Source organism: Pseudoalteromonas distincta, from assembly GCF_005877035.1.
Lineage (GTDB): Bacteria > Pseudomonadota > Gammaproteobacteria > Enterobacterales > Alteromonadaceae > Pseudoalteromonas > Pseudoalteromonas distincta.
Window position 1 is genome coordinate 3,575,634 of the sequence record NZ_CP040558.1, and the last position, 57,671, is coordinate 3,633,304.

Genomic DNA, 57,671 nt, shown 5'->3' on the forward strand with positions numbered 1-57,671 from the left:
ATGGTTATGTATACAATGCTGCCATTAGGGTAGGGTTTGCGCGCGTACTTAATAAATATAAAGAGTAAAAAGCCGGCTTCTGCTATGTGCTGTATATCGGATGCAATCACTCTTTCGTGTAAAGATGGGTCAAAAAAGGTGTAATAGCCAAGCATTACAGTGCAAAAAGCGGTCACTGAGCAAAGTAATTTAAAACCAATACCGTGATAATTTAAAAACTGACTGAGCGATAAACAATGCACTATTGATGCGGCAAACATCATGCTACTAGCAGCGCTAATAATCACTAAATTATGTGTATCACCAACAAGAGTAAAACCAATAACAGAGCCTAATAGCAATATGGGATAGAAAATGTATAGCAGCGTGCCCGATATTTGTTTGTTTGTTCGCCATGTTAAAAAGTTAAGTAAGGTCATTACAACCATGATGGCGATGCTGGCAAAATAAAGAGTGAAAGAGTCGAGCATTAATATTCCAGCAAAGTAGTTTTAAACTAAGATTATCAAAAGTATACACTTATACCAATTATCAAAACAGATCACTTAGGCAAGCAAATTGGTATTAAATCAGTGTGTAACACATACAAAAACAGACACCTAAGTGTCTGTTTTTAATTTTAAACTAAATATATGATTAACGAATTTCATCAGGGATATTTTGTTGTGCCCAAGATAGGAGCTCAATACGGTTACGACATTTAGTTTTTCTAAATGCGCTATATAAATGTGTTTTAACTGTGTGTGGACTGATACTTAAATCTTCTGCGATTTCTTTATTCTTCGAACCTTTACTCATTAGTGAGATTATTGCTTTTTCTCGCTTAGTAAGTTTAACAGGCTCAATATCGCCTTCGGTTAGTTTATGCAGCGCATCTTTATTAAATTGCAGCATACGATTTAATGCATTACACATAATATCGCGACGGTACCAAAGCTGATCTTCAAGTAGTAAGCGAATACCTTTCATCAATACATCGGCGTTATCTGTTGTGTAAAATACGCCACGAATACCGCTCAACAATGCACGATTAGCAAGCTCAGGGTTTTCGTCTAGATTAAATAATATGATATCGCATTTAATACGTAGGTTTACTAGTTGTTCTTTTAGTTTTCCCCATGCATCCTTGCTAGATGTTTCGATAAACAAAAGTCGAGTCCCTTCAGGTATATCTAAAATATTAGTACCCGTGGTTACGTCAAGGCCTTGCGTTTTTAACAAAGGTTCTAAAACGTTAATACCAATAGTGTTAATTGGCTCTTGATCTAATAACAAAAAGGCTGAACTGCTCATGTTTTTATACTCTTTTATAAAGCTGACTGTTTAAGTTTATCACGACTTCCGCACCTTTTGTATTAGAAAGTCGCTGAAGCACTCAATAACAAATACGATTTTACGATTATTTAAACATAAAATGTTGCAAATAAGTAACTATTTATTCTTTATAACCATGAAAAATCATAACATTTGTAACTAATTGGTTGAGCAGAATAGTTAGATAAAAATTTTTAATTAATTTACTTTTTTTACATTTTGGTAAGGTGGCCATCCCATTTCTTTACCGCCAAGCATATGTAAATGTATGTGATAAACGGTTTGTCCACCATGTTCGTTACAGTTCATGACCACGCGGTATCCGTCCTCAGCAAAATTGTGTTGCTTAGCTAATTTTGCCGCAACAACGTATAAATTGCCTACTAAATGTGAGTTTTCAGGATTTATATCATTTATAGTGGCAATTGCTTTTTTGGGGATAATTAACACATGAAATGGCGCTTGTGGATTTATATCTTTAAATGCGAGGGTGTCTTCATCTTCGTAGACAATGTCAGCCGGAATTTCACGATTAATTATTTTGGTAAAAATAGTTTCTTGGCTCATAGTGTGTTCCTAATTAAGTGTTATGAATTTTAAGCTCACTAATGACAAACTTTCAAAGCAGTGTCAAACTGAAATCAAATAAAGGAGTTAATATGCTTAAACCAATTTTAATAAGTAGTGCAGTTGCATTACTACTTAGTTTTTCGGCTAATGCTGAAAACATTCACTTTCCAGAAGAAATTGTACCACTACAAGTGGGCGATAAAATGTTAGAAAGCTCTTTGTTTAGCCGTATTGATGATGTAGAGCTTGCGCCAGGAACTTACCAGCTTAGGCTAAAATATACCGATTTATATGAAGATGATTATGACACGCATGAAGTTGTGGAGTCGGAACCATTTTGGGTAAGTGTAACTGTTGAAGCAGGTAAAGATTATACCTTAGTGTTTAATCGTGCTGAAAATGCAGTATCTGCAAAAGTATTTGCAGAAGCACCACAAGTTAGTTTAAAAGCAAAAAGTAGCGCTGTTGCTAAGCCTTTAAGTGTTATTTCTAACACGCAGCTAGCAAGCAATAAACCAGTAATGCAAAATACAATGCCTGCAGGACCTTCACGTCCTAGTCAGCCAATAAAGCCGATAGCACCCATTACAGGTAAAGGCATGCCAAGTGCGCCGCAAATGCTTGATTTTTGGTGGCAACAAGCCACAACTGCAGAGCGTAAGGCTTTTTTAGAAAAAGTGACAAAGTAGAAAAATAGCAAAACAAAAGGGCCAAATTTGGCCCTTTTTAGTTTCTAGTTAACGCTATTTATTCAAATAATGCGTCAATAGTACCTTGTGCAAGTGGGTGATACCCAGGGCGTGCTTTTAAGTACACGCTTTGTGCCCACTCTTTTTTACCGTTAGTGATAAGGGATTTATATAACGGTACAATTAACTTACGACGGCCAATGCCTGATAAGTGCTTATCAAGTGCAGGGTAAATTGGTTGATAACCATTTCCTACTGCTAGCATAAACCAAGCAAATGCACGTTCAGCATTAGTTGACTGTGTTAGGTTAAATTCTGAGTCAAGCTCTACCATGTGCTCTTGGCTTAAATCACGTGGTAAGTTATTTAAAAAGTGTAGCCACTCATGCACAGACCAATCAGCTGTTGGCAGTTGAGCTGCAGTTGTGTCGCCTTTTAACCATGCTGCTGTTGCAGTATCTACTTTATCAAATGCATCAGAAGTAGGGTTTGGCGCATCACTTGGTAATCCAGGTTCAAAAATCCATTCGTTTACTTTATCCATGCTTACAACACCAGGATACTTTCCAATTAAGTTAGCTTTTAAGTAAGTAACAAATTGCGCGGTAGTAAGTGATTTAAACGAAAACTCTTTAAAGTACGCTTTTACAAACGGGTCAAACTTATCGCGACCATATTTGTTTTCTAGGTAAATTAAAAATAATTGACCTTTAGTGTAAGGCACTGAGCTAAATGCATCGTCTGGGTCGCGGCCGTTAAGTTTTAAATTAAGGCGTGTATCTGGTGCATCAATTGTTTTAAGTTGTGCGCGTAAAGACGCTGAATCAAGTGCTTGTTCCATAACCGCACGGTCACGGCCAAATACTTCTTCCATAATGCGGTTTTCAACGTACGAGGTAAAACCTTCGTTTAACCATAAATCTTCCCACGTTGCGTTAGTTACTAAGTTACCTGACCAAGAATGAGCAAGCTCATGAGCAATAAGGTTAACTAAGCTTTTATCACCGGCAACAACCGTTGGAGTAATAAATGATAAGCGTGGGTTTTCCATGCCACCAAACGGAAAACTTGGTGGTAGCATTAATAAGTCGTAGCGACCCCATGCATATTCGCCGTACATCGCGTTTGTTTTATCGATCATGGCTTGGGTGTCGTCAAATTCAGCAACTGAGGCATCTAAAATTGTCGGCTCAGCAAATATGCCTGTTTGATGCGACATTGCTTTAAATTCTAAGTTACCTGCGCCAATAGCAATTAGGTAAGGTGAAATTGCTTGTGGCATATCAAAAATGTAGTCGCCATCTTTATAAAGCGCATCTTTGTTATCTGCACTCATTACAGCACGTATATCTTTTGGTGTATGAATTCGTGCAGAGTAAGTTACACGCATTGCGGGTGTATCTTGCACTGGGATCCAACTACGTGCATGAATTGCTTGCGATTGGCTGTACATAAATGGATGCGTTTTACTTGCCGTTTGCTCTGGTGTTAACCATTGAAGGCCTGAAGCTTCTGGACGACTGTTGTAATAAATACGAACTACTTCAGCTTGGTTTTTAAACACAATAGTAAGCTTTGAACCTTTAACGTCATCTCGCTTAGCTAAATCAAAAGTCGCTTTTTTCCAGTTACCGCTTTGATCTTTGTACATTACTTTATCAATGTCTAAGTCGCGGGTATCAAGTACGAGAGTTCTACTTTTGCTGTTGTTCCACTGAAGAGTATGCTCTACAAAACCTTCTAACTGCTTGTCGGCAAAATCGACATCTAAATCAAGGTTTAAGTGAGTAGTAACAACATCATCAAGGTTAGCATACGAGTTTTGGTCAATCGCATTAGCCATTGCTTGCGAACACATACCCGCCATAGCGAGGCTTAAAAAAAGAGGTTTAATTTTCATCATTACTCTGAACACAAATAAAAAAGTGCTGGTTTTATATCACGATTGACACGGCGGGTTGAGTGATTTTTACAATCTAGTGCCACATTTGCGACGATGAGGTAAACTATTGCGATTAGTTACCGGTATTTTTAGAGAGCTTTGTGGCGCATTCATTACACTCCTTACATACATTCGCATTAAACAGCCAATGCCAAAATTTTGTTGAAATTACTCAGCTTGAGCAACTTAAAACGCAAAATTTTAGTGCACCGTTTTGTTTGCTGGGCGAGGGCAGTAATACCGTATTTTTAAATGACTACATGGGTACGGTTATAAAAATAGCTTTAAAAGGTATTAAAATTACCGAGCGCGAGAACGACACACTAATAAGTATTGCCGCAGGCGAAAACTGGCATCAACTAGTTAGCTATTTATTAGAGAAAAATATACCAGGGCTTGAAAATCTAGCACTTATACCGGGCACTGTTGGCGCATCGCCGGTACAAAATATTGGTGCTTATGGTGTTGAGATAGCTAAATTTGTTGAGTTGGTAGAGTACTTTGATATAACCACTAACACTATGCATTCATTAAATAACGAGCAATGTGAATTTGCTTACAGAGACTCAATATTTAAACATGCCCTTAAAAATAAAGCGGTGATCACGCAAGTACACTTAGCGCTCCCAAAAAAATGGCAACCAGTATTAAATTATGGCCCTTTGCAGCAGCTCTCAAGCATCACCCCGCAAGCTGTATTCGATCAGGTTATAAAAACGCGTAATAGCAAATTACCTAACCCATATACACTTGCCAATGCGGGCAGCTTTTTTAAAAACCCAATAATAACCAACCAGCAGTTAGCTGAGCTATTAAAGCAATTTGCCGATTTACCTCATTACGAATATGGGCAAAGTCATCACAAGGTCGCGGCAGGCTGGCTAATCGATCAAAGTGGTTTAAAAGGGCACCGCGAGGCAGGTATAGAAGTGCATCAACAACAAGCATTAGTACTTGTTAATCACGGAAATAGTGAAGGCAGCGACCTAATAAAAATGATTAAACACATTCAGCAAGTTGTTTATACGCGTTACAACATTATGTTAGAGCATGAAGTACGTTTAATGAATGCACGCAGCGAATGCCATATTAACGCGGAGCCTAAGTAATGAAAGCACCTGATGGAAACAAACTCGCTATTTTAAATGCACTTAACCAAGGAGGCTTTGTATCTGGCCAAGCCTTGGGTGAAACGCTAGGCATTAGCCGGGCTGCGGTAAGTAAACATATTAAAACGTTACAAGAAATGGGCTTGGATATTTTTAAAGTGACTGGCAAAGGCTATTGTTTGAATAGTCAGGTGGGCCTTTTAAATAAAGCGCAAATTGATCAGCACTACAAAGCGCTAGGTGCAAATACTGCCGATGTAGAAGTACACCCTATTATTGATTCGACCAACAGCGAGCTCATGCGCCGTATACAGGCCAAAACAACGCTTGAGTCTGGCACTGTTATTGTTGCTGAAATGCAGCAAGCAGGACGTGGTAGACGCGGCCGTGTTTGGCAATCCCCATTTGGCGCTAATTTGTATTACAGTTACTTTTGGCGTTTAGATGACGGCTTACAAGCTGCAATGGGCGTATCAATTGCGGTAGGCCTAGCTGTTTATGATGCTATTAAAGCGTTATACCAAGTTGACGTAGAACTTAAGTGGCCTAACGATATTTATATAAATAAGCAAAAACTTGCAGGTGTATTGGTTGAATTAGATGGACAACCGCAAGGACCTTGTCAGTTAGTGATTGGTATCGGTATTAATTTACAAATGCCTGAGAGCTTTAGTCAGCATATAGACCAAGCGTGGACCGACTTAAATCAACATACTCAAAAGCTTGATAAAAACCAACTTGTGGCTTCTCTTACTCACCATTTAGAGCAGCGTTTAGCGCAGTATCGTCAAACAGGCTTGCAAGCTATGTATGAGCAATGGAATTCGCTCAATGCGTTTGCTGGTGAATATGTTGAACTAAACACAGGACACCGAAGTTGGCGTGGAATATGTGAAGGTATTGACCCACAAGGTGGAATACGAATTCGCCAAGACGGGGAAGTAAAAAGTTATTACGGCGGGGAAGTCTCCCTTAGAAAGGCGCAATTATGAGATTATTGATCGACGTAGGAAATACATCATTAAAAGCTGTGTTGTGGCATTATGAGCAAGCACAACCGGCAGATATAAATAACCTGCCTTGGTTACAAATAACCGAAGTGATTTATGCATGTGTAGGGCGCAGTGATTTACTAAACGATATTCTCGCGCAAGCGGCTAGCAATAATATTATTTGTTTTGAAGCCAAGGTAACCAAAACGCTTGGAAATCTTGTATGCGCTTACGAGCATGTAGCTAACTTAGGCATAGACAGGTGGCTTGCGCTTATTGCTGGATTTACGTTATATCCAAACACAGCATGCATTGTTGTTGATGCGGGTACTGCGACAACAATTGATGTGCTTAGTAGTGAAGGGTTGCATTTAGGTGGCTGGATTTTACCTGGGCTTGATTTAATGACCTCATCACTTACACAAAATACTCAACGTGTTTTTGATGATGGTAAAACTCCATTTACCAATGAACTGGGTAAAAACACGCCTAATGGTTTAAAAAATGGTGCTTTAGTGGCAACCATTGGAGCAATTGAGCAAGCTAAGTTGCACTTAACGGATAAAAAAACAGAGCAAAAAGTACAAATAATTTTTGCTGGTGGCTATGGCTTGCTTTTACAACAGCAATTTGAAGGAAGTATTTTTGATTCATTACTCGTAATGAAGGGGTTAAATTACTGGCACCAGCTAAGCAAAACAACATAAAAAAGTGCAAAAAACATGTTTTCGCGTGAATATTGAGCATTTAAACTAAAAATTTACACTTTTTTTAATTTTATAGTTGCATCCCAATAAACCTTACTCTAATATCTCGCCCCGTACTAAAGCAGTGCCGACTTAGCTCAGCTGGTAGAGCAACTGACTTGTAATCAGTAGGTCAACCGTTCGACTCGGTTAGTCGGCACCACTTTCCTTTTACCGGAAGTGAATTAGTAGAGAATTATCGTGGAGGGGTTCCCGAGCGGCCAAAGGGATCAGACTGTAAATCTGACGGCTCAGCCTTCGCTGGTTCGAATCCAGCTCCCTCCACCACTTTATTCTTGACGGTTAGAGGTAGTTTAAGAACAGATTTTTATGCGGGCATCGTATAATGGCTATTACCTCAGCCTTCCAAGCTGATGATGCGGGTTCGATTCCCGCTGCCCGCTCCAGTTCTTGTGTTGCTGATATAGCTCAGTTGGTAGAGCGCACCCTTGGTAAGGGTGAGGTCGGCAGTTCGACTCTGCCTATCAGCACCAGTCCTAAGAATCTCCTTGATTACTTCCTTTATCTGTCAGAAAATACTATTTGAAAAAGATTAACTTAATCTACCTTTGGTGGATTATTTTCATATGTAATTTAGATACACAAAACTGATAGGTTCCGTCATGGCAAAAGAAAAGTTTGAACGCGTAAAACCGCACGTAAACGTTGGTACAATCGGCCACGTTGACCACGGTAAAACTACACTAACTGCAGCAATCACTAACGTACTTGCAAAAGTATACGGCGGTGTTGCTAAAGATTTCGCATCAATCGACAACGCTCCAGAAGAGCGCGAACGTGGTATCACTATTTCAACGTCTCACGTTGAATACGATACTCCTACACGTCACTACGCACACGTAGATTGTCCTGGTCACGCCGATTATGTTAAAAACATGATCACTGGTGCTGCTCAAATGGATGGCGCGATCTTAGTAGTTGCTGCGACAGATGGCCCTATGCCACAAACACGTGAGCACATCCTTCTTTCTCGTCAAGTTGGCGTTCCTTACATCGTTGTGTTCATGAACAAATGTGACATGGTTGATGACGAAGAGCTACTTGAACTAGTAGAAATGGAAGTTCGTGAACTTCTTTCTGAATACGATTTCCCAGGTGATGACTTACCTCTAATCGCTGGTTCTGCGCTTAAAGCGTTAGAAGGCGAGAAAGAGTGGGAAGATAAGATTGTTGAGCTTGCAAATGCACTTGATTCTTACATCCCAGAGCCAGAGCGTGACATCGATAAGCCATTCATCATGCCTATCGAAGACGTTTTCTCAATCCAAGGCCGTGGTACTGTTGTAACTGGTCGTGTTGAAGCTGGTATCATCAACGTAAATGACGAAGTTGAAATCGTTGGTATCAGAGAGACTACTAAGTCTACTTGTACTGGTGTTGAAATGTTCCGTAAGCTTCTTGACGAAGGTCGTGCTGGTGAGAACATTGGTGCACTTCTACGTGGTACTAAGCGTGAAGACGTTGAACGTGGTCAAGTACTAGCTAAGCCTGGTTCAATCAACCCACATACTACATTCACTTCAGAAGTATACGTACTTTCTAAAGATGAAGGTGGTCGTCATACTCCATTCTTCAAAGGTTACCGTCCACAGTTCTACTTCCGTACAACTGACGTAACTGGTGACGTACAGTTACCAGAAGGCGTAGAAATGGTAATGCCTGGTGATAACATCAAGATGACAGTAACTCTAATCGCACCAATCGCGATGGATGAAGGTCTTCGTTTTGCTATCCGTGAAGGTGGTCGTACTGTAGGTGCTGGTGTTGTAGCAACTATCGTAGAGTAATAATTAACTTTTAAGTTAATTGTTAGAAAAAGGTCACTCAGGTGGCCTTTTTTAATGCCTGAAGAAAAGTGATTTGCTCCTAGGTATAGAATTATTGCCGTAGCTTGGGTTGAGTTTTACGAAACCCGAGGGGGAAATAGCACCGAAGATAACTATGCTAGTAAATATAAAAAAGCACGGCTAGGCCGCGCTTATATTGAGTTAGCTCTTGGTCTTTTAGCCAATTACTAATATATGATAAAAGCTTTAGTGCTTCTTCGCATACTCTTGCGCTTGTTTTAAAACTCTTAATAAATTGCCACTTAAAATCTTTTTAATATCTTTGTCGCTATAATCTCTATCCATTAAACCTTGGACAAGATTTGGGTAGCTAGATACGTCTTTTAAGCCGATAGGTAATGAATCGCCAACTCCATCATAATCAGAGCCAATACCTACATAATCAATACCAATTAGCTCAACTACGTGATCAATATGGTCAAGTACTTGCTCAAGACTTGCAAATGGATACGGATTTTTAGCACGGTACGCAGCATCAAAATCTTTACTTAACTTAGTGCCTTCTTTTTTAGCTGACTCTTTTGTACTTTTTAATTGCTTGCCCCAACTACCTGCTTTAGCGGTAACAAAGCTTGAGCCAAAATTGATTTGAATAACACCGCCATTTTCTTTAAGTGCTAATAACATATCGTCATTCATATTACGCTCAAAGCCAGGCGTGTATTTACGAAGTGATGAATGAGAGGCAATTACTGGTGTTTTAGAAAGCTCCATAACCTGATAAAACGCATCATCAGAAATATGCGATACGTCAATTAGCATGCCTATATTATTCATTTCAGTGACAAGCTTTTTACCAAATGGGCTTAAGCCTTTCCATTTACGGCGTATATCGTAAGACGAATCCGAAATATGGTTGCTTTGAGAGTGCGCTAGCGTGATGTAACGAATGCCGCGGTCGTAAAAGTGCTGAAGGTTTTTCATATCCCCTTCGATTGGAGAGCCATTTTCCATACCCATGGCTATAGACAGCTTACCTTGTTTAAATTGCTCTTCAATATCAGAGCTTGAGCTCGCAATAGCAAACTTATCGGGTGCGCGCTGGACTATGGCTTCCATACTATCAATCATTTGATTGGCTAGCTGGTAGCTTTTTCCTTTACCTTCAAACTCTAAATGCGCAGGAATATAAATCGACATAAATGGGGCGTTTAAACCGCCTTTTACAGCGCGAGGATAGTCAAAATCGCCATCACTAGTTGCTTTGGTTACATCAACCCAGCTTTCGTGAATTCGATAAGGTACGTCAATATGGGTATCAATTAAAATGGTATCTTTAGCGAGTTTATTTGCCTTATCAGATGCTGTTATTGTTTGTTCTGCTTGGGCTTGGCTAGTTAAAGCTAGTGATATGGCTACCACTAGAGTGCTGAGTTTTATCATGTTTTGGCTCTTTGGGTAAAAAGCCATTGTGTACGTTCAATTCAAAAGTTACAAGTACTACGCCCTAATCAAACGACTGTGCTTGATGCTCTTCACTTTGCAGCGCTTTAAACTCACCTTTTGAAATTATAGTTACAGACTCGTGTAATTCTGAGAAAAACACCATCGCTTCGCCATTTTTAAGCTGCAGCTTTACTTGGCTTACTTTAGATTCGATGCTTGCTTCTACTTCACCATAATCGGTACCTTCGCGTAATACGTAGCTTTCGATTAAGTTATAAAGAGTGTCTTGATCGAGTTGTTCAAAAGGGATAATCATTACTACTTGTTACTCGCTTTATTTGATACGTGCTGGCTAAAATAATGAGGGACGGCTTTTTCTAACCAAAATATAGGTTTAAACGGATTTTTACCGCTAATAAAACCAACATGCCCGCCTTTGTCAGAGATGCGCAGCGTAACATGCTCACTTACGTCTTGCCTACTCGGTACGGCTTTAATTGAGAGCATAGGGTCGTCTTTGGAATGAATAATAAGTGTGGGCACAGCGATATCTTTCAAGTACGGCATAGCACTGGCTTTACGGTAGTAATCGTGTGCGTTTTCAAAACCATGTAGAGGGGCTGTTAACTGATTATCAAACTCTAATAAATCGTCAATTTTCATTAACTGTTTTGGCGTTAATGAAATTTGCTGCTTAATTTGTGGCAGCTTTCGCTGCATTGATTTTTTCATCCGATCGAGCAGATATTTTTGGTAAATTTTACCTAAGCTTTTACGAATAACATCGCTCGATGACGACAAATCATAAGGAGCAGATACCACCGCTGCTGCACTTAATGGGCATTTTTCGCGTTCTTCACCTAAGTATTTGGCAAGTACGTTACCGCCCAATGAAAAACCAACAGCTACCATAGTGCGCTTAGGAAATTGTAGCTTTAAGTGATTTATAAAAAAAGCTAAATCGGCGGTGTCACCGCTGTGATAAGCACGTGGTAGGCGATTTACTTCGGTTGAGCAATTTCTAAAGTGCATAAGCACAACTGCATAACCTTGTTTTTTTAACGCCTTCATCATGCCTTTGGCATAAAAGCTATTTATATTGCCTTCGAGTCCGTGCAAAACAACAGCAAGTGGTGCGGTTTCGTTATGTGGAAGTGACCATGCAAGCTCAATAAAGTCACCATCAGGTGTATCAAGTTGCTCAAGTTCGTAGGACGTATTGTGAAATGGGCGGAAAAAACGCGGCATTATGGTCTGAACGTGACGATTGGTCATCCACCATGCTGGTTTGAACTGAGAGATCATGTTTGTACTACGCACTTTGTATTAAACGAAAAGCTAGTGTATCAAATTTTTCGCTTCAGAAAATAAAAAGCGCCTAACTAGTAAACTAATAAGGCGCTTTAGTGCGTCGTGCTTAATTTTGTTCGGGAATTTCTGCGTCATGTATTTTTTTCAAAAAGAAAAAAGCAAAAAAGATACACAAAGAAACAACTATGGTTAAAAACCCAAAAGACATAAATAAAACTGGATCTGTAAAAAAGTCTCTAAAGAATACGTTCATGAGTTGCTCCCCTCGTTGTTGATGGGTTAATCATAGGCTGTGTTTGCAGGTCGCAACGTGATCGAGATCAAGTTATTTTTCTAAGCAGCTGTAGGAGTGAAGCTAAGTTGATTTAGATCATGTTTTAAGGGTTGGTAAGTTATTACCACTGAGAGCTAAGAGAGTTTTTCACTTTACCTAAAAGCGTAGCGCTTTAAACTTTTTTGAGTAAACCACTTAAAGATTTTTTGCACAAAGAGAAAAGAATGAGAAGTAAATGAGGGTAGAGCAACAAACTGCTCAATATTTATATCTAAGTAATTTAGTTTGTTTTCCTCTAAAAGCGAAGCGCCTCTTAACCTCTTTGTGAGTAAATTACTTAAAGGTCTTTGCGCAAAAAGAAGAAAAAGAGAAGAAAATTAGGGCAGGGTAATAAAATGCTGAGCTAAACAACCGCTCAATATTTATATTTTACCTAAGTAATCTAGTTTGTTTTCCTCTAAAAGCGAAGCGCCTCTTAACCTCTTTGTGAATAAATTACTTAAAGGTTTTTTGCACAAGAAAAGAGTATAAAAAGTGGAGGAGGCTACAAAAACTAACGGCCTAAGTGGCTTTCACATATAGCTCAATGTTGTTTGGCTCTGAAAGCTTAACTAATTCAAGCTGATTTACTGTTTCAATCAACATATGTTGCTGTTGTTTTTCAAGCTTCAGCTCAGCGCTTAGCAACTCTGCACGTATTGTGGCGTAATCACTTATTGCATTCTGGTTAGCTTTTAAATAGCTACGAGCGGCGCGTAGGGGTCGTAATGTATGAGTATCAAAGTCACTAGTTACGTTTATTAACTCGTTTAGCTGTTGGGTATTAACACTTAAATTTAATGAGTCTAAATAAAGCAGTAATAAGCATAAATTAACGTTTTTTCCTTGCTGGTTTTGTAGTGCCAGCAAGGTTGTTTGTTGCTCAGGCTTTGCGTACAAAGTGCACGCAAATTGCCAAAAATGCTGGCTATTGAGCAAGTTCATCGGCGAATGCCTGCTCTTTTTCTTCCATTTCTTCAAGTGCCATAAGTAACTCTTCTTCAACGTCGTTAAGTTTAGGTGTAAGCGTTGCTTGCTTAGCTAATAACTCTTTAAGCTTGGCTTTGTTGTCGTCGTTGTAGAGTTCGTTATCACCTAAGGTCACTTCCACTTCACTTAATTCCGCGGTGAATTTATCGAGTTGCTTTTCAAGCTTTTCAATTTGCTTTTTAAGTGGCTGAGTGGCCTTTCTAAACTCAGCCTCTAAGCGTTTTTGCTCTTTGCGGTTAACACCCGGGTTTGCTTTAGGCTCGTCGCTTTGCTGCGCTTTAACCGCTTCTTTATTCGCGTTAAGTAACCATTGATAATACGCGTCTAAGTCGTAACCAAACTGGGTTACTTTACCGTCATCTACTAAGTAAAACTCATCGGCAGTATTTTTAAGCATATGGCGATCATGCGATACGGTAACCATAGCGCCTTCAAAGCCTTGTAGTGCCATAACAAGTGCATGGCGCATTTCTAAATCAAGGTGGTTTGTAGGCTCATCGAGAAGCAGCAGGTTTGGCTTTTGATATACCAACATGGCAAGTACTAAACGTGCTTTTTCGCCGCCCGAAAACGGGGCTACAGGCTCAAGTGCTTTATCGCCAATAAAGGCAAAACCACCTAAAAAGTCACGTAGTGATTGCTCAGTGGCTTTTGGGTCGAGGCGTTGTAAGTGCATTATTGCACTGGCTTTTAAATCAAGAGATTCAAGCTGATGCTGCGCAAAGTAACCAATATTTAATCCGTGATGCTGAATAACTTCACCAGCTTGCGGCTCTAAATCACCAGAAAGCAGTTTAATTAACGTTGATTTACCTGCGCCATTTCGACCAAGTAAAGCAATTCGGCTGCCTGGTACAAGGTTTAGCTCTATATTATTTAAAATAGTGACGTCACCATAACCCGCTTTGGCTTTATCTATCGTCATTAGTGGGTTTGGCAATGCTTTTGGCTCTGCAAACTCAAAGTTAAACGGCGAGTCGGCATGTGCCGGCGCCAGTTTTTCCATGCGTTCAAGCGCTTTCACACGGCTTTGTGCTTGTTTAGCTTTACTGGCTTTTGCTTTAAAGCGCGTTATAAACTGCTCAAGGTGAGCAATTTGATCTTGTTGCTTATCAAACATTGCTTGTTGTTGTAGTAAGCGCTCAGCTTTTTGGCGCTCAAACTGCGAGTAGTTACCTTTGTACACGTTGATAAGTTGCTTATCTACGTGCCAAATTTGATCAACCACCGCATCTAAAAACTCACGGTCATGCGATATAAGTACAAGGGTGCCGGTATAAGCACGCAAAAAGCGTTCAAGCCAATAAACGGCATCTAAATCAAGGTGGTTTGTTGGCTCATCGAGTAATAGTAAATCGGCGTCGCGTATTAATGCTTGGGCAAGGTTTAAACGCATACGCCAACCACCAGAGAACGAGCTTACTGGATTTTCTATAAGGTTATTGGCAAAGCCTAAGCCGTGTAATAGCTCACCTGCGGTTGATTCAATGCTATAGCCTTTAATGTTTTCAAGCTGAATATGTACTTTGGCTTGTGTGTCGCCATCGTTGTTTTTCTCGGCCTCACGCAGTGCTATACGCATTGCGTAGTATTCTGGGTGGCCTTGAAGTACATAATCAATCGCGCTTATTTCAAGTGCAGGTGTCTCTTGCTTAACAGAGGCGATAGACCAATCTTTTGGAATGCTGCAGTTACCGGCATCTAGTTGTAGTTCTGATTTTAGTAAACCAAATAACGTTGATTTTCCACAGCCATTAGCGCCAACAAGGCCTACTTTGTGTTCTGGGAATAACGTAGCTGATGCGTTTTTTAATAAGGCTTTACCGCCACGAAGTAGTTCTATTTCTGAGATTTGGATCATGAATGCGTTACTTTGCTATGCCCTTGTTAAGTTGGCGCTATCATAACATAGAACTTAATGCTCTTATCAAGCGTATCAACAAGTGAAGTTATACGATAAAATGACAGCAGTTCAAACCACAGGAAAAATGTTGTGAGACAAAAGAAGCGATTTATTGCTGGTGCATCGTGCCCTGACTGCAAAGCCATGGATACTATGATGCTATACAGAGAACATGATGTTGAAAAAGTAGAGTGTGTTGAGTGTGGTCATAAAATGGCGCAACCCGATAACGCTGTTCAGGCGTCTACTCGCCAATTTGAACAAGTAATTGGTGTGTTTAAACCGGGCGACTAACCCGGTTTTTTATTGCTTAATTTTTACCGGTTTTAGTAATGCGGTGGAGGTGGCTCAGGTACTTCAGACATCATAGACGATGATGACTGCGACTCTTTAATTTTTTCTGCTAGCAGCTCGGTTTGGCGTTTCATTTTTGCTAACAGCTGTTGGTGCACTTTTATTTCATCATTTAAGACTTCAATCGTTTCGTCTTGAAAAGCCACTTTGGCTTCAAGTTCCATTAAGCGATGTTCAATTGTGTTCATTATTCTCTCGTATAATAAATCGCTCTGCGATCCCGCTGGAGCTTTCGGTTAACAACGACTTACCGTTATCTGTAAATGTCACATCTAGCACCACCGCCGATTTAGGCTTACTGCCTTCGCGCGGGGTAACCTGCCAAGTTTGAATTTTTTCACCGCTTGGTATTTGCCACAAATCTACGCGCTTATTTGGCGAGCCGGTTGCAAGCAAAGTGCCTTGTTCGTTAAAACGCACAGCAGTAAAGATTTTCTGACGCGCAATATACTTCAGTTTACTCACAAGATCACCTGTAGTCAGCTTCCATACATTTGCTTGTGCCATACTATCGGCCGTAAACGCATAGCGACCTTGTGGATCGAGCGTTACTTGGGTAACACGCGTTGGGTGATTAAAACGATGAATTACTTGGCCTGTACGTGTATCCCAAAAGTAAGCAACATAATCGTTAGAGCCACTTAAGGCAAAGCGTCCGTTAGGTGAAAGGTCAACGGTGTTAACTTTATCTTGATGACCTAAAAACTCAATACGACGCCCGGTTTCTAGGTTTACAAATACGACAACGCCGTCGCTACGGCCGTATAAAACACTACGGCCTTGATTGCTAATGGCGATATCGCGAATACTGGCTTTTTGTATTTTGTAATAACCTTTATTTTTGCCTGTGGTTATATCCCACACAGCAAATGTGGTTTTTTCGGCGGTAACAGCCACGCTGTTATCAAAAGCAATGGCAACAGCGTACACTAGGCTGTCTTGTGACTGCTGCTGAAACCATTGGTATTTTAGCACCTGCTGTTGATTATCCCACAGGGCGACCCCATGGTTGATAGAGGAGATCAAACTGTATTTACCATCGTTTGAAACTGTTGATGAAAACGCACCTTGTGCAGCATGTTCGTAACTTGCTACAGCGTGTTGTTTTTTATCGGTACAGGCGATGGCTAAAAAACAGCTAAATACGATTAAAAAAGTACGAAATATCGACATATTACAGGTATTTCCCCTTAACTCTTAGTGACTGAGAGGTTAGACTAGGACGCGTTAAATGCCTAGGTTGTTTGTCTAATCACTGGATATGTTTTTAGTTTAGCTAACAATATGGAATTTAGTCATTAAACAAGCAGCCTATCATGTGGGCCGTTAATCTTTCACTAGTAATAATACATTAAAATGACAACTGCAAAGTATGTCGGAGATTTAAAATGAAAAAGACGATTAGATTGTCATTGATTGCAGCGTCAGTTTTAGCGCTTACAGCTTGTAATCAAGAAGCAAAAAAAGAACAAGCTGAAGTTAAATTAGACACTGTAGAACAGCAACAAGCATACGGTATTGGTGCATCTGTAGGTAACTTTTTAAATAAAGACCTAGCAGACAAAACAGAAATTGGTATTGAACTAGACCAAGCACTTTTAATTCGTGGTTTTGAAGATGCGCTTGCTGGCAATGCAAAAATTGACGAAGAAAAAATTCGCGAAGTATTAACTGCACTAGATACATCAGTACGTACTAAGCAAGAAGAAAAAGCTAAAGTAGAGTCTGAAAAAAGTAAAGAAGCAGGCGCTAAATACCTAGCTGACAACGCTAAAAAAGAAGGCGTTACAGTAACTGAGTCTGGTCTACAGTACGAAGTACTTAGCGAAGGCGATGGCGAAAAGCCAGTGGCAACTGATGTAGTTAAAGTACACTACAAAGGGACTTTATTAGACGGTACTGAGTTTGATAGCTCATATGCACGTAACGAACCGACAACTTTCCCTCTTAACCGCGTAATTGCGGGTTGGACTGAAGGTTTACAACTTATGTCAGTGGGTTCTAAGTACAAGTTCACTATTCCTTCAGAACTTGCTTACGGTGACCGTGACTTAGGTAAGATTCCAGCTAATTCAACACTTGTATTTGAAGTTGAATTACTTGAAATTCAAAATGAAGAAGCACCAGCACAATAATAAGCTTATTGTGTAAATGCAAAAAGGGACCTTAGGTTAATGCCGATCAGTTAAGAAAATGACCGGTTGACCGATCCAAACGATCATGCAAAATCCGTAGTTAGGAAACTAACTACGGATTTTTTTGTGAATATAGAACAAGCACTGCAAGCAACACTTGAAGAAAGCAGCCGATACCATACCTTTGAAAAATTATCAGAAATTCTTGACCCTGAAATCATTGAACAAGGTTTTCAACAAGCAGGGATTGCAACCGTTCGTAAGCGAAGATTACCGCTTGAAGCCGTTTTGTGGTCAGTTATTGGCATGGCATTGTTTCGAAAAGAATCAGTTTGGAATATCGCTAATAAGCTAGATATCATGTTACCTGGCAAGAACCAACTCGTTGCTCCAAGTGCGATGGTACAGGCTAGACAAAGGTTAGGTGATGATTCCGTTAAACACGTTTTCAATAAATCTGCTCAATCAATGTATAAGCAACAGTCATTCGAAACATGGAATGGTTTGAACCTATTAGCTGTTGACGGTGTTGTGTGGCGAACAGCCGACACGCCTGATAATCGTAAAGCCTTCTCTTCAGGTAGCAACCAATACGGTGATACAGCCTTTCCTCAAATACGCATGGTCTGTCATATGGAATTGACCAGCCATCAACTTCTCAGTAGCGAGTTTGATAACTATAAAACCAACGAGATGAAATTAGCTGAGCGTTTAATTGAACGTACACCAGATAATTCACTGACTATGTTTGATAAAGGATATTATTCTTTAGGCCTGTTAAACCGTTGGCATCAAACTGGGGAGATGAGGCACTGGCTGATACCAGCAAGGCCCGACTTACAGTATGAAATCATCTCCAGCGCGGGTAAAAATGACCATATCATTGAATTGAAAACCACAAAGCATGCACAAAAAAACTTTCCCGATGTTCCTGAAACGATTAAAGCGAGATTAATCAGCAAAACAATAAAGGGCAAAAGCTACCGTATATTAACCTCGATGACGGATAGATTGCGTTATCCAGGTAATGAAATTGTTGAATTATATTGTCATCGTTGGGAGATAGAACTTGGGTTTAGAGAAATCAAACAAACCATGCTTGATAGCGCATACCATTTAAGAAGTAAGCGTCCAGACATGGTGCGTCAGGAGCTATGGGCCGTGTTACTCGCCTATAATTTAATACGAAGAATAATGACGATGGCGGCGACAGTCACAGGGATATGGCCTAACCAGCTTAGTTTCTCTAGCAGTTCGATGGCTGTCATTCAGTATTTCTCGTCAGTATCTATAATGAGCCCAGGGAACATTCCAATACACTGGCAGCACTTACTCGATACACTGGTCTTATTTAAGCTTCCAGCTAGACGAGAGGATAGAAGATATCCCCGATGGGTTAAGCCAAAACCATCTAAGTATCCCCATAAAAAGAAAAATGCCAGTCAGCTTAACTGACTGGCATTAGACCTTAGGTCCCTTTTTTAATATGCGTAAGTAACGTATTAATTCGTGTGATTAGAAAACAAGTTATCAATAAGCTCATCTTCAAGTGCAAAACGTGCTTCTAATGCCTCACCAATAACAGATAAGTCATTATCAAAGTCTTTCAATAAGTCTTCTTTGTCTACTTCTGCGTACTTATCATTAAAATCTAACGCCACATCGGTTGTGCTAGAAATACGCGGGTAAATAGAGTTTGCAAGCTCTTGGCTTTGTAAGCCCTTTTTTTCGCATGCTTTTGCTATATCGTCATATACTTCAAAATGGCCTGCAGATAGGTAATCCATTAAAAGCTGGCAAAATGATTCAATTAGTTTTGGCTCTGGCAATGCTTGATCTTGCTTTTCGTACGGCGTAAAGCCTGCAATTTTGCAGTAAAGTACAATAAGTTCTTGGCGTTCGTTTAGCCATTTATCAATTACTGTGTGGCTACCACCCCATTTTTGTTGAGCTTTTTCTACACGCGTCAGCATAACTGTTCTCCTAGCTGGGTTGGTTTTTAATTTAAATATAATAAGTTTATGTACATCAAGATATATTTAATTTGCGCGTATATCAACAAGTAAAGTTGAGCTACTTTGAGGGTTGTACCTTTTTATATAAACCGAGGTGAGGGATTTTATTTTAGGCAAGAAAAAACCACCAGTTACGGTGGTCTAATTTCTTTCAGTGACTTGTTATAACAAGCTTTCTTATTTTTATGAGATGATTTTTATTGTTATTATTTTAAAACATTTATTTTTATTGTTTTAAGATTTTTATTATTGTTTTTGTTAACGCGGGACAAACAATAACAAGGATTTTGTAATGTTGCAAACATATTAATAAAAAGTTTTAAATGTTATTCCTTTTTGTTTGTTTTATAGTCAAAAGGGATTAAAAAACTCTATTCTATTGATCTACCTCTAGGTAAAGCTGTTTTCGTCCCTAAGCAATAGAGGGTCGGAGAATATGGTGGTACAATCTTGCACAATTTATACAAGTCTTAGGATCATTTACGCCATGAGCGAATTAAAAAACGACCGTTATTTACGTGCACTTGCAAAACAACCTGTTGATGTAACTCCGGTATGGATGATGCGCCAAGCAGGACGCTATTTACCAGAGTATCGCGCTACACGTGCACAAGCGGGCGATTTTATGAGCCTGTGCCGTAATGCTGAGCTTGCATGTGAAGTAACACTGCAGCCACTACGTCGCTACCCGTTAGATGCCGCTATATTATTTAGTGATATTTTAACGATTCCAGATGCGATGGGTTTAGGTCTTTACTTTGAAACTGGCGAAGGCCCTAAGTTTGAACGTCCTATTTCATCTCTTGCTGATGTTAAAAAAATTCCAAAGTTAGACCCTACAGACGAGCTTGGCTACGTAATGAACGCAGTAAGCACTATTCGTCGTGAGCTTAAAGGTGAAGTACCGCTTATTGGTTTTTCTGGTTCACCTTGGACGCTAGCAACTTATATGGTTGAAGGCGGTAGCAGCAAAGTATTTGGTAAAATCAAAAAAATGGCGTTTGCAGAGCCGCAAACACTTCATTTATTACTCGATAAGTTAGCTGACTCAGTTATTGATTATTTAAATGCTCAAATTAAAGCTGGCGCGCAATCGCTAATGGTATTTGACTCATGGGGTGGTGTATTAAGCCCGCGCGATTACAACGAATTTTCACTACAATACATGCATAAAATTGTAGATGGCTTAATTCGTGAGTACGACGGTCGTAAAGTACCGGTTACTTTGTTCACTAAAAATGGTGGTCAATGGATTGAAGCTATTGCAGCAACAGGCTGTGATGCAATTGGTCTTGATTGGACTATTAATATCAGCGACGCTAAGCGCCGCGTGGGTGATAAAGTAGCTCTACAAGGGAATATGGACCCATCTATGTTACACGGTACACCAGAGCGTATTCGCCAAGAAGTAGGCACTATTTTAGAAGACTTTGGTACAGGCAATGGCCACGTGTTTAACTTAGGCCACGGTATTACACCAGATGTAGACCCTGAAAATGCTGGTGTATTCATTAATGCAGTACATGAGCTAAGTGCTAAGTACCATAAGTAATAGTCACTTAAACAAGCTTTAAAACTGTTTAAAAGTAAAAAACCCGCTAAGTTGCGGGTTTTTTGTTACCTATTTATAAAGGCTTTTAAAACTACTTATTTAAGCGGTTATTTAAATAAGCGATTTAAGCCATTTAATGCCGCAACACGGTAGGCTTCAGCCATGGTTGGGTAGTTAAATGTGGTATTTACAAAGTAGTCGATATTATTGCCACCATTTTTTTGTTCCATAATAGCTTGGCCAATGTGAACAATTTCAGAGGCACGTTCGCCAAAACAATGTACGCCAAGTACTTCTTTGGTTTCGGTGTGGAATAATATTTTTAAACTACCTACTTCAGTACCAGCAATTTGCGCGCGAGCCAAATGCTTAAATTGAGCACGGCCAACTTCATACGGTACTTTAGCAGCTGTAAGCTCTTGCTCGGTTTTACCTACTGAGCTCATTTCTGGGATGGTATAAATACCGGCCGGAATATCAACAATCAGCCTGTCATCGCAGTTACCACATGCAATTGCATCAGCAGCTATACGACCTTGGTCAAACGCAGCACTTGCAAGGCTTGGATAGCCTATTACATCACCTACAGCGTAAACGTTATCAATTTCTGTTTGGTATGTTTCGTTAACTTTTAATTGGCCACGGCTATCGGCTTTTAAGCCAATGGCTTCAAGATTTAGTGTATCAGTGTTACCAGTACGACCATTAGCAAATAAAATACAGTCAGCTTTTACGCGTTTACCTGATTTTAGATGCATTATAACGCAGTCGTCACGCGTCTCAATTCGGTCAAACTCTTCGTTGTGACGTATAACAATACCGCTGTTCCAAAAGTGGTAGCTAAGTGCGTCAGATATTTCTGCATCCATAAAAGCAAGTAGTCGGTCACGTGTATTAACTAAATCAACTTTAGCGCCTAAACCTTTAAATATTGACGCGTACTCACAACCAATTACACCTGCACCATAAATCAGTACACGATGAGGGTCATGCTCAAGGCCAAGTATTGTGTCACTTTCGTAAATACGAGAATGCGTAAAATCTACCTCTGGTGGGCGATAAGGGCGTGAACCCGTTGCTATAACAATCGTTTTAGCAGTCAGTCGCTCAGTTGAACCATCATTTCGTTTTACTTCAATTGTGTGCTTATCTACAAAGCTCGCATCACCTTGAAACATATGAATGCGGTTACGATCGTAAAAGCTACTACGTAAATTAGATTGCTTAGAAATAACAGAACTTGCGTGACGTAAAATATCAGGAAATGTTAAGCGGCTAGGGCGCTCACCAACATTAAATAACGGATTTGCTTTGTATTCAATATAGCGGCTAACAGAGTGGCGAAGCGCTTTTGAAGGAATTGTTCCCCAATGTACACAACCGCCACCAACTGATTCTTGGCGTTCAATAACCGCTACTTTTTTATCGTTTTTTGAAAGGTTCATGGCGGTACCTTCACCGCCAGGACCCGTGCCAATAATTATTGCATCATATTGGTATGTCACGGGTACTTTTTTTTGTTCTGGTTGTTTGGCCACAGCCACTCCTAAATCAATTAAAAGAGGCTTTTAATAACCTCGCATTAAGTGCTAGCCATGCCTGTTTTTGATTTTCCCAGGCGGCTTCCAACTCATGGTATTGTGCCATTAATGCTGAGCGTTCACACTGCTTTGCCATGTTATTTTTTTTAACTTCTAACACTTGTTTTTGTAGTGAACAATAATTTTGCAGTTTTTTCAGCAGTAAATCGTACTCTTGTTGTAATAATGTAATCTTATCTTGTGCTAAAGGCAATTTTGCAAGACGCGTTTGCGTTTTGCTCATGAGCGTTTCGGCCTTCGCTTTTTCGATACGTTCAACAGGGGTACGCTTTAACTTATTGGCTAAACCAACAGCTGCTAAAGAGCGAATCATCCATTTTGTTGGATCGTAATGAAACCATTTAATACCGTTACGGTAGTCGCTTGCAAAAATATGGTGGAAGTTGTGATACCCCTCACCGTATGTAAATAACGCTAAAAAGCCGTTATCGCGTGCCGTATTTTTTTCGGTGTATGGGCGAGAGCCCCAAATATGTGCAACCGAATTTATAAAAAAGGTAAAGTGTTGGCTTAGTACTAAGCGTAGTAAACCTGCAAGAATTAACATACCCCACACATCACCAACTAATAAACCAAGTGCAAGAGGCAAACCTACGTTCATAGCAATAGCTAGTTTTAAGTAGTGCTTATGTTGCCACATAACTATTTTATTGCGCTGTAAATCACGACAATTACTATAATCACCGTAGCTATCGCCTTGGTAGTCACGTAACATCCATCCGATATGGCTATACCAAAAACCATTGGTCGCCGCGTAAGGGTCTTTTATTGGGTCGTCAACTTGACCGTGATGTATACGGTGATCGCTACTCCAATGCAATGCACTGTTTTGCAGCGCAAAAGCACCGCCAAGCGCAAAAATAAATTCAACTGCAGGGTGTGCGTTATAGGTTTTATGTGCCCATAATCGATGGTAGCCGGCAGTAATTGATAAGCCTGCATAAAACATGCAGGCTACAAAAGCAATCCAATGCGCGCTGGTAAATCCGTAGCTAATGGCGTACCAAGGTACAAGTGTGGCAGCCGCCAAAAAGGTTAGGCTAAAAAATAGGACGTTTGTCCAAATAATCGGTGGTTTATTCATAATTCTCAATCTCAGCGTACAACTGTAAGCTAAAATAGTATTTCAAACTCTTGTCGTCAAGTATTAGACTGGACAATTGAGCTAATATCACTAAATATTCATATAAAATAATTCAGGGAGCTGTTGATGTCGGGTGTTAGAGCACAACAGAAACAAAAAACACGACAGGCGTTAATTCAAGCGGCATTTAATCAGCTGAGTGCTGATCATAGTTTTTCGAATTTAAGTTTACGCGAAGTAGCACGAGAAGCTGGTATTGCCCCAACTTCTTTTTATCGTCATTTTAAAGACATGGATGAGCTAGGTTTAACCATGGTAGACGAAGCCGGTTTAACTCTTCGTCAACTAATGCGTCAAGCTCGCAGACGAATAGCGAACGATGGCGGCAGTGTTATAAATACCTCAGTGGTTACTTTTATGGAGTTTATTGATAACTCAAGTAACCAATTTAGATTATTACTACGAGAGCGCTCCGGGACTTCTAAAGCATTTAGAGCCGCAGTAGCGCGCGAGGTAAAACATTTTATTTTAGAGCTGGCTCATTATTTAGAAAGTGAAACTAAGTGCAACGCTATGCATGCCTATATTCAGGCTGAATCTATGGTAACGCTCGTATTTAATGCGGGTGCAGAGGCGCTCGATATAGAAGGATTGCAACGCGACGAATTGATTGAGCGCGTTATTTGGCAGCTGCGTTATATTACTCGTGGAGCCGGGCATTACGTAAGAGAAACGAGTAAAGAAGCATAGCTTAAAAAAATTGTAAAAAGTTAATATAAGCACGGTATATTGCAGTGCTTATTAATTTAAGCGTCACTAGTCATGTATTTGTTATTTTAATTCTTAATAGGTGCCTTGGTTGAATTAAAAAACCCAATTGAATCGTTTTTAAATCTGTTTTGTGGAATTTTTATGCTTGCTTCCGTCGCTTTGTAATGTTAAAAATAGGCTTCACTGAACACACACACAAGAAAACAAGATGCATATTATTCGTTTAATTACACTAAAACTTAACCTCTTACTGCTATGGCAAGTAAGCGGGGATTAGTGTGTTTGCATCGAGTTGAACACTAAAAACCCCGCAATTGCGGGGTTTTTTTTATCTCGCGGCTGGGATTAATTGAAATTTGGGTAACATAGGAATGAGGGGCAGTTATGCAAGAGCAAGATAAAGTATGGATTTTTGATACCACCTTACGTGATGGCGAACAGGCGCTTAAAGCGAGCCTTACTGAAGATGATAAAATTCAATTAGCACATACAATTAGCCGCTTGAATGTGGATGTGATGGAAGTGGGTTTTCCAGTTTCGAGCCCTGCTGATTTTCGCTCGGTGCAACGTATTGCAACCGAAGTAAAAGGCCCGATTATTTGTGGTTTAGCACGCTCTGTTGCCAAAGACATTGAAGCCTGTGGCGAAGCACTTCGCACAGCACAACAAAGCCGTATTCATACTTTTATTGCTACAAGCCCTTTGCACCTTGAACATAAATTACGTATGAGCTTAGACGATGCAACGGCAATGGCTGTTAAATCAATTAAATTGGCACGTAACTATACTGATGATGTTGAGTTTTCGTGTGAAGATGCCGGTCGTACGCCGCATTGGGATTTATGTAAAATTGTTGAACAGGCAATTAACGCCGGAGCTTCAACTATTAACTTGCCAGATACCGTTGGTTTTGTAACGCCAGACGAATACGCCGCGATGATCCGCCATTTAATGAATAACGTGCCAAATATTGATAAAGCGCGCTTAAGTGTGCATTGCCACAACGATTTAGGTTTAGCTGTAGCAAACTCAGTGGCTGCAGTGCAAGCCGGTGCTCGCCAAATTGAATGTACTATTAATGGCATTGGTGAGCGTGCTGGTAACTGCTCGCTTGAAGAAGTGGCGATGATCATGAAAATGCGCCACGACCATTTAAAAGTATACACAGATATTAAAAGTGAAGAAATTTACCGCGCATCTCGCCAAGTGGCTAAAATTTGTAATATGCCAGTACAACCAAATAAAGCGATTGTTGGCGAAAACGCATTTGCGCATAGTTCTGGCATTCACCAAGACGGTGTATTAAAAGCGCAAAATACTTATGAGATTATGTCGCCAGAAAGCGTTGGTGTGCCAAGTAACCAATTAAATATGACTTCGCGTTCGGGTCGTCATGTTATTGAGCACCGTTTAGAAGAGTTAGGCTATCAAAAATCTGATTACGATATGGATGGCTTATATAAAAGCTTTATCGAATTGGCTGACCAAAAAGGCACCGTATACGATTACGACCTTGAGGCGATGATTTACTTTAATCAAATTAACGATAAAGACGAAAAATACCAATTAGAATTTGTTAACTCAGCTTCTAACTCACAATCGGTAGCAAGCTCTACGATTGGAATGCGCATTGATGGCGAAGCTAAACAAGAAGCCGCGACAGGTAATGGTCCAGTAGAAGCCTCGTTTGCAGCTATTGAGCGCTTAACCGGTATGAGCGTTGAAATGATTGAATATAACTTAGAAGCGACAGGCCAAGGTGCAAGCTCATTAGGCCAAGTAAATATTATAGCTAAATACGATGGCCGACCTTACCACGGTGCGGGCATTGCAGCGGATGTGGTTGAAGCGTCGGTACGCGCCATGATCCGTGTTTATAACTTAATTTATCGTGCACAAAAAGTGTCTGATTTAAAACAACAAAGGAAAGCAGGATGAGTAAAACAAACTACAGCGTTGCCGTATTAGCTGGCGACGGTATTGGTCCAGAAGTGATGGCAGCAGCAGAACAAGTACTTGATGCTGTGAGCAATAAGTTTGGTTTTACCCTGAACCGTGAGCATTATGCAATTGGTGGCGCAGCCATTGATGAATTTGGTAAAGCATTACCAGAGAGCACACTTGCAGCGTGTGAAAACGCTGACGCTATTTTATTTGGTTCAGTAGGCGGTCCTAAATGGGAAAACTTACCACCAAACGAGCAGCCTGAGCGCGCATCGTTATTGCCGCTTCGTAAGCACTTTGGTTTGTTTTGTAACCTGCGCCCTGCACAGTTATTACCTGCATTAAGTGCAGCGTCACCACTTCGCGCTGATATTAGCGAAAAAGGGTTTGATATTTTATGTGTGCGCGAGCTAACCGGCGGCATTTATTTTGGCGAAAAAGGCCGTAGCGGCGAAGGCGCTGAAGAAGCTGCTTTTGATACGCAAACATATTCACGAAAAGAAATCGAACGTATTGCACGCTTTGCTTTTGAAGCTGCAAAATTACGTAGTAACCATGTTACCTCTGTTGATAAAGCAAACGTACTTGCATCAAGCGTATTATGGCGCGAAGTAGTCACCGAAGTAAGCAAAGACTACCCAGAAGTCAGCCTAGATTACATTTACGTAGATAACGCCGCTATGCAGTTAGTTAAGCAGCCTAGCCAATTTGATGTATTGCTTTGCGATAACTTATTTGGCGATATTTTGTCAGATGAGTGCGCCATGATCACAGGCTCAATGGGCTTATTACCTTCGGCAAGTTTGAATCAATCGGGTTTTGGGTTGTACGAGCCAGCAGGCGGTTCAGCACCAGATATTGCAGGTAAAGGCGTTGCAAACCCAATAGCACAAATTTTAAGTGCCGCATTAATGCTACGTTACTCGCTAGGGCAAGACGAAGCTGCTCGCACAATTGAAAAAGCAGTAGCAGAAGCCGTAGAAGCAGGCGTTGGCACACCAGATATATATCCAAATGCCGGTTACAGTACAAGCGATGTGGCAGCAGCTATCGTTTCACGCATTTAATAACATATTAAAGTTGCAGCACCGTTATGCTGCAACTCAAACAGATTAGGGAATTAGCAAGTGGCCCAAACGTTATACGACAAAATTTGGCAAGCACATACCGTTGCCAGCATAAACGAGCAAACCGACTTACTTTATATTGACCGCCATTTAGTGCATGAAGTTACTTCTCCGCAGGCCTTTGCAGGTCTACGTGAAAAAAACCGTACTGTACGTTGCCCAGAAAAAACCTTTGCAACGATGGATCATAACGTATCGACTAAAAGCCGATCACTTGATGCCGCAAGCGAAGTGTCTAAAAACCAATTAATGGCGCTTGATAAAAACTGTAAAGAGTTTGGTATTGTACTTTACGATTTAAACTCAATTAACCAAGGCATTGTGCACGTAATGGGCCCAGAGCAAGGTATTACTTTGCCAGGCACAACCATTGTATGTGGCGATAGCCATACTTCTACGCATGGTGCGTTTGGCGCATTAGCGCATGGTATTGGTACGTCTGAGGTTGAGCACGTATTAGCAACTCAAACGCTACAGCAAAAAAAGGCGAAATCGTTAAAAATTCAAATTAACGGTGTATTGCGTCCAACGGTTACAGCTAAAGATTTAATTATGGCGGTAATTGGCAAGTTAGGTACTGCTGGTGGCACAGGCTATGTAGCTGAATTTTGTGGTGCAGGCATTGAAGCGCTTTCAATGGAAGCCCGTATGACGCTATGTAATATGAGCATAGAAATGGGTGCAAAAGCGGGTTTAATTGCATCTGACCAAATTACTTATGATTATTTAAAAGGTCGTCCGTTTGCACCTAAAGGCGCAGATTTTGATGCAGCCGTTGAATATTGGGAAACCTTAAAAACAGACGAAGGCGCACACTTTGATTTAGTTGTTGAGCTAAATGCCGACGACATTCAGCCACAAATTACTTGGGGCACAAGCCCAGAGCAAGTAATTGGTGTTGATGAGTGCATACCCGATCCAGATAAAGAGCCAGATTTAATTAAAGCCGATGCCATTCGCAGCGCACTTAAATACATGGACTTAAAAGCGGGCGATAAATTATCAAGCGCAAAAGTAGACACGGTATTTATTGGCTCATGTACTAATAGCCGTATTGAAGATTTACGTGCTGCGGCAAAAATTGTTGAAGGCAAGCAAGTTGTAGCCGGTATAGAGGCGTTAATTGTACCGGGCTCTGGCTTAGTTAAAAAACAAGCAGAAGACGAAGGCTTAGCCGATATTTTTAAAGCTGCAGGCTTTGAATGGCGCGAACCAGGTTGTTCTATGTGTTTAGCGATGAACGATGACCGCCTAGAAGCAGGCAAGCGTTGTGCATCTACTTCTAATCGTAACTTTGAAGGTCGTCAAGGTCGTGGCGGGCGTACCCATTTAGTTAGCCCTGCAATGGCTGCAGCCGCTGCAATACATGGTCACTTTGTTGATATTAGAGGAGAAGCCTAATGAGCGTATTTTTTAGTGGCTTAATGGCCCCACTTGATAAAAACAATGTAGATACTGACCAAATTATTCCTAAGCAGTTTTTAACATCAACTAGCCGCGAAGGCTTTGATGCGGCATTGTTTTATGATTGGCGTTACCTAGATAATGGTGAGCCAAACCCTGACTTTATTTTAAATCGCCCATGCTACCAAGGCGCGCAAATATTATTAACGCGCGACAACTTTGGTTGTGGCTCATCTCGCGAGCACGCGCCATGGGCACTTAAGCAATATGGTTTTGAAGTTATTTTAGCTGAAAGCTTTGCAGATATTTTCTTTAATAACTGTGGTAACAACCAAATGTTAGCCATAGCGTTACCTGCCGACACGCTTGAGCAATTGTTTGTACTTAGCGAGCAGCACGACGATATTAACATTGAAATCGACCTTGAAAATCAAACACTAACAAGTAGTAAGTTTGCGCCAATTAGTTTTGATATTCGTAAAGACGTAAAAGAGCGCTTATTAAGTGGCTTAGATTTTATTGGTGTAACCGAAACACTAAACCCACAGATTGATGCGTTTGAAAAACAACTAGCAGCTGAGCGCCCTTGGCAGTAATTGTTTAACTTGTATATAGTAAATTCACGTATTGAAAAGCACGGCAATTGCCGTGCTTTTTTGTGGGTAAATATTAGGTTCAGTACCTAAGGCTTAATGTCTAAAGTCAGCCATTAACGCAGGTATACCAGGTAACATGCCTACAATTGCCATTACAGTAGTAAGTAACACAAACATAATAAGTGGAATCACCCAGCGGCTCATTTTAGTTAGCTCTGCGCTACGTTCTTTACAGCCAATAAGCCCTAAGTTATCAAGTAACATAGTAAGCGACCAACCAAAAGCCGGATTAACCAAGGTTGAGGCAAACACCACAATAGCGGCTGATTGCGTTGTTTTGCCTTCGCGCGTCATTTCCATGCCAGCTTCAAGTAGCGGAATAAACACTCCTACAATAAGCGCAACACAAAGCACAGGTTGCCAAATGGCTAAATCCATAGGGTAACCCCATAAACCAGCAATAATACAAAATACGGCTGTTAAAATGGCGCCAGCCGGAATAGGGCGTTTAGCAATAGCAGCAGGTACAATGTAGGTTCCCCACGATGAGGTAAAGTTAGCACCACCGGCAAGTGAGCCAAATGTTTGTCTAACCGATGCGCTCAGCATGGTGTCGTCGATATTCATTTGTACTTTTTCAGTACGTTGCGGATAGCTTATTTTTTGAAATACTTGATGACCTAAAAAATCTGGTGACCACATAGCAACGGCGAGCACTGCAAATGGGAGTACAACCACAAAGCTTTCAAGTGTTGGTAGGCCAAGCATCCAGCCCGTGTTTTCGCCCCACCAGTATGCAGGGTTCATATTTGGTAAACCTGGAGCAGTATGAAACTCAAACGGTGCGCCTAAAGCAAAGGCAACCACGCCACCAATAAGGCAACTTAACGGCACGGCTAACCAACGCTTTTTAAAGTGCTCTAATAGCGCATACAATAAAATGGTGGCTAAAATAACAATAAACGCAATATGCGCCATATCAATAGCCTCAGCCCAGGCAAACAGCTTTTTAACCTGCGAAATAGTACCAATAAAGCCTAAATAAATGAGCAGCCCGCCACATACACCTTTACTGGTTAGGCGCGCGAGCATACTTCCTCCCTTGGTTATGGCCAAAATAAAGCCAAAGGCACCAATGAGTAAGCCAAACGCCATAGGGTGGCCGCCAGCTGCAACAACAATAGGAATTAACGGAATAAGCGGGCCGTGAGTACCAGCTAAGTTGGCTGTTGGTAAAATAAAGCCTGAGAATAAGATGATAAAAATAGAAACAATGAGTAATTCGTAGCGCACATTTTCTAAAACAAACGCATCGCTTAAACCAAGAGGTGCTGCAAATGTTGCCGCAATAGCCCCCACCATAACGACTTTACCAATAGTGCCCGCCATTGCAGGTATAGTGTCTTCAAATTCAAATCGGTAATCTCTAAACGGTAAATTAGGACGCCAGCGCTTAGGCTGCATAATTTGTAATTCATGTTCGAGATACTCGTCGCGAGTATTAAACTCTGAACTCGGCTTGTGAAGTTGCTCGTAGCTTTGAGCATTCTTGTGCGTGTTTGATGGTGCATCACCGGGTGGTGTAGTTTGCATGCGTTCTCCTGCAACATTGTTGCTTAATCAAATAAATACGGCTTTTGTTAAAGCAAATGAATATTGAGCATGCAGGGTAAATCAGCTTTTAGGCTGGGATGTATAGGCAAAAGGTCGTGCATGGTTGTTTTTAATACAGTTAATCTGACAATCAGCTTTACGTTAAAAATTATAAAACTACACAAACCGATTTAAAGTTATTATAAATCAATGGCTTGATTTTATTTTTAAAGAGTTTGATCTCTGTTTATAGCGGGAAATAGTGTTAATGGCAGGTTATTATCCTTTAGTCTTAGTGGTTGTAAAAGCCGCTTTGTTTGAAAAGCTTATTGGTAGCAGCCGTTAATTTCGTTTTATTTGTGGTGAAATAATACTTCTGTTACTTTCGGATTGTTAATAACAACAATAAAGAATAGAGATGCAACTCAACTCCCCTAAATCAATTGGTATTTTACTTGGTACGCTTTACGGCATATTTATGCGACTGTTTGTAGAGCTAGTCAATGCTTACAATTTAGGTAGCTTAGTCTCTATATCATTTATGTTTTTAGTGCCCGTTGCAATTGGCTATATTCGTATTCACTTTGAGTACAATGAATCAAAAACATTAACTAAAAGGCAAATGGTCACGATTGCTTGGCAGCCTATTTTTGTTTTTTTATTTGTAAGTGTAATTACTTTGCTTGAAGGCAGTATTTGTGTGGCTATGGCTTTGCCTGCTTTTATGTTTTTTGCCAGCATTGGTGGATTACTTGCGGGTTTTGTTAGAAAGCGTGAAATAAAAAAAGCGAATAGTTCTTTATTATCAATCGCGTTGTTACCTATATTGCTCTCACCTATTGAAGTTAATTTTTTAAATTTATCAAAAACATACGAAGTAACAAATTCAATAACTATTAACGCGCCCATCAATGTTGTGTGGCAACAGTTAGCTAATGTGAGTGATATAAAACCACAGGAAGTGCCTTTTTCACTCACTCAATTAATTGGTGTACCAAAGCCATTAAAGGCAAGTATGAATGCTAGCGGTATAGGCGCTGTTCGCACAAGTACTTGGCAAAAAGGCGTTGTGTTTAAAGAAGTAATAACCGACTGGCAACCAAATAAACAGATGCATTATAGATTTGATATAGACCCAGATGCTATTCCCGATGACGCACTCGATAAACACGTAAAACTTGGCGGTGAATACTTTTCTCCACTTTACGGTGGTTATCAGCTAAGTGAAGAAAAAAGCGGCAATACAATTTTAACGTTAAAAACGACCGTGCAAGACAATACAAATTTTGGTATTTATTCACGAATATGGGGAGAGGTGATATTTCAAGATTTCCATCATTCACTTTTAACGTTGATGAAAAACAGAGCTGAAAAGTCACTTATCGCAACTGTTTCTTATAATTAGCTTAAATCATCATATTTTTAAAAAATATTACACACTAAAAGATAAAGCCTTTGCATTTGCAAAGGCTTTTGTTTTAACTGCTAACTTTTACCAAATCATTTCTACAAATTCAGGGTGGTCGATATACGGGTTACGATTACCTTGAAATTCGAAGGCTGCTTGGTTACGGTCAAGTTCCATTTGGCTTACAGGATCGCTGTTATGCCAGTCAAGCAGCATGGCTACAACCCAGCTTTCAAACACTTGGTTGCTTGAACCATTAAGCACTGCATTACTTGAGGTCGTTTTGGTTTGCCAAGTGCCTATTACATTTTCGTAGCGCGTTGCCATGTAAAAATAAGCACGTGCAAAGTCACCTTTAAATTCGTCAACTGGCTCAAATACAGTACCTGAGTAATTTAACGAACTTGCGGCAGAACCTAATTTACTTCCGTTGGTTGATGTAAATGAAGCGCTTGCTACTTCACCAAATGGGAAATTACTACGTTTTGAGTTTACATAACCGTCGGTTGCGTAAATATGATGCACATCTGAGTTCATTGGCTCAATAGTGCCGCCAAACCAGCTTTTAGGAAATGAATGCTCACGGTTGTAACAGCCGCCTTCTCCACTATAGTTACCACATTGGTCACTCACCGCAGTATAATTGTAGCTATCTGAGCCGTTTGGTTTCTCGCTATACATATCTAAAATGCTGTTATCGTTTTCAAAGTATTTATCACGTGCAGATGAGTCGTAAAAATTCCAAATAGCCGAGTAACCCTGTGCATTATGATCTTTAATAATATTATAAAGCTCAGTTTTTAGTGCATAACCTGATAACCCTTGAGCAGTAACATAGTAGCCAGTGGGTGTCGGGTTGGTCCCGCCGCCATCACCAGAGCCACTACCTAAAGTAAATGCCGTGCTGTCTGTATTATTAAAACTTGCACCGCTAGCAAGTGTGGTAGAGCCTTGCTTAAGCGCATAGTTGCCATTACCTGTTGAACAACACATGCCATCGCCGTAGCTGTCGCTAATAACAAGTGTGTAAGTACCATCAGTTAGGCATATTTGCTCATCATACTGAGTGTTTGATGCGTAACCACTGCCGTTAGCAACAGCGCTACCTTGATTGTTATTAACGGCCCAGCTAGTTTCGCTACCGTAATTATCGGTGTTAAGCGTTAAGGTAAGGCTATTGTCGGTGCAACTTGTTGATGCGTTGCCATCAGCATTTGGTAAAAAGTTATCTACGTATACGGTTTCGCTGCCATCAAATCCACTTACATCGTAAAACCTAAGCCCAACACTAATTGTTTTATCACTGCTTGCTGTATAGCTATGGCTAATTGTTTGCCATTGGTTAGTTTGTGCTTGATTCGAATAGCCTTGATAGCCATCTACATATAAGCGCGCTTTAATTTTACCTTCGGTGTGGTAAACATCAGCCGAAAAGTTATAGGTTTTACCAGCTTCTACAGCAACCTGTTGTAGTAAATCAGTGTTACTTTGCGATCCTGTTGTTACATTGACAGCAGCAGAGCTACTACCGCTTTTAACTGTACTAGTTGAGCGCGTTAAGCTGATTCCGCTATCAATAGTGCTCCAAGAGCTAGGTGAATTACCTGACCATTGTTCAAATCCGCCATTAGCTACATTGGCCATTACAGGTAATGAGCCAAGTAACAAAGCGGTACTAAGTAGTTTATTTTTATATTTCCCGTGTAACATAGTTGTTCCTATTTTTATTTTGAATGAAGAATATACCCTACATTAGTTAGGTTACAAAATTGTTAATTTAAAGTGCAGTAAAAAGCAATAATAAGTCTTTAATCTGTTTTTGAAGGTATTTTTATAAATTAATAACTAAATGGAATATCAAAGCAGATTCTATTCTTTTTTTATCTATGCTGAGCCCGTTATCCTACTAACTTAGAAAACCTCAACAGATACGCTCTGGATGAGGTAAAACTCATTTTTAACAATACACAAAGTGTATTGTGTTTAATTTTCAGGGTTATGGGGAATCGATTCATGTTGTTAGGTCAACTAAATGCTGCGGCAAGCCCGCTATCGCAAGATCAAGTACAAAAGCTGCAAGGTTTAGTGGCTGAACTTAATCCAATTCAACAAGCGTGGGTAAGTGGTTACTTAGCTGCAAATGCTAATTCGGCTGCGTTAGGTGCTCCTACGGCAGGCGTACCGGCTGCGGGTGATGCAGCAGCGCTAACTATTTTATATGGTTCGCAAACAGGTAACGCAAAAGGTGTAGCTACCAAAATGAAAGAGCAGGCTGAGTCGCGAGGCTTAGCAGTTAAGCTTGTTAGCATGTCAGATTACAAACCAACAGCCCTGAAAAAAGAAAAGTTTTTAACTATCGTTGTATCTACTTACGGCGAAGGTGAGCCACCAGAAGACGCAGAAACACTCCACGAATTTTTAGCCACTAAAAAAGCGCCAAAACTAGACGATGTGAAAATAGCGGTTATTGGCTTAGGTGATTCTAGCTATGAGTTTTTCTGCCAGACAGCAAAAGATTTTGAAGAGCGTTTAAATAAACTCGGTGCACAAACTATCTATCAACGTGCTGATTTAGATGTAGATTACGAAGATGAAGCCGCTACGTGGATCGCCGGTGCAGTTGATGCATTTGAACCTGATTTAAAAGCGCAGCAAGAAGCCGCTGGTGGTCAAGTTGTATCAATGCCATTTGGCGCTCCTACCTCTGCAGCAAGCCAATATACAAAACAAAATCCATTTGAAGCAGAGCTATTAACTGTTCAAAAAATTACCGGTCGCGACTCGACTAAAGATGTACGCCACGTTGAAATTTCGCTTGAAGGTTCTGACATTACTTACACGCCAGGTGATTCATTAGGTGTGTACTTTTTAAATGACGATGTATTAGTTGATGAAGTACTTACACTTACTCAAATAGATGCAACAAGCATTGTAAAAGTAGGTGATGAAGAGCTAAGCGTACGCGATGCACTTATTGAAAAACTAGAGCTGACTCAGTCGTACCCAGGTTTTGTAGAAAAATACGCAACAGCAACAGGTACGCCTGAATTATTAAAGCTTGTAGAAGATAAAGCTGCAATGCGTGCGTATATTGAACCTCGTCAAATATTTGATGTGATTCGCCAAAATCCAGCAAAAATTGATGCGCAAACATTAGTAGATTGCCTACGTAAACTACAAGCTCGTTTGTACTCAATTGCATCTAGCCAAGCTGAGGTTGAAGACGAAGTACATTTAACACTAGGTCTAGTGCAGTTTGATGCATTTGATAGCGAGCATTTAGGTGGTTGTACTGGTTACTTAACTCGTCGTGCAGAAGAAGGTTGTAAAGTTAAAGTATTTAGCGAACACAACGACAATTTCCGCCTACCCACTAACGATGATACACCTGTTATTATGGTTGGTCCTGGTACGGGTATTGCGCCGTTCCGTGCATTTTTACAAGAGCGTGATTCACGTGAAGCACAAGGCAAAAACTGGTTGTTCTTTGGTAACCCACATTTCACTCAAGACTTTTTATACCAAGTAGAAATACAGGGTTATTTAAAATCGGGTTTACTTAACAAAGTAGATGTTGCATTTAGCCGTGACCAAGCAGAAAAAGTATACGTACAAGACAAATTACGCAGTAACAGTAAAGACGTGTTTGAATGGTTAGAAGCCGGCGCTCACTTTTATATTTGTGGCGATGCAAATCGCATGGCAAAAGATGTACACAACGCCTTGGTTGATATTGTTAAAGAAAACACAGGCAAGAGCAATGAAGACGCAGAGCAATATTTAAAAGATTTGCGTAGCGCAAACCGCTATCAGAAAGACGTGTATTAATCACGTTTCTTATTTTATTTAACAGCTAGCAGCCGTCACTGTAACAAATTTAGGATTTAAAATGAGCGAACAAGATAAAAACGTAAAACTTTCTGATAACGAACGTTTGAAAAGAGAAAGCAACTTTTTACGTGGCACCATAGAGCAAGATTTAAAAGACGAAATTACCGGTGGTTTTACTGCCGATAACTTTCAGTTAATACGTTTTCATGGCATGTACCAACAAGATGACCGCGATATACGTGGTGAGCGCGCTAAGCAAAAGCTAGAGCCGCTACATAATGTAATGTTACGTGCACGTATGCCTGGCGGTATTATTAAGCCAGAGCAGTGGTTAGCAATTGATAAGTTTGCTGATGAAAAAACAAGCTACGGCAGCATTCGTTTAACTACGCGTCAAACGTTTCAGTTTCATGGTGTATTAAAGCCGAATATTAAAGGCATGCACCAAATGCTTAACAGCGTAGGTATAGACTCTATTGCAACTGCGGGCGATGTTAACCGTAACGTGCTTTGTACTACTAACCCTGTTGAGTCTGAGTTACACCAAGAAGCTTACGACTGGGCTGCAAAAATTTCTGAACATTTATTACCAAAAACGAAAGCGTATGCTGAAATTTGGCTAAATGGCGAAAAAGCAGAAACCACAGAAGAGCCAATTTTAGGATCTAACTACTTACCGCGTAAGTTTAAAACAACGGTGACTATTCCACCTAACAACGAAGTTGATGTGCACGCTAACGATTTAAACTTTGTGGCAATTGCTGATAACGGCAAGCTAGTTGGTTTTAACGTATTAGTGGGCGGTGGCCTTGCCATGACGCATGGCGATACAGCAACTTATCCGCGCAAAGCCGATGACTTTGGCTTTATTACGCTAGAAGATACCTTAAAAATTGCAGAGCATGTTGTATCTGTGCAGCGCGATTGGGGTAATCGTTCAAACCGTAAAAATGCAAAAACTAAATACACATTAGACCGTGTTGGCGTTGATGTATTTAAAGCAGAAGTAGAAAAACGCTCAGGCGTTACATTTGCACCAAGCCGCCCATTTGAGTTTACTCATCGTGGCGATCGTATTGGTTGGGTTGAAGGCATTGATGGTAAGCACCACTTAACGCTATTTATTCAAAGTGGTCGTATTTTAGACTACCCAGGCAAGCCGCTTAAAACAGGTTGTCGTAAAATCGCAGAAGTTCACCAAGGTGACATGCGTATGACGGCAAACCAAAACCTAATTATTGCTGGCGTACCTGCAGATCAAAAAGCCGTGATTGAAGAAATTGCTCGTAGTCATGGCCTGATTGACGACAAAGATTCGCAGCAGCGTAAAAATTCTATGGCGTGTGTTTCACTGCCAACGTGCCCACTTGCAATGGCCGAAGCAGAGCGTTACTTACCAAGCCTAGTAGAAAAAACTGAAGCATTACTTGCTAAGCACGGTATACCAGATGACAGCATTATTATGCGCGTTGTAGGTTGCCCTAACGGTTGTGGCCGCGCAATGCTTGCAGAAGCTGGTTTAGTGGGTAAAGGGCCAGGTAAGTACAACGTTTACCTAGGTGGTAATTTAGAAGGTACACGTATTCCTAAATTGTACCTTGAGAACGTAGGCGAAGACGTTTACCTAGAAGCATTCGATAAGCTCATTGGGCAATGGGCAAAAGAGCGCAATGACGGTGAGTGTTTTGGTGACTTTGTTATACGCAAAGGCATAGTTGCTGAAGTAAAAGTATCAGTAACCGATTTTCACGCTTAATTAAATACCAGCGCCAAAGCGCTGGTGAGGTTTGGAATTTACCATGAGTGAATTTAAAAACATTTTACAGCTAGATAAACAAAGCCAGGCGGCTATGTTAGCTGATGCTAATGGTTTGCTAGCGAATATGAGCGCAGAACAGCGTGTTGCATGGGCGCTTGATAACTTGCCTGATACGGCTTTTTTATCATCTAGCTTTGGTATTCAAGCGGCAGTAATGCTGCATTTAATGACCTCACAACGTCCAGATATTCCCGTTGTATTAACAGATACAGGCTATTTATTTCCTGAAACGTATCAGTTTATTGAGCAAATGAGTGAGCGTTTATCACTTAACTTAAAGGTGTATAGAGCGCAGCTAAGCCCAGCATGGCAAGAAGCTAAATTTGGTAAACTATGGGAGCAAGGCGAGGACGGCATCAAGCAATATAACCAGCTTAATAAAGTTGAGCCGATGACCCGCGCACTTAAAGAGATAGAAGCGGGCACGTGGTTTAGTGGTTTGCGTCGCGATCAATCATCTACACGTGCTGATAAACAGTTTGTAGAAATAAGCCGTGGTACCGTTAAAGTGTACCCGATTATTGAATGGTCTAACCGCGACGTGTATCAGTACCTGACTAAGCATGATTTACCTTACCACCCATTATGGGAACAAGGTTATGTGTCGATGGGTGACGTACATACAACACGTAAGTTAGAACCAGGAATGACAGAGGAAGAAACTCGCTTTTTTGGTTTAAACCGAGAATGTGGACTGCACATGGATGGTGACGGTATTTAACGTCACTACGATGCAGTTAAATCGCAAATAAATACGCAGCTTCGGCTGCGTTTTTATTTTCTTTTATTCGGGTAGAAAAAATTGCCTAATTAAGTATTTTTTATTAGACTCAAGGCATTAAAGGATTAATTAAAGCAGGAACGCTATGAAATACTTTACCTACTTAGCTATATCAATTATGGCTATTGCAGTCATCTCTTTGTTTTATTTAAAAAAGCCCGATGGTCAAACATGGCTTTCTGCATCATCAATTAGCAGTGAATCTGGGCAAATTAAAGAAAGAATGGTCGCGCTATCTAGCAATACTTTGGACCAAGCAGTGCTGGGTGTTAAGCAAGCTGGCGATAAAATTGCGAGCAGTATTTCTGATGAACCAATTGCTGCAAATGCTACCTCAAGTGGTAAAATTTATAAGTGGCAAGACGAAACAGGCCAATGGCACTTTTCTGATACACCTAACCCACATGCAAAAAGTATTGAAGTAAAACTCGATCCTAAAGATATTACTGTTATTGCTGCAGAAGACACGTCTATTTTAAATACCTCTTCAACTCCAAACACAATGTCGGCTGCACCAGAGGGGATCAGTATTTTGAACCCAGATTCGGTTAAAAAGCTATTTAATGACGCCGAAAATGTAAAAGACAAACTAGAAAAACGTAATAAAGAAATTAATAATTTAAGTGCACTTTAATTATTTAGAGTGAGTGCTTTTATGGTTTTTTAAATAACGTTTTTCGGCTTCCATCAATAATACTGTTAAATATATTTTAGTGGGAAGCGACAGCAGCACGCCTACAGCAATGCATGCCGCCGCTATAATTATTCCTTTAATACCATGATTAACAGTGAAGTAACTCGACACAATTAAAGTGTGGCCAGTCACGATAAGGCACAACCCAAGCACTATTGATGTTTTAAGCAGTCTAATTACCATTGTTTGCGACATAGTTACCTCACTAAGAGTAGCCCTAGGGCCTGTTTATCTTTCGAGGTTAAATTTGCAGCAGTGTGTTTGGTATTTAGGCAAGGCAGAGCCTATGTAGTGCGGTTATTCCCCATGAATAGGCGATAACGTGGAATAAATGCCAAACATGCGCTGCCCGAAGGGTTCTGCCTAGGGGCTATTTACTCTTTGTTGCCTACATGGATGTAGGTAAGGGGCGTGAGCAGGACGCGTAAGCTTTGCTCGGTTTTTACTTAGCCCACTAGGTTACAAACCTCACGCCGCGATTAAATAGCCCCTAGGTTGAACAAATTTTAATCCTGAAAGGTCAACAGGCCCTAGTGTAGGCACGCTTTAAATGCTTAGTATTGATTTAAGACAACAAACAGCACATATAAAAAAGCCCAGCTTATTACTAAGCTGGGCTTTTTTATATGTATTAACTACTGCCTTTGTTAGTCGAGCATATTACGCAGTACATATTGTAAAATGCCGCCGTGTTTGTAGTAATCCCACTCTTTAGGGGTATCAATACGTACGTCTGCACTCAAGGTTACTTTTTTACCTTCCGCATTTGTAGCAATAACGGTAACTTCATCGGTTTTATCGTACAGGCCATCAATATCAAATTGTTCTTGCCCTGTTAACCCGTGTGACTCGTAGCTTTCACCTTCTTTAAATTGCAGAGGTAATACACCCATACCAATTAAGTTAGAGCGATGAATACGTTCATAGCTTTGTGCTACAACGGCTTTAACGCCTAATAAAAGTGAACCTTTAGCAGCCCAGTCACGAGATGAACCCGTGCCATATTCTTTGCCCGCTAAAATAATGAGTGGCGTATTATTTTTTTGATACTCCATTGCTGCATCATAAATGCTCTCTAGCGTATCGCCAGGCTGAGTACGTGTTACGCCGCCCTCTGTACCAGGAGCTAGTAAGTTTTTAAGACGCACATTAGCGAACGTTCCACGCATCATTACTTCGTGATTACCACGGCGTGAGCCGTACGAGTTAAATTGCGCTTTATCTACATCTTTCTCTTGCAAGTATAAACCTGCTGGCGCTTCTGCTTTAATAGCACCCGCTGGAGAAATATGGTCAGTGGTTACTGAATCCCCAAGTTTAGCTAAACAACGTGCACCTTCAATAGAAGGAATGCCCGGTGGTTCTACTTTCATACCATCAAAAAAGGGTGCTTTTTTAATATAGGTAGATGCATCATCCCAATCGTAAAGTTTGCCATCCGGTATTTTAATTTGCTGCCAACGGCTATCGCCTTCGTAAACGTTAGCGTAGCTTTTTTCAAACATTTCCTTAGTTACGGTTTCTTTAACTAAGTCACTTACTTCTTTAACGCTTGGCCAAATGTTTTTAAGGTAAATATCGTTACCGTTAGCATCTTGAGCAAGGGGTTCGTTGTATACGTCAATATCGGTTCTACCTGCAATGGCATAAGCTACAACAAGCGGAGGAGAGGCTAAAAAGTTCATTTTAACATCTTGGTGAATACGCCCTTCAAAGTTACGGTTACCCGATAAAATAGAGCTCACTACTAATTTATGTTTTTGAATCGCGTCTGATATTTCAGTTGCAAGTGGCCCTGAATTACCAATACACGTAGTACAGCCGTAGCCAACTAAGTTAAAGCCTAGGCTTTCTAGGTCATCCATCAGGCCAGCTTTTTCTAGGTAGTCGGTAACTACTTTTGAGCCTGGAGCAAGTGATGTTTTAACCCAAGGTTTTACATTAATGCCTAACTGTTTTGCTTTTTTAGCAACCAAACCAGCAGCTAAAATAACACTTGGATTAGAGGTGTTGGTACAGCTGGTAATTGCGGCAATAACACAAGCGCCATCGTTTAGCTCAAACTCTTGGCCTTTAAATTTAACCTTAGCGGCACCCATAAACTGCGCTTCGTTAACTGGCTCATCTGGATTTGTTGTCGGCCCTTCACTCTCAATACGAGCTTGTTCTTCATCGCTTTTATCACGACGAGCCATACGTTCGTCTTGGAAGCCTTTTAAATGATCGCCAATAACTTTGCCAGCTTCGTTTAAGGCAATTCTATCTTGTGGGCGTTTAGGGCCTGCAAGGCTTGGTACAACGTCATCTAATTTAAGCTCAAGTGTATCGGTATAATTAGCTTCGTCGCCATCGTTACGCCATAAGCCTTGATGCTTAGCGTAATCTTCAATTACTTTTAAGTGTTTTTCGTCGCGGTTTGTTAAACGAAGGTAGTTAATGGTCTCATCATCAATTGGGAAAATACCACACGTAGCGCCGTATTCTGGTGCCATATTGGCTATGGTTGCTCTATCGGCAAGTGGTAGGTCGGCAAGGCCGTCACCATAAAATTCTACAAATTTACCCACTACGCCATGATTACGCAGTATTTCGGTTACTGTTAACACTAAATCGGTTGCGGTAGTACCTTCAGGTAAACGTCCGCTTAGCTTCATACCTACTACTTGTGGAATGAGTAAGCTAATTGGCTGACCAAGCATGGCTGCTTCAGCTTCAATGCCGCCTACACCCCAACCAAGCACGCCTAAGCCATTAATCATGGTGGTGTGAGAGTCAGTCCCTACAAGCGTATCTGGGTAAGCGAATTTTTTTCCGTCGCGCTCTTCATTAAAAACAACGCGCGCTAAGTATTCTAGGTTTACTTGGTGAACAATGCCGGTTGCTGGTGGCACTACTTTTAAATTATCAAAAGCGGTTTGTCCCCAACGTAAAAATTCATAACGTTCTTTATTTCGGTCGTACTCAAGTTTTGCATTTAAATCAAATGCACCATCATTTCCGTAGCCATCTACTTGTACCGAATGGTCAATCACAAGTTCAGCAGGCGATAACGGGTTTATTTTTGCAGGATCTCCACCTAGCTTTTCCATTGCGTCACGCATCGCGGCTAAATCTACAATAGCGGGTACGCCGGTAAAATCTTGCATAACAACACGGGCGGGAGTAAAGGCAACTTCAGATGCAGGCTTTGCTTGAGGATCCCAATTAAGAAGGGCTTGAATGTCTTGTTCTTTTATATTTACGCCATCTTCGTTACGAAGAAGGTTTTCAAGTAGTACTTTTAAGGAAAAGGGCAATCGTTTCGCTTTGTCGCCAAGTCCTTTTAGAGAATGAATATGATATTGCTCACCATTTATTGTGAGCTGATGTTGGGTATCGAAACTATTATTCATTATTTGCCCCTTTATGAATTATAAAAATGTTTTGAAGAGTGACCTCTGTAGTGTTCGAGTTGCAAAGTACATACCAGTGTAAAAAATCGCGTTTAGAGAACGAATTTTATACAGTTATTATAGTAGAGATGATGCTGAAAAATTTAATTTCAAGAGATGATTTAAAAGAAGAGATAGGGTCAAAAGTTATTTCGACCCTTATTAATTACTGTAACCAACCTTGTTGCTTACCTTTAATGCTCAAACAAAGTAAAGCGATGGCAATAATGATTACAAAAATAGGCATAAATACCGCACTTGCGCCAAGTAGCTCAATACTATTTATGACCATAAAATTATAATATTGCTGAATTAAAATAGCGCCGAGCGATAGCGCAAAAGTAGGTGTTGCCAGCGCGTTTTTAGCAAGTAAAAACAGACAACCCAAAGTGCTTCCAAATACAGCTACAGCAAATGCAATGGTTGACCAAAGAGGGATGTCAGAGTAGGCAGCTTGTTGATCTAACGGAAGTTTACCTATCATTTCGGGTGTCATCATCATGTGCATAGCAAATGCAATAACGCCAAGTAAGTTCCATACGAGTGCCGCCCATACAACGGGTTTAAACCAATTTTTAGGTGTGTTTACAGACATTTTATAACCTTGTTTTTATTATTATTAACGAGGTTATTAAAGAGTAAAAAGGCCAACTATACAAGTTGGCCTTTTTATATAAAAAGAGTGCTTTTAAATGCTTAACCAAATGAAATAGGACGACGACCTGTTTTATCATCTACTTTTGGTTTTTTAGTTCGCTTACGCTTACTTTTAGCTGGTTGATTTGTTGGTTGTGGTACAGCTTGTTTTGACTCTGCTTGAGTTTGTACCGAAGGTTTTTCTGCAGGGATTGCATCTTCACTTAGTGAGAGTTTAAAAAACTCACCATCAAACTCTAGTACATCACCACTGTATAATTTTTTCCGTTTAATTGTACAAATTTCATGGTTAACACCCACATAGCCTTCAGTAATTAGGTTTTTAGCTTGGCCGCCACCTTCAACTAAGTTTAGTACTTTTAATAATTTACAGAGCTCAATCGGCTCTTCTTCTAATTCTATTTCTATGTATTCTTCGTTCATATTTGCTCTCGGTGGGGTAACGCACAAGCTGTAGTATAAAGGCTTGCAGCTACTTTTGCACCAAAGCAAGTAACTTTAGCTAATTGTAATAGGGAAATAACGACGAAAGTTTTTATGTATTTTATCTGTCTTTAAAAAAACTGAAGCAATTGAAGAGTAATCTTTGCAGCAGTTAATTTTACGTATGGCCTGCTAATTGCTAAAACTTTGGCGGAATAAATATTTTTCATTAAATGGAGTAGGAAATGGGCGTAAGATTAGCAATGAAAAAAGAGCTAATGGGATTAGATAATTCAGGTATGTTAACTGCTGACGATGTTAGAGAGCACCTTGCTAATTCTGTAAAAAAGCAAGCTGATCAAGATGAGCGCGGTTTTTCTGTAATTTCAAAATTCAATGATACCCATAGCCGTTTAGTTAGTGGTGATGCCACGAGAAAAACAAAACTTGAATTTGAACGTCATCGTTTGTTTAAAGAAGTTTTATATACTCGCAAAAGTGTTGATGCTTGGTTAGATAGCCAAATTAGCTGATTTGCTATTTATCAAAAATATAGTTTTAGTGTGCTTAGCCATTTTATTAAGTACGTGTCAGTAACCGACTGCGTATATTTATACATAAACGTTGAGTGCAACTCAAAGGTAGCAGCTAGAATCAACTTGGGGATATAAACAGTCTCTAACCGTGGATTTCTATATGCTCGCTAAGTTTTGCAATACGCAGGCTCATACCTTCAATAATTCGGTCTTTAATTTTTTCGCGGATAACATTAGGTAAGCGGGTGAGTGCTTCAGGGGTAATGGCAATTACTATGGTGTCGGTTTTAGCGCGAGCACTGGTACTGCGCTCTCGGTTATTTATAAAGGCACCTTCACCTATAAATTCACCGGGCTCTATAGTGCCAAGTTCTAGCAAATGGTTATGCTTAAATACTAATAATGCGCCGCTAAGTACAATGTACAAGCGCTTGTCGTTATCGTATTGCTTAAATAAAAATTGATGCTGACTTACTAAATATAACAGGCCGAACGACTCCAATAAGACTTGGCGCTCGCTGAGCGTAAATTCTTTAAAAAAGTGCAGCCTGTTTATAATTTCCATTTGTTTGAATAATGGAATATGTTCGATTAGCTTCATCAATAACCAAATGTGTTAAAAGCGTTTAATCAGCTAATATTGCGCTCTTTTAATTTTCGGGTCAACGTGTTGCGTCCCCAACCAATTTTTATAGCAGCATCTTGCTTATGACCAGAGCAATTAGCCAGGGCTGTTTTTATTAAGCGAGTTTCTAGTTGAGCTTGAATGTCAGGCCAAATATTTTCTTTGCCTTTTTTTAGCTCTTGATTAAGCCATTGTTGGAATGCATCGAGCCAATCACCTTCTTCTTGGGTTGGTGAAGCATCCAGAATCTCCGGCGGTAAATCTTGCTCGCTTACAAGCTCACCCGGTGCCATAACTGTTAGCCAGCGACACGTGTTTTCTAATTGGCGTACATTACCTGGCCAATTAAATAAACGTAATTGCTCAGTCGCTTTAGGGCTCAGCACTTTGCTTTCTACTTGTAGCTCTTTAGCGCTTTTATGTAAAAAGTGTTGCGATAAGCTTTCTATATCTTCAGTACGCTCTCGAAGAGCGGGTAAACGTAGGCGCACAACATTAAGACGATGAAATAAATCATCCCTAAACTTGCCTTGTTTAACTAAATCTTCAAGGTTTTGGTGCGTAGCTGCAATAATGCGTACGTCCACTTTTATACTTTGATGGCCACCAACGCGATAAAACTCACCATCGGCAAGAACGCGTAATAAACGTGTTTGTACATCAAGTGGCATATCACCAATTTCATCTAAAAATAGTGTACCGCCATTGGCTTGCTCAAAGCGGCCTTTACGTACGCTATCGGCGCCCGTAAACGCGCCTTTTTCGTGGCCAAATAACTCTGACTCAACAAGCTCTTTTGGAATGGCCGCCATGTTAAGTGCAATAAATTGATTTTCTTTACGTGGGCTATGGTTGTGCAGGGCGCTGGCGACAAGTTCTTTACCTGTGCCAGATTCACCATTTATTAATACGCTCATGCTAGAGGCCGATAGTTTACCTATCGCTCTAAACACTTCTTGCATAGCGGGTGCTTCACCAATAATGTGGGCACTTTTTGGTGGAGCTTGCTTTCGCTTAGTTTTTTTAGTGGAGTTTGCTCTGCATGCGCTCTCGACTAGCGCCACTGCTTCGTTTAAATCAAACGGCTTAGCTAGGTATTCAAAAGCACCTTTTTGGAATGCATTAACTGCAGAGTCCAAATCAGAGTGGGCTGTCATTATAATAACCGGCAGCCCAGGGTTTTGCTCTGCTATAAGCTCAAGCAACGCCATGCCATCCATACCAGGCATTCGTACGTCCGAAACTAAAACAGTAGGTTGACTAAACTTTAATGCGCTTAATACATCTTGCGCATTAGCAAAGCTTTCTGCGTTAAACCCTGCACGGGTTAGTGCTTTTTCAAGTACAAATCGAATAGAAGCATCATCATCTACAAGCCAAACTGTTTTCATGCAAACTCCAAACATTAATCTGCAAAGGGCAGATAGATATTAAATTCAGTATGTCCAGGCCAGCTATCACATTCTATATAGCCATCATGTTGATCTATCAGCGTTTGCGCTATTGAGAGTCCTAACCCTGAGCCATCTTCTTTATTGGTGATCATAGGGTAGAACAGTGTTTCACGTACACTGGGATCAATACCTGGTCCGTTATCAGATATTTGGATCAACAAGGCTTTTTTAGGTGCTTTACCTGGGCGACGATGTTGATGATTAATGCGGGTTTTTATTGTTATTTCACCGCCATCTACAAGCGCCTGCTGAGCATTTCGAACAATGTTTAATACTACTTGCTGAATTTTGCCTTGATCAATGTATACATCAGGAATGCTTGGGTCGTAATCCTTAACCAAGCTAATGTTAGAACAATTATCTAACGTACTTAGTCGTGCAACTGATTCAAGTGATTGATGTATATTGCCATACGATTTTTGCGGAAGCTGATTTGGCCCTAAAAGCCTATCTACTAATTCGCGTAATCGGTCAGCTTGCTCAATGATAAGTTCAGCACATTGGTCTCTTTCTTGTTGATCAACCTCATACTGCAATAACTGCGCCGCTCCGCGAATTCCACCTAAAGGATTTTTAATTTCGTGAGCTAAGCCTCTAATTAGATTTCGGGCTGCTTGGTATTGATGCATTTGATTAGACGCTTGGTCGTGCTTAATTTCGTCATCAGTTTGGCGCCACTCAAATAAAATATAAAGTGAGCCATCAAACTTAATTTGTCGTGTACTTACGGCTACTTTTGCATGGCGAGAATCGCTAAAAACCACGTCAGCTCTGTGCTGCTGGCAATCTACACCTTCAACTAATGAGTATTGTTCTATACGCTGCAAATCGATTGAATGGTAATTAAAAAGACTGTCGAAAGGCTGATCTAATAGGCGCTTGTTACCAAGGCCAAGCAGTTCGCTAGTACTGGTATTGGCATAGACAACGGTAAAGTTTTTATCAAGCAACATGATAGCGGTTGTTTGATTTTGCCAAATAGCATCGAGTAGCTCAGGGCTAAAGTTTTTATTATTAATCATAGCTGCACCATTTTAGTGCGTTGATATTTACAAGCAAGTTATATAGTAAAATACACTGCTGCACGTTTAGTAATGCCCCAATTTAGTTACTTAGGTTTAGCCCTTTTCGGTGCATAAAAAATATGCAGGGCTCACTTATAGCAATAACTTGGTTTTTACTATTAAAAAGCTTTAATTGTAGTGTGTGCTCACCACGTTCTACATCTCTTATTGCAAAGGTTGAACTGTCACTGGCTGGGCCATGTGCTTTGCCATCAATAAAAAGTTGTATAGTAAAACCAGTTTCAAAGCGCGGTTTTATTCGGCTAGTAACATAAACAGTGCCGGTATTTTCACGAATAGTCTGGTTATGATCAGGTGAGGAAATGGCAATACTAAAGCCCGCTTGTTGAGGCTGGGGTTGCTCGTCAAAAATGTCAGTATTTGTTGCAGGCATATTAAGATCTTGGCTGGTAAGCTTTACCTCTTTAGCACCTTTATGAGGGGTGTCAGAGAACACTAATACGCCATTTTTATCTTTCCAAGCGTATATCTTTGTTTCACCAGCGTAACCATAATTGCTTAATCCTAAAGCAATTAATAGTAATAAAATCTTGTTGTTCACTCTGCAGCCCTGCATTTTTGTCGGTAACTTAACTTTAGTGGAGATTGATTAATTTTACCATTAAAAAAGCCCGCAAAGCGGGCTTGAGAACACACATATTTTATACAGCTAAATTAACAGCTGTAGTACATTTCAAACTCAACTGGGTGAGTTGTCATGTTAAGCTTTTCAACTTCTTTAGATTTAAGTTCGATGTAAGCATCGATTAAGTCATCAGTGAATACACCACCTTGAGTTAAGAATTCACGGTCTGCGCTAAGTGCAGATAGTGCTTCGTCAAGTGATGCTGCAACAGTTGGGATTTCTGCTGCTTCTTCAGCTGGTAAGTCGTATAAATCTTTATCCATAGCATCGCCAGGGTGGATCTTGTTTTTGATACCATCAAGGCCAGCCATAAGCATTGCTGAGAAAGCAAGGTATGGGTTAGCTGTTGGATCTGGGAAGCGTACTTCAATACGACGACCTTTTTCAGATGGAACCACTGGGATACGGATTGATGCAGAACGGTTACGTGCAGAGTATGCAAGCATAACTGGTGCTTCAAAACCTGGTACTAAACGTTTATACGAGTTAGTAGAGGCATTTGCAAAAGCATTGATTGCTTTAGCATGCTTAATGATGCCGCCAATGTAGTAAAGTGCATCTTCAGAAAGACCGCCGTACTTATCACCAGCAAAAAGGTTTACACCATCTTTAGCAAGTGACTGGTGACAATGCATACCAGAACCGTTATCACCAACAACTGGCTTAGGCATAAACGTTGCTGTTTTACCGTATAAGTGAGCCATGTTATGGATAACATATTTCATTTCTTGGATTTCATCCGCTTTTAATACCATTGTATTAAAGCGAGTAGCAATCTCGTTTTGACCTGCTGTTGCAACTTCGTGGTGATGTGCTTCTACTACTTGGCCCATTTCTTCTAGAACTAGACACGTAGCTGAACGCCAATCTTGGAAGTCATCAACAGGAGCAACTGGGAAGTAACCGCCTTTAATACCTGGACGGTGACCTGTGTTGCCATCTGCATATTCTTTATCTGAGTTCCAAGCAGCTTGCTTAGAATCAATTTTGTACATAGAACCAGACATATCTGATTTGTATTTAACGTCGTCAAATACGAAAAACTCTGGCTCAGGGCCAAATAAAACTGTATCTGCAATACCTGTAGAGCGCATGTAATCTTCAGCACGCTTAGCAACAGAACGCGGGTCGCGCTCATAACCTTGAAGCGTTGAAGGCTCTACTACGTCACAACGTACGATTAATGTTGATTCTTCAGTGAAAGGGTCTAGTTTGATTGATTCAGCAACTGGCATTAATACCATGTCTGATTCGTTTATGCCTTTCCAGCCTGCAATTGAAGAACCGTCAAACATTTTACCGTCTTCAAAAAAGTCTTCATCAACTTGGTGATGAGGAATAGATACATGTTGTTCTTTACCCTTAGTGTCAGTAAAGCGTAAATCAATGAACTTAACGTCATTTTCTTTAATAAAATCTAAAACCGATTGTGACATGTGTCCTCCAACTATTGGGTTTTGTTATTGCTGCATAATTGCTTTGGGATTTACTAAGCTGATTTTGTGCCATTTTTATAACTAGCTGTTTATAAATTAAAAAAATATCGTTGCATCAAAATGGAATGTACAAACGCACTATGTTGGTGCGTAAATTTTCCTTTTTGGTGCAAAATTTACAGGGCACAATTTGCTGCTAATTTAATCGCTCGGAAATAGCATAACCTAAATGCAAAAGAGTACCAAAAAGATCAGCAAAATAGCCAAAAAGGCTGTTTTTCAAAAAAAATTTGAAATTTAATTCATATAATTGTCATATATAAAACAGATACTTAGTAAAAGTATTGAGAAAGTTTTGAAATTTATATTGGATAAACTTTCATCCATGTCATTAATGAGGGATAATATGCGCCCTTTTAAATCCTATGCTGGGACATCTCGCGAAAGCGTGGATGAGTGCGTAGATCTTGCAGGATCAATGAGAATTTAATTTCTCTGAGTAAATATATGAGCATCGAACAGTTAAGAAATATAGCGATTATCGCGCACGTTGACCATGGTAAAACAACACTGGTTGACAAACTACTTGAGCAATCAGGTACATTAGAAACACGCGGCGGTAACGAAGAGCGCGTGATGGACTCAAACGACATTGAGAAAGAACGTGGTATTACCATTTTGGCTAAAAACACAGCCATTTCTTGGAATGACTACCATATCAATATCGTAGATACCCCGGGACACGCCGATTTCGGTGGTGAAGTTGAACGCGTACTTTCGATGGCTGACTCAGTATTATTACTTGTTGATGCTCAAGAAGGTCCAATGCCGCAAACGCGTTTCGTTACGCAAAAAGCATTCGCGCAAGGCTTAAAGCCAATCGTCGTTATCAATAAAATTGATAAGCCAGGCGCTCGTCCAGATTGGGTTATGGATCAAATCTTTGATTTATTCGACAACCTTGGCGCGACTGACGAACAGTTAGACTTTAAAGTAATCTACGCTTCAGCAATCAACGGTTGGGCAACACTAGATTTAGACGAACCATCAGACAACATGGAACCTATGTTCAAGATGATCGTTGAAGAAGTATCACCACCGGATGCAGATCCTGAAGGTGACTTCCAAATGCAAATTTCTCAACTAGATTACAACTCTTATGTTGGTGTAGTTGGTATTGGTCGTATTAAACGTGGTTCTGTTGCTCCTAACCAACAAGTTACTATTATCAGTGCTGATGGCACTACACGTAATGGTAAAATTGGTGCAGTACAAAGTTACTTAGGTCTTGAGCGTATCGAAACTGATAGAGCTTACGCTGGTAACATCGTAACTGTAACAGGTATTGGTGAGCTTAAGATTTCTGACACAGTTTGTTTCCCAGGAAACGTTGAAGCATTACCACCACTAAGTGTTGATGAGCCAACTGTAACAATGACATTCTCTGTAAATAACTCACCTTTCTGTGGTAAAGAAGGTAAGTTTGTAACGTCACGTAATATCCGTGAGCGTTTAGACAAAGAATTAGTACACAACGTAGCACTTCGCGTTGAAGATACTGCTAGCCCAGATAGCTTCCGTGTTTCTGGTCGTGGTGAATTACACCTAGGTATCTTAATCGAAAACATGCGTCGTGAAGGTTACGAGCTTTCAGTTTCTCGTCCAGAAGTTATCTTACGTACTGTAGATGGCGTTCTAGAAGAACCGTTTGAAACAGTGACTATTGACTGTCAAGAAGAGCATCAAGGTTCTGTTATGGAACAAGTTGGCCTACGTAAAGGTGAACTTACTAACATGACTCCAGATGGCAAAGGCCGTATGCGTTTAGACTTCATGATCCCAAGCCGTGGTTTAATTGGTTTCCAAACTGATTTCATGACGCTTACTTCGGGTTCTGGTCTTATGTACCATACGTTCGATCATTATGGTCCTCATAAAGGTGGCGCTATCGGTGTTCGTAAGAACGGCGTAATGATTGCAAACGCAACTGGTAAAGCACTTACTAACGCATTATTCAACTTACAAGAGCGCGGCCGTTTATTCATCGGTCACGGTGTTGAAGTATACGAAGGTATGGTTATCGGTATTCATAACCGTGATAACGACCTTACAGTTAACGCCCTTAAAGGTAAGCAGTTAACTAACGTACGTGCATCTGGTACTGATGAAGCGCAAACGCTTTCTCCGCACCTTAACTACTCACTTGAGCAAGCGCTTGAGTTCATCGATGATGACGAGCTAGTTGAAGTTACTCCACTAAACATTCGTATCCGTAAGAAACACCTTACAGAAAACGAACGTAAACGTGCGGGTCGTGCACCTAAGTCATAATCTATTAATTTAGAATAATGATTTTAAAAGCCGCTGTATTGCAAAATACAGCGGCTTTTTTGTGGATGAAAATAAGAGCTGTTAGCTATAGTTGTTAGTTGAAAGTATTTAGTTCAAAATTATATGACTACTGTTTTGAGATGAAATTTCCATAAATATATTTACCTCTAAAAGCGCAGCGCCTCTTAACCTCTTTGTGAATAATTTACTTAAAGATCTTTTGCACAAGGAGAAGGGAATGAGAAGAGAAAGAGAGAGCGGAAACAGCTGATAATGCGAAGTATCAGTGTTTTTTGGTGGTGGGGTCGTTGGGCCTCGCTTCGCTCAACCCAACATACGTGTTCAATTATTTTATTGGTAGCTACTTACTTTTTAGGGAGTAGGGTTATTTTGCCAAATACGTCGGCATCTATAAAACCACGGTTTCTGTCGCCATTTACCGGCTGTACTTCGTGTGAGCCCATAAAGTGCTCGCGCACGTCACTGCCATCGTTATCGCAATACGCTAACATAAATCCGATTACTTGCTTTTCGCTAAGTGTAATTGGGGTGTTTTTAACCCCTTCTTTGTAATCATTAGGGTAGAGCTTTATCGCTACTTCCCACGTAATGTTAAAAGGTGCGGTGGTGTTGCGCTTCCAGTTACTGACTAGGTGGTCGGTGTACAAATGGGCTTTTTTATCAGGTCCGTAATCGGCAGCTTGGTTATCAAGGCCAATGTGGTACGCCAATGCGGTGTGATTAAATTGATGATTACCGCCCGATGCATCGCTATCAATAAATACTTCAAGCGCATCGTCATCCCAATATTTATAGGTTGGATCTGCATGTGTATCTATTAAAACATCATCCACAATATCGGCTTGTAGGTATAAATAGTTTTGATCCCACAATAAACGATAACGCCCTTTAAAGTCGGCATCGTTTGATGGCAGTGTGCCATCCATTAGATAAGGCATGTCGTGCCAAGCGGCTTTATCCCATGCGCTTTCTGATACGCCATCAATAGTAATTGGAGTTGATGTATGTTCAACATCAATAGCCATTGCTGGCGTGCTTAATAAAAAGCTTAAGGCGAGTGCTAATTTCTTCATTAATCTCTCAATTTTATTGTCGATTTGTCTTAATGTAATAACAATCTTAAAACAGCTAAGTGAATAGTTACAGTGAAATACTTTCGCCTTCGTTTAAAATATACAGCGGCACTTTTGAATCCATTTTATTGTACATATGCAATAAGCGAAGTAAGGCTGAATGACTGCTGTGGTCGCCCATTTTCCAACTTGAGTTACCGTATCCCCACGGTATCATTACTTTACAATTAAGCTCTTGTGCTGCGTTGAGCGCGTCTTCTGGTGTGGTGTGAACGTAACGGTACCAGTTAGGATCGCCTTTACTGTAGTAAGAAGCGATTGGCATTAAGCAAATATCGATATCGCCATATTTTTGCTGTATGTCTTTAAAATGTTTTGAGTAGCCTGTATCGCCTGCAAAAAATAAGGTGCTACCGTTTTGTTCAAGCAGCCAGCCATTCCAAAGGTCTTTGTCGTGATCTTCGTAAATAAAGGGCACTAATACACGAGCGCTAAAATGATGAGCTGGCACGGCATTAATAACTAAGTCCTCAATGTTGGTTGTTGAGTACCACGGCATTTCGGTAATGTTAAAACCGCCGGTAGGGAAGTTGTCGGCCATCCCGAGTGGTGTTAAATAGCGAGGTTTATTGCCAATGCTTTGTATGTCGGCTTTATTAAAATGATCGTAATGAATATGCGAATACATTACCGCATCAATATTTTCGAGTTCTTGCTCACTAGGCCAAGCGCCTGCTTTACGATAAATGCCACCGCCGAGTTTAAAGCCAAGTGCGACTGGAGAATCAAACTGATTTTTTACCGGATCAAACAGCACACTTTGACCATTTGGAGTGTTAATAACAAAACTAGCGTGACCAAGCCAGCGTACGGTATAGCCAGTGCTAAGTTGTGGTTTAGTTTGCTGGCCTTGGTACTGGCAGTTTTCGCTGCCGGTTTTGCATAGTAAGTCTGGGTGAGCTGGGTAGCAGTTTTCAGTACAGGTAGTGGGATATGTTTTTTCACCTGTGTATAAATTTTTATAACGGTCGTTCTTATCATTAATCACAACAACTGAGTCAGAGCTGGTAATACGATTAATATTATTAGGTGCACCGCAGGCCGTTAATATACATAAGAGCATTGCTGCGATTAAAAAGCGTTTCATTGTAAATCCCTTTTAGTATTCCCTTTAACATAAAAAAGCCTGCAATTAAGCAGGCTTGTTAAAGTAACAAATGATTAGCCAGCGCTATTCATTTGTTCAATAAATTTATTTGAATCGGCAATCGATTTGTTCATGTCGTTCATCAACAATTGAATATCGCGCTTAAGGTTAGTGAATTCACCTTTAATAGCCGATACCGCTTGTGCATTTAAGTTATGCTTTAAGTATAAAACGTTATCATGAAGCGAGGTTAATACTGGCTCCATTTTACTCTCTGCGCTGCGCATTGAGCGTAATAGCTGATCAAATTGACGCTTAGTTGCGGTTAGCTTTTTGCTGCTTTCACGCTTAAGTGATGCGCTTTTGTATTGCTCTAGCTCATCGCTCCACTCATCAAACAGAGCTTCTGCCACGTCTTCTACTTTATTGATGTTAGTTGACACTTCGTTAGCGGCATTTAAGCTCGACTCGTAATCGTCGTTTAATTGATTGTAAGTGTCTTGTAGTTCGCCACCATTAAAATCGATTAGAGTCGTTAAGCGCTCTAATGCCGATTTAAATTCTTCTTGTGACTCTTGCTGAGAGTCTTTGGTTTCTTCTACGCGGTCAATAAGAATATCGCGTTTGTGAACACCCACTTTTTCCATCGCAGAATAATAAGCTGATTGGCAGCCAGTTAAAGTAAGTGTTACTACAAGCATTGAAACACTGAGTAATGTTTGTTTTTTCATTTGAATTCCTGTTTACGAGCGTTAGTGCTGTAAATTATGGCGCTGATTGTTATTATAATCAAAACTATATAAGCACAAGTCAATTGTATGAATGATAAGCTCTCACATTACAAACAGCAAGTTAAGTCCTTTATACGCCAGCAACCTGGTTGGTGGATGCAGTATTTTAATCGGTGTATAGACGATCAAATAACGGTTAATGCAGGTTACCTTGCTTACGTAACCCTTCTTTCTTTAGTGCCATTAATTGCGGTGGGTGTTGCTATATTTTCAGCTTTCCCGGGCTTTGAATCTACTCGCATGGAAATTGAGAGCTTTTTGTTTACTAATTTTGTACCCACCTCTACCGATGTTATTAGAGAGCACATTAGCTCCTTTGCGGGCAATGCCAACCAAATGACGGCAGTAGGTATTGGCTTTTTAGCTGCAATAGCCTTGCTGTTAATACGTAATGTAGATGCCACACTAAATCGAATTTGGCGAATTAAGAAAAAACGCCCAATGATGATCTCATTTGCTGTGTACTGGATGGTTTTGAGCTTAGGGCCTGTATTACTCGGAGCGAGTATTGGTGTTACCTCTTATATTGTATCTTTGGTATCGTTTGCTGATCAGGGTATTCCTGGGTTTAGCGGTTTTTTGTTAAAGTTATTGCCGTATGGGATTTCGATGGTGGGCTTTATTATGCTCTACACCTTAGTGCCTAATACGCGTGTATCGTTCAGAGCGGCAATACCTGGCGCTTTTTTTGCGGCACTTTTATTTGAGCTGACTAAAAAAGGGTTTGCACTTTATATTAGCCATTTTCCTTCGTACGAAGTTATTTACGGCGCAGTAGCAACCATTCCTATTTTGTTTGTATGGGTGTATTTGTCGTGGGTGGTTGTTTTGCTTGGTGCTGAATTTACTGCGTGTATTAGCCCAAATGATATTCCAGAAACACCAGAACTTGAACTAGAAGATGATGAACCAGCAGTAAAGGACACAGTTTAAATGCAAGGTTTAATACAACGCGTAAAGCATGCCAAAGTAGAAATTAACAACCAAGTAGTAGGTGAAATTAGCCAAGGTATATTGTTGTTGCTGGGCGTTGAAAAACACGACGATACGCAAACGGCCGATAAGCTTTTACACAAGGTAAGTAATTATCGTATTTTTACTGACGAAAACGACAAAATGAACTTAAGCCTTAAAGATATTAAAGGTGAGTTACTGGTGGTTTCGCAATTTACGCTAGCGGCTGATACTAAAAAGGGTATGCGCCCTAGTTTTTCATCTGCGGCAACGCCAAGCCAAGCTAACGAGCTTTACGAATACTTTGTAGCTCAAGCTAAAGAGTTGGGGCTTACAATAGCCACAGGTGAGTTTGGTGCCGATATGCAAGTAAGCTTGTGTAACGATGGGCCCGTTACGTTTAACTTATCTGTTTAAACTTTTTTAGTAACCACGACAATATGATTTACATAGCCCGTAATTTTTTGCGGGCTAATGTTACAACCAAATACATCGAGTAATAGCTGTTGAAGTTGTTTTAATTGCGACTCATGCTGCGATAAAAAGTTAATAAATAGCACACCGTTGTTATTTAAAGCCGAGTAAATTTTTTTATAAAATGCCTCTTCAAATAAAAATCGAGGTGCATCTATCTGGCTAAACAAATCTAAAATAATCCAATCAATATTTTGCGCACTTTTTAAAATCTGTTGCGCATCGGCGCAAAGCAGTTGCTCATTTTTATTTGACGAAAAAAATTGGGTATAGCAATCAATAATATCGGCGTTTTTTTCAACCGATGTTATTTGTGCTTTAGGGTATTTGTGTTGTAAATAATTACGAATTGCTCCGCCGCCGAGGCCGAGTTCTAACACTTTTTGTGGCGGCTTAAGAGCCTGCCAGTGCTTATCTAGGCATAATAAATGTGGAAAAAGTAATAAATCCGGGTTATTTAAATCAATAACAGACTGAAGAGTGTCGTTAATCAGTAACCAGCGTAACTGCTCGTGCTCACGTACTTGAATGTGATCGCCACTGCATTTATGCCAATAGATTAACTGACCAACGCTGTGGCTATTTTCAATAAATTGATCGTCCAGCAAACCCGTCAGTGAATTTATATAATTGATTTTTTCCATCATATTCTCAGCATAAACTAGCAACGTTAAAGCGCAATGGCCTTTGCCATTATTTTTTACGTTATTTTACAGCCATCACCAAAGTCGTATTTGCAGTTTTTTTAAGATGGAGTATGGTATTT

At 40.3% G+C, this 57,671-nt stretch carries 52 protein-coding genes and 4 tRNA genes (1 of these 56 only partly in view); 27 read left to right on the top strand and 29 right to left on the bottom strand.

Translation table 11 applies throughout. The annotated features are described in order from the left end of the window. The 3 genes from FFU37_RS16045 to FFU37_RS16055 all read right to left on the bottom strand — a co-directional run. Nucleotides 1-470, bottom strand: the 5' portion of a protein-coding gene (locus FFU37_RS16045; protein ID WP_138489919.1) for a response regulator. It extends 1,687 nt beyond the left edge of the window; only the first 470 of its 2,157 coding nucleotides appear in the window; it begins with the start codon at nucleotides 468-470; its stop codon lies off the left edge, out of view. Nucleotides 471-636: 166 nt separating this feature from the next. Further along, nucleotides 637-1,293 (bottom strand): helix-turn-helix transcriptional regulator, encoded by a 657-nt coding sequence (locus tag FFU37_RS16050; RefSeq protein WP_004334929.1) that lies wholly within the window; start codon nucleotides 1,291-1,293, stop codon nucleotides 637-639. A 219-nt stretch (nucleotides 1,294-1,512) separates the two neighbouring features. Continuing rightward, nucleotides 1,513-1,881, bottom strand: a complete 369-nt coding sequence (locus tag FFU37_RS16055) for a histidine triad nucleotide-binding protein (protein ID WP_004334923.1) — start codon at nucleotides 1,879-1,881, stop codon at nucleotides 1,513-1,515. Nucleotides 1,882-1,973: 92 nt separating this feature from the next. On the opposite strand from FFU37_RS16055, the gene FFU37_RS16060 reads away from it, so the two are divergent. Continuing rightward, complete coding sequence (locus tag FFU37_RS16060; protein WP_004334921.1) at nucleotides 1,974-2,573, top strand: DUF2057 domain-containing protein; 600 nt, start codon at nucleotides 1,974-1,976, stop codon at nucleotides 2,571-2,573. A gap of 58 nt (nucleotides 2,574-2,631) precedes the next feature. Here FFU37_RS16060 and FFU37_RS16065 read toward each other — a convergent pair whose 3' ends face one another. After that, nucleotides 2,632-4,473 (bottom strand): M1 family metallopeptidase, encoded by a 1,842-nt coding sequence (locus FFU37_RS16065; RefSeq protein WP_138490048.1) that lies wholly within the window; start codon nucleotides 4,471-4,473, stop codon nucleotides 2,632-2,634. A 143-nt stretch (nucleotides 4,474-4,616) separates the two neighbouring features. On the opposite strand from FFU37_RS16065, the gene murB reads away from it, so the two are divergent. The 8 genes from murB (at nucleotide 4,617) to tuf (ending at nucleotide 9,170) form a co-directional block, all read left to right on the top strand. After that, nucleotides 4,617-5,624, top strand: coding sequence for a UDP-N-acetylmuramate dehydrogenase (gene murB / locus FFU37_RS16070; protein WP_138489920.1), 1,008 nt, complete (start codon nucleotides 4,617-4,619; stop codon nucleotides 5,622-5,624). After that, nucleotides 5,624-6,616, top strand: coding sequence for a bifunctional biotin--[acetyl-CoA-carboxylase] ligase/biotin operon repressor BirA (birA, locus tag FFU37_RS16075; RefSeq protein WP_138489921.1), 993 nt, complete (start codon nucleotides 5,624-5,626; stop codon nucleotides 6,614-6,616). The genes murB and birA overlap by 1 nt, the downstream gene beginning before the upstream one ends. Continuing rightward, nucleotides 6,613-7,323 carry a type III pantothenate kinase gene (locus FFU37_RS16080; RefSeq protein ID WP_138489922.1) on the top strand — a complete coding sequence of 237 codons (711 nt, stop codon included), beginning with the start codon at nucleotides 6,613-6,615 and terminating at the stop codon, nucleotides 7,321-7,323. The genes birA and FFU37_RS16080 overlap by 4 nt, the downstream gene beginning before the upstream one ends. A gap of 126 nt (nucleotides 7,324-7,449) precedes the next feature. Then, nucleotides 7,450-7,525 (top strand) — tRNA-Thr (locus tag FFU37_RS16085). A gap of 40 nt (nucleotides 7,526-7,565) precedes the next feature. Next, nucleotides 7,566-7,650, top strand: a tRNA-Tyr gene (locus tag FFU37_RS16090). Between the two features lie 44 nt (nucleotides 7,651-7,694). Then, nucleotides 7,695-7,769: transfer RNA gene (locus FFU37_RS16095), tRNA-Gly, on the top strand. Nucleotides 7,770-7,780: 11 nt separating this feature from the next. Further along, nucleotides 7,781-7,856: transfer RNA gene (locus tag FFU37_RS16100), tRNA-Thr, on the top strand. 129 nt (nucleotides 7,857-7,985) lie between these two features. Next, nucleotides 7,986-9,170: an elongation factor Tu gene (gene tuf / locus FFU37_RS16105; RefSeq protein ID WP_039488657.1), complete on the top strand. Its 1,185-nt coding sequence runs from the start codon at nucleotides 7,986-7,988 to the stop codon at nucleotides 9,168-9,170. Between the two features lie 246 nt (nucleotides 9,171-9,416). Here the strand turns inward: tuf and FFU37_RS16110 are convergent, their stop codons facing one another. The 5 genes from FFU37_RS16110 to FFU37_RS16130 all read right to left on the bottom strand — a co-directional run bounded on the left by FFU37_RS16110 (nucleotide 9,417) and on the right by FFU37_RS16130 (nucleotide 15,091). Then, entirely contained in the window at nucleotides 9,417-10,613 is a 1,197-nt protein-coding gene (locus FFU37_RS16110; RefSeq protein WP_138489923.1) for a dipeptidase, read from the bottom strand. 64 nt (nucleotides 10,614-10,677) lie between these two features. Continuing rightward, nucleotides 10,678-10,932, bottom strand: a complete 255-nt coding sequence (locus FFU37_RS16115; RefSeq protein WP_004335925.1) for a YheU family protein — start codon at nucleotides 10,930-10,932, stop codon at nucleotides 10,678-10,680. Between the two features lie 2 nt (nucleotides 10,933-10,934). After that, a complete protein-coding gene (locus tag FFU37_RS16120; protein ID WP_024606596.1) occupies nucleotides 10,935-11,921 on the bottom strand; it encodes a hydrolase in 987 nt (328 codons plus the stop codon). An 841-nt stretch (nucleotides 11,922-12,762) separates the two neighbouring features. Then, complete coding sequence (locus FFU37_RS16125; RefSeq protein WP_138489924.1) at nucleotides 12,763-13,185, bottom strand: TIGR02444 family protein; 423 nt, start codon at nucleotides 13,183-13,185, stop codon at nucleotides 12,763-12,765. Further along, nucleotides 13,169-15,091, bottom strand: a complete 1,923-nt coding sequence (locus FFU37_RS16130) for an ATP-binding cassette domain-containing protein (RefSeq protein WP_138489925.1) — start codon at nucleotides 15,089-15,091, stop codon at nucleotides 13,169-13,171. The genes FFU37_RS16125 and FFU37_RS16130 overlap by 17 nt, the downstream gene beginning before the upstream one ends. A 132-nt stretch (nucleotides 15,092-15,223) precedes the next feature. On the opposite strand from FFU37_RS16130, the gene FFU37_RS16135 reads away from it, so the two are divergent. Next, nucleotides 15,224-15,427, top strand: a complete 204-nt coding sequence (locus FFU37_RS16135) for a YheV family putative zinc ribbon protein (RefSeq protein ID WP_007378899.1) — start codon at nucleotides 15,224-15,226, stop codon at nucleotides 15,425-15,427. Nucleotides 15,428-15,459: 32 nt separating this feature from the next. Here FFU37_RS16135 and FFU37_RS16140 read toward each other — a convergent pair whose 3' ends face one another. Together FFU37_RS16140 and FFU37_RS16145 are read right to left on the bottom strand one after the other, a co-directional pair. After that, nucleotides 15,460-15,675 carry a SlyX family protein gene (locus tag FFU37_RS16140; RefSeq protein ID WP_004335946.1) on the bottom strand — a complete coding sequence of 72 codons (216 nt, stop codon included), beginning with the start codon at nucleotides 15,673-15,675 and terminating at the stop codon, nucleotides 15,460-15,462. Then, entirely contained in the window at nucleotides 15,662-16,660 is a 999-nt protein-coding gene (locus FFU37_RS16145) for a WD40 repeat domain-containing protein (RefSeq protein WP_138489926.1), read from the bottom strand. Before FFU37_RS16145 ends, FFU37_RS16140 begins: the two co-directional genes overlap by 14 nt. A 215-nt stretch (nucleotides 16,661-16,875) precedes the next feature. On the opposite strand from FFU37_RS16145, the gene fkpA reads away from it, so the two are divergent. After that, nucleotides 16,876-17,622, top strand: a complete 747-nt coding sequence (gene fkpA, locus FFU37_RS16150) for an FKBP-type peptidyl-prolyl cis-trans isomerase (protein WP_004335950.1) — start codon at nucleotides 16,876-16,878, stop codon at nucleotides 17,620-17,622. 126 nt (nucleotides 17,623-17,748) lie between these two features. After that, entirely contained in the window at nucleotides 17,749-19,077 is a 1,329-nt protein-coding gene (locus FFU37_RS16155; protein ID WP_138489927.1) for an IS4 family transposase, read from the top strand. A gap of 47 nt (nucleotides 19,078-19,124) precedes the next feature. On the opposite strand, the gene rsd is transcribed toward FFU37_RS16155, so the two are convergent. Further along, complete coding sequence (gene rsd, locus FFU37_RS16160) at nucleotides 19,125-19,595, bottom strand: sigma D regulator (protein WP_138489928.1); 471 nt, start codon at nucleotides 19,593-19,595, stop codon at nucleotides 19,125-19,127. A gap of 529 nt (nucleotides 19,596-20,124) precedes the next feature. Here rsd and hemE point away from each other — a divergent pair. After that, nucleotides 20,125-21,189: a uroporphyrinogen decarboxylase gene (gene hemE, locus FFU37_RS16165; protein ID WP_002961084.1), complete on the top strand. Its 1,065-nt coding sequence runs from the start codon at nucleotides 20,125-20,127 to the stop codon at nucleotides 21,187-21,189. A gap of 107 nt (nucleotides 21,190-21,296) precedes the next feature. Here hemE and sthA read toward each other — a convergent pair whose 3' ends face one another. Both sthA and FFU37_RS16175 read right to left on the bottom strand, forming a co-directional pair. Next, entirely contained in the window at nucleotides 21,297-22,727 is a 1,431-nt protein-coding gene (sthA, locus tag FFU37_RS16170) for a Si-specific NAD(P)(+) transhydrogenase (RefSeq protein ID WP_007378904.1), read from the bottom strand. A 13-nt stretch (nucleotides 22,728-22,740) separates the two neighbouring features. Continuing rightward, a complete protein-coding gene (locus FFU37_RS16175; RefSeq protein ID WP_138489929.1) occupies nucleotides 22,741-23,874 on the bottom strand; it encodes an acyl-CoA desaturase in 1,134 nt (377 codons plus the stop codon). 126 nt (nucleotides 23,875-24,000) lie between these two features. Here FFU37_RS16175 and fabR point away from each other — a divergent pair, with 126 nt between their 5' ends. From fabR to leuD, 5 genes are all read left to right on the top strand, one after another. Continuing rightward, nucleotides 24,001-24,624 (top strand): HTH-type transcriptional repressor FabR, encoded by a 624-nt coding sequence (gene fabR / locus FFU37_RS16180; protein WP_002961087.1) that lies wholly within the window; start codon nucleotides 24,001-24,003, stop codon nucleotides 24,622-24,624. A gap of 405 nt (nucleotides 24,625-25,029) precedes the next feature. Continuing rightward, nucleotides 25,030-26,583 (top strand): 2-isopropylmalate synthase, encoded by a 1,554-nt coding sequence (gene leuA / locus FFU37_RS16185; protein ID WP_008171909.1) that lies wholly within the window; start codon nucleotides 25,030-25,032, stop codon nucleotides 26,581-26,583. Continuing rightward, nucleotides 26,580-27,656 carry a 3-isopropylmalate dehydrogenase gene (gene leuB, locus FFU37_RS16190; RefSeq protein WP_002961092.1) on the top strand — a complete coding sequence of 359 codons (1,077 nt, stop codon included), beginning with the start codon at nucleotides 26,580-26,582 and terminating at the stop codon, nucleotides 27,654-27,656. The genes leuA and leuB overlap by 4 nt, the downstream gene beginning before the upstream one ends. Nucleotides 27,657-27,716: 60 nt before the next feature. Next, nucleotides 27,717-29,117: a 3-isopropylmalate dehydratase large subunit gene (gene leuC / locus FFU37_RS16195; RefSeq protein ID WP_039488648.1), complete on the top strand. Its 1,401-nt coding sequence runs from the start codon at nucleotides 27,717-27,719 to the stop codon at nucleotides 29,115-29,117. After that, complete coding sequence (gene leuD, locus FFU37_RS16200) at nucleotides 29,117-29,716, top strand: 3-isopropylmalate dehydratase small subunit (protein WP_002961095.1); 600 nt, start codon at nucleotides 29,117-29,119, stop codon at nucleotides 29,714-29,716. The genes leuC and leuD overlap by 1 nt, the downstream gene beginning before the upstream one ends. Nucleotides 29,717-29,809: 93 nt before the next feature. Here leuD and FFU37_RS16205 read toward each other — a convergent pair whose 3' ends face one another. Further along, nucleotides 29,810-31,309, bottom strand: coding sequence for a DUF3360 family protein (locus FFU37_RS16205; RefSeq protein ID WP_039488646.1), 1,500 nt, complete (start codon nucleotides 31,307-31,309; stop codon nucleotides 29,810-29,812). A 418-nt stretch (nucleotides 31,310-31,727) separates the two neighbouring features. On the opposite strand from FFU37_RS16205, the gene FFU37_RS16210 reads away from it, so the two are divergent. Then, nucleotides 31,728-32,714 carry an SRPBCC family protein gene (locus FFU37_RS16210; RefSeq protein WP_138489930.1) on the top strand — a complete coding sequence of 329 codons (987 nt, stop codon included), beginning with the start codon at nucleotides 31,728-31,730 and terminating at the stop codon, nucleotides 32,712-32,714. Nucleotides 32,715-32,801: 87 nt separating this feature from the next. Here the strand turns inward: FFU37_RS16210 and FFU37_RS16215 are convergent, their stop codons facing one another. Further along, nucleotides 32,802-34,427 carry an endonuclease gene (locus FFU37_RS16215; protein ID WP_138489931.1) on the bottom strand — a complete coding sequence of 542 codons (1,626 nt, stop codon included), beginning with the start codon at nucleotides 34,425-34,427 and terminating at the stop codon, nucleotides 32,802-32,804. 303 nt (nucleotides 34,428-34,730) lie between these two features. Here FFU37_RS16215 and FFU37_RS16220 point away from each other — a divergent pair, with 303 nt between their 5' ends. The 4 genes from FFU37_RS16220 (at nucleotide 34,731) to FFU37_RS16235 (ending at nucleotide 39,782) form a co-directional block, all read left to right on the top strand. Continuing rightward, entirely contained in the window at nucleotides 34,731-36,545 is a 1,815-nt protein-coding gene (locus FFU37_RS16220) for an assimilatory sulfite reductase (NADPH) flavoprotein subunit (protein WP_138489932.1), read from the top strand. 61 nt (nucleotides 36,546-36,606) lie between these two features. Continuing rightward, the gene (gene cysI / locus FFU37_RS16225) at nucleotides 36,607-38,304 is read left to right on the top strand and encodes an assimilatory sulfite reductase (NADPH) hemoprotein subunit (protein ID WP_002961104.1); all 1,698 of its coding nucleotides are present in this window, start codon (nucleotides 36,607-36,609) and stop codon (nucleotides 38,302-38,304) included. 43 nt (nucleotides 38,305-38,347) lie between these two features. After that, nucleotides 38,348-39,088 (top strand): phosphoadenylyl-sulfate reductase, encoded by a 741-nt coding sequence (locus tag FFU37_RS16230; protein ID WP_138489933.1) that lies wholly within the window; start codon nucleotides 38,348-38,350, stop codon nucleotides 39,086-39,088. A 145-nt stretch (nucleotides 39,089-39,233) separates the two neighbouring features. Continuing rightward, the gene (locus FFU37_RS16235; RefSeq protein ID WP_138489934.1) at nucleotides 39,234-39,782 is read left to right on the top strand and encodes a DUF4124 domain-containing protein; all 549 of its coding nucleotides are present in this window, start codon (nucleotides 39,234-39,236) and stop codon (nucleotides 39,780-39,782) included. Here the strand turns inward: FFU37_RS16235 and FFU37_RS16240 are convergent, their stop codons facing one another. The 4 genes from FFU37_RS16240 to FFU37_RS16255 all read right to left on the bottom strand — a co-directional run bounded on the left by FFU37_RS16240 (nucleotide 39,783) and on the right by FFU37_RS16255 (nucleotide 44,353). Next, the gene (locus FFU37_RS16240; RefSeq protein ID WP_138489935.1) at nucleotides 39,783-40,037 is read right to left on the bottom strand and encodes a hypothetical protein; all 255 of its coding nucleotides are present in this window, start codon (nucleotides 40,035-40,037) and stop codon (nucleotides 39,783-39,785) included. 452 nt (nucleotides 40,038-40,489) lie between these two features. After that, a complete protein-coding gene (acnA, locus tag FFU37_RS16245; protein WP_138489936.1) occupies nucleotides 40,490-43,234 on the bottom strand; it encodes an aconitate hydratase AcnA in 2,745 nt (914 codons plus the stop codon). A gap of 205 nt (nucleotides 43,235-43,439) precedes the next feature. Next, nucleotides 43,440-43,868 (bottom strand): hypothetical protein, encoded by a 429-nt coding sequence (locus tag FFU37_RS16250; RefSeq protein WP_138489937.1) that lies wholly within the window; start codon nucleotides 43,866-43,868, stop codon nucleotides 43,440-43,442. A gap of 101 nt (nucleotides 43,869-43,969) precedes the next feature. Then, nucleotides 43,970-44,353: an RNA-binding S4 domain-containing protein gene (locus FFU37_RS16255; RefSeq protein ID WP_138489938.1), complete on the bottom strand. Its 384-nt coding sequence runs from the start codon at nucleotides 44,351-44,353 to the stop codon at nucleotides 43,970-43,972. Between the two features lie 245 nt (nucleotides 44,354-44,598). Between FFU37_RS16255 and FFU37_RS16260 the strand changes: the two genes are divergently transcribed. Continuing rightward, on the top strand, nucleotides 44,599-44,886 hold the full coding sequence (locus FFU37_RS16260) for a hypothetical protein (protein WP_033021452.1): 288 nt from the start codon (nucleotides 44,599-44,601) through the stop codon (nucleotides 44,884-44,886). 145 nt (nucleotides 44,887-45,031) lie between these two features. Here FFU37_RS16260 and FFU37_RS16265 read toward each other — a convergent pair whose 3' ends face one another. The 5 genes from FFU37_RS16265 to glnA all read right to left on the bottom strand — a co-directional run bounded on the left by FFU37_RS16265 (nucleotide 45,032) and on the right by glnA (nucleotide 50,114). Further along, nucleotides 45,032-45,490: a cyclic nucleotide-binding domain-containing protein gene (locus FFU37_RS16265; protein WP_138489939.1), complete on the bottom strand. Its 459-nt coding sequence runs from the start codon at nucleotides 45,488-45,490 to the stop codon at nucleotides 45,032-45,034. A 29-nt stretch (nucleotides 45,491-45,519) separates the two neighbouring features. Next, nucleotides 45,520-46,905: a nitrogen regulation protein NR(I) gene (gene ntrC, locus FFU37_RS16270; RefSeq protein WP_002961117.1), complete on the bottom strand. Its 1,386-nt coding sequence runs from the start codon at nucleotides 46,903-46,905 to the stop codon at nucleotides 45,520-45,522. A 14-nt stretch (nucleotides 46,906-46,919) separates the two neighbouring features. After that, nucleotides 46,920-47,990 (bottom strand): nitrogen regulation protein NR(II), encoded by a 1,071-nt coding sequence (gene glnL / locus FFU37_RS16275; protein ID WP_002961118.1) that lies wholly within the window; start codon nucleotides 47,988-47,990, stop codon nucleotides 46,920-46,922. Between the two features lie 82 nt (nucleotides 47,991-48,072). Next, the gene (locus tag FFU37_RS16280; RefSeq protein ID WP_138489940.1) at nucleotides 48,073-48,594 is read right to left on the bottom strand and encodes a DUF4124 domain-containing protein; all 522 of its coding nucleotides are present in this window, start codon (nucleotides 48,592-48,594) and stop codon (nucleotides 48,073-48,075) included. A gap of 113 nt (nucleotides 48,595-48,707) precedes the next feature. Next, on the bottom strand, nucleotides 48,708-50,114 hold the full coding sequence (glnA, locus tag FFU37_RS16285) for a glutamate--ammonia ligase (RefSeq protein ID WP_002961121.1): 1,407 nt from the start codon (nucleotides 50,112-50,114) through the stop codon (nucleotides 48,708-48,710). A gap of 507 nt (nucleotides 50,115-50,621) precedes the next feature. Between glnA and typA the strand changes: the two genes are divergently transcribed. Beyond that, nucleotides 50,622-52,445 (top strand): translational GTPase TypA, encoded by a 1,824-nt coding sequence (gene typA, locus FFU37_RS16295; RefSeq protein ID WP_002961123.1) that lies wholly within the window; start codon nucleotides 50,622-50,624, stop codon nucleotides 52,443-52,445. A 365-nt stretch (nucleotides 52,446-52,810) separates the two neighbouring features. On the opposite strand, the gene FFU37_RS16300 is transcribed toward typA, so the two are convergent. From FFU37_RS16300 to FFU37_RS16310, 3 genes are all read right to left on the bottom strand, one after another. Beyond that, a complete protein-coding gene (locus FFU37_RS16300; RefSeq protein ID WP_002961125.1) occupies nucleotides 52,811-53,539 on the bottom strand; it encodes a CBM9 family sugar-binding protein in 729 nt (242 codons plus the stop codon). A gap of 67 nt (nucleotides 53,540-53,606) precedes the next feature. Beyond that, entirely contained in the window at nucleotides 53,607-54,686 is a 1,080-nt protein-coding gene (locus FFU37_RS16305) for an MBL fold metallo-hydrolase (protein ID WP_138489941.1), read from the bottom strand. A gap of 74 nt (nucleotides 54,687-54,760) precedes the next feature. Then, nucleotides 54,761-55,417, bottom strand: coding sequence for a DUF2959 domain-containing protein (locus FFU37_RS16310; RefSeq protein WP_002961128.1), 657 nt, complete (start codon nucleotides 55,415-55,417; stop codon nucleotides 54,761-54,763). 87 nt (nucleotides 55,418-55,504) lie between these two features. Here FFU37_RS16310 and FFU37_RS16315 point away from each other — a divergent pair, with 87 nt between their 5' ends. Further along, nucleotides 55,505-56,410, top strand: a complete 906-nt coding sequence (locus FFU37_RS16315; RefSeq protein WP_002961130.1) for a virulence factor BrkB family protein — start codon at nucleotides 55,505-55,507, stop codon at nucleotides 56,408-56,410. Beyond that, nucleotides 56,411-56,848: a D-aminoacyl-tRNA deacylase gene (gene dtd, locus FFU37_RS16320; RefSeq protein ID WP_024597209.1), complete on the top strand. Its 438-nt coding sequence runs from the start codon at nucleotides 56,411-56,413 to the stop codon at nucleotides 56,846-56,848. It begins immediately after the preceding gene. Here the strand turns inward: dtd and FFU37_RS16325 are convergent. Continuing rightward, nucleotides 56,845-57,552, bottom strand: a complete 708-nt coding sequence (locus FFU37_RS16325) for a spermidine synthase (protein WP_138489942.1) — start codon at nucleotides 57,550-57,552, stop codon at nucleotides 56,845-56,847. The two genes, dtd and FFU37_RS16325, sit on opposite strands and share 4 nt — an antisense overlap. Between the last annotated feature and the right edge of the window lie 119 nt (nucleotides 57,553-57,671).

Coding starts and splice junctions, on each gene's coding strand:
- fabR (WP_002961087.1), top strand. CDS start 24,001: ATGTCGGGTGTTAGAGCACAACAGAAACAAAAAACACGACAGGCGTTA.
- FFU37_RS16220 (WP_138489932.1), top strand. CDS start 34,731: ATGTTGTTAGGTCAACTAAATGCTGCGGCAAGCCCGCTATCGCAAGAT.
- leuB (WP_002961092.1), top strand. CDS start 26,580: ATGAGTAAAACAAACTACAGCGTTGCCGTATTAGCTGGCGACGGTATT.
- birA (WP_138489921.1), top strand. CDS start 5,624: ATGAAAGCACCTGATGGAAACAAACTCGCTATTTTAAATGCACTTAAC.
- FFU37_RS16055 (WP_004334923.1), bottom strand. CDS start 1,881: ATGAGCCAAGAAACTATTTTTACCAAAATAATTAATCGTGAAATTCCG.
- FFU37_RS16250 (WP_138489937.1), bottom strand. CDS start 43,868: ATGTCTGTAAACACACCTAAAAATTGGTTTAAACCCGTTGTATGGGCG.
- FFU37_RS16065 (WP_138490048.1), bottom strand. CDS start 4,473: ATGAAAATTAAACCTCTTTTTTTAAGCCTCGCTATGGCGGGTATGTGT.
- FFU37_RS16060 (WP_004334921.1), top strand. CDS start 1,974: ATGCTTAAACCAATTTTAATAAGTAGTGCAGTTGCATTACTACTTAGT.
- FFU37_RS16240 (WP_138489935.1), bottom strand. CDS start 40,037: ATGTCGCAAACAATGGTAATTAGACTGCTTAAAACATCAATAGTGCTT.
- FFU37_RS16215 (WP_138489931.1), bottom strand. CDS start 34,427: ATGTTACACGGGAAATATAAAAATAAACTACTTAGTACCGCTTTGTTA.
- FFU37_RS16260 (WP_033021452.1), top strand. CDS start 44,599: ATGGGCGTAAGATTAGCAATGAAAAAAGAGCTAATGGGATTAGATAAT.
- FFU37_RS16235 (WP_138489934.1), top strand. CDS start 39,234: ATGAAATACTTTACCTACTTAGCTATATCAATTATGGCTATTGCAGTC.
- FFU37_RS16325 (WP_138489942.1), bottom strand. CDS start 57,552: ATGATGGAAAAAATCAATTATATAAATTCACTGACGGGTTTGCTGGAC.
- FFU37_RS16120 (WP_024606596.1), bottom strand. CDS start 11,921: ATGATCTCTCAGTTCAAACCAGCATGGTGGATGACCAATCGTCACGTT.
- typA (WP_002961123.1), top strand. CDS start 50,622: ATGAGCATCGAACAGTTAAGAAATATAGCGATTATCGCGCACGTTGAC.
- FFU37_RS16205 (WP_039488646.1), bottom strand. CDS start 31,309: ATGCAAACTACACCACCCGGTGATGCACCATCAAACACGCACAAGAAT.
- ntrC (WP_002961117.1), bottom strand. CDS start 46,905: ATGAAAACAGTTTGGCTTGTAGATGATGATGCTTCTATTCGATTTGTA.
- FFU37_RS16175 (WP_138489929.1), bottom strand. CDS start 23,874: ATGAATAAACCACCGATTATTTGGACAAACGTCCTATTTTTTAGCCTA.
- FFU37_RS16115 (WP_004335925.1), bottom strand. CDS start 10,932: ATGATTATCCCTTTTGAACAACTCGATCAAGACACTCTTTATAACTTA.
- leuA (WP_008171909.1), top strand. CDS start 25,030: ATGCAAGAGCAAGATAAAGTATGGATTTTTGATACCACCTTACGTGAT.
- acnA (WP_138489936.1), bottom strand. CDS start 43,234: ATGAATAATAGTTTCGATACCCAACATCAGCTCACAATAAATGGTGAG.
- FFU37_RS16210 (WP_138489930.1), top strand. CDS start 31,728: ATGCAACTCAACTCCCCTAAATCAATTGGTATTTTACTTGGTACGCTT.
- FFU37_RS16315 (WP_002961130.1), top strand. CDS start 55,505: ATGAATGATAAGCTCTCACATTACAAACAGCAAGTTAAGTCCTTTATA.
- FFU37_RS16300 (WP_002961125.1), bottom strand. CDS start 53,539: ATGAAGAAATTAGCACTCGCCTTAAGCTTTTTATTAAGCACGCCAGCA.
- FFU37_RS16130 (WP_138489925.1), bottom strand. CDS start 15,091: ATGATCCAAATCTCAGAAATAGAACTACTTCGTGGCGGTAAAGCCTTA.
- FFU37_RS16305 (WP_138489941.1), bottom strand. CDS start 54,686: ATGAAACGCTTTTTAATCGCAGCAATGCTCTTATGTATATTAACGGCC.
- cysI (WP_002961104.1), top strand. CDS start 36,607: ATGAGCGAACAAGATAAAAACGTAAAACTTTCTGATAACGAACGTTTG.
- hemE (WP_002961084.1), top strand. CDS start 20,125: ATGAGCGAATTAAAAAACGACCGTTATTTACGTGCACTTGCAAAACAA.
- FFU37_RS16310 (WP_002961128.1), bottom strand. CDS start 55,417: ATGAAAAAACAAACATTACTCAGTGTTTCAATGCTTGTAGTAACACTT.
- FFU37_RS16255 (WP_138489938.1), bottom strand. CDS start 44,353: ATGAACGAAGAATACATAGAAATAGAATTAGAAGAAGAGCCGATTGAG.
- FFU37_RS16125 (WP_138489924.1), bottom strand. CDS start 13,185: ATGAACTTGCTCAATAGCCAGCATTTTTGGCAATTTGCGTGCACTTTG.
- FFU37_RS16080 (WP_138489922.1), top strand. CDS start 6,613: ATGAGATTATTGATCGACGTAGGAAATACATCATTAAAAGCTGTGTTG.
- FFU37_RS16230 (WP_138489933.1), top strand. CDS start 38,348: ATGAGTGAATTTAAAAACATTTTACAGCTAGATAAACAAAGCCAGGCG.
- glnL (WP_002961118.1), bottom strand. CDS start 47,990: ATGATTAATAATAAAAACTTTAGCCCTGAGCTACTCGATGCTATTTGG.
- FFU37_RS16265 (WP_138489939.1), bottom strand. CDS start 45,490: ATGAAGCTAATCGAACATATTCCATTATTCAAACAAATGGAAATTATA.
- FFU37_RS16110 (WP_138489923.1), bottom strand. CDS start 10,613: ATGATAAAACTCAGCACTCTAGTGGTAGCCATATCACTAGCTTTAACT.
- FFU37_RS16145 (WP_138489926.1), bottom strand. CDS start 16,660: ATGTCGATATTTCGTACTTTTTTAATCGTATTTAGCTGTTTTTTAGCC.
- FFU37_RS16050 (WP_004334929.1), bottom strand. CDS start 1,293: ATGAGCAGTTCAGCCTTTTTGTTATTAGATCAAGAGCCAATTAACACT.
- FFU37_RS16140 (WP_004335946.1), bottom strand. CDS start 15,675: ATGAACACAATTGAACATCGCTTAATGGAACTTGAAGCCAAAGTGGCT.
- dtd (WP_024597209.1), top strand. CDS start 56,411: ATGCAAGGTTTAATACAACGCGTAAAGCATGCCAAAGTAGAAATTAAC.
- glnA (WP_002961121.1), bottom strand. CDS start 50,114: ATGTCACAATCGGTTTTAGATTTTATTAAAGAAAATGACGTTAAGTTC.
- tuf (WP_039488657.1), top strand. CDS start 7,986: ATGGCAAAAGAAAAGTTTGAACGCGTAAAACCGCACGTAAACGTTGGT.
- leuD (WP_002961095.1), top strand. CDS start 29,117: ATGAGCGTATTTTTTAGTGGCTTAATGGCCCCACTTGATAAAAACAAT.
- rsd (WP_138489928.1), bottom strand. CDS start 19,595: ATGCTGACGCGTGTAGAAAAAGCTCAACAAAAATGGGGTGGTAGCCAC.
- fkpA (WP_004335950.1), top strand. CDS start 16,876: ATGAAAAAGACGATTAGATTGTCATTGATTGCAGCGTCAGTTTTAGCG.